Annotated in this window: 52 protein-coding genes (2 of these 52 running past the window's edge); 26 read left to right on the top strand and 26 right to left on the bottom strand. The window is 71.2% G+C overall.

Features of this window, described 5'->3' with window-relative positions:
- Together QSK17_RS04045 and QSK17_RS04040 are read left to right on the top strand one after the other, a co-directional pair.
- A protein-coding gene (locus QSK17_RS04045) for a hypothetical protein (protein WP_285703008.1) crosses the window boundary here: on the top strand, window positions 1-434 show its 3' portion. The gene continues 25 nt to the left of window position 1, outside the view; the window shows 434 of its 459 coding nt (coding positions 26-459); its start codon lies beyond the left edge, outside the window; its stop codon occupies window positions 432-434.
- 171 nt (window positions 435-605) lie between these two features.
- The gene (locus tag QSK17_RS04040) at window positions 606-1,046 is read left to right on the top strand and encodes a hypothetical protein (RefSeq protein ID WP_285703007.1); all 441 of its coding nucleotides are present in this window, start codon (window positions 606-608) and stop codon (window positions 1,044-1,046) included.
- Here the strand turns inward: QSK17_RS04040 and QSK17_RS04035 are convergent.
- From QSK17_RS04035 to QSK17_RS04025, 3 genes are all read right to left on the bottom strand, one after another.
- Complete coding sequence (locus QSK17_RS04035; RefSeq protein ID WP_285703006.1) at window positions 1,025-2,512, bottom strand: carboxyl transferase domain-containing protein; 1,488 nt, start codon at window positions 2,510-2,512, stop codon at window positions 1,025-1,027. The two genes, QSK17_RS04040 and QSK17_RS04035, sit on opposite strands and share 22 nt — an antisense overlap.
- The gene (locus QSK17_RS04030) at window positions 2,509-3,717 is read right to left on the bottom strand and encodes a CaiB/BaiF CoA transferase family protein (protein WP_285703005.1); all 1,209 of its coding nucleotides are present in this window, start codon (window positions 3,715-3,717) and stop codon (window positions 2,509-2,511) included. Before QSK17_RS04030 ends, QSK17_RS04035 begins: the two co-directional genes overlap by 4 nt.
- A gap of 289 nt (window positions 3,718-4,006) precedes the next feature.
- Entirely contained in the window at window positions 4,007-7,075 is a 3,069-nt protein-coding gene (locus tag QSK17_RS04025; protein WP_285703004.1) for an AfsR/SARP family transcriptional regulator, read from the bottom strand.
- 186 nt (window positions 7,076-7,261) lie between these two features.
- On the opposite strand from QSK17_RS04025, the gene QSK17_RS04020 reads away from it, so the two are divergent.
- Entirely contained in the window at window positions 7,262-7,744 is a 483-nt protein-coding gene (locus QSK17_RS04020; RefSeq protein ID WP_285703003.1) for a hypothetical protein, read from the top strand.
- Between the two features lie 115 nt (window positions 7,745-7,859).
- Here the strand turns inward: QSK17_RS04020 and QSK17_RS04015 are convergent, their stop codons facing one another.
- The 3 genes from QSK17_RS04015 to QSK17_RS04005 form a co-directional block, all read right to left on the bottom strand.
- A complete protein-coding gene (locus tag QSK17_RS04015; RefSeq protein ID WP_285703002.1) occupies window positions 7,860-9,692 on the bottom strand; it encodes a hydantoinase B/oxoprolinase family protein in 1,833 nt (610 codons plus the stop codon).
- Window positions 9,693-9,718: 26 nt separating this feature from the next.
- Window positions 9,719-11,779 carry a hydantoinase/oxoprolinase family protein gene (locus QSK17_RS04010; RefSeq protein WP_285703001.1) on the bottom strand — a complete coding sequence of 687 codons (2,061 nt, stop codon included), beginning with the start codon at window positions 11,777-11,779 and terminating at the stop codon, window positions 9,719-9,721.
- A gap of 186 nt (window positions 11,780-11,965) precedes the next feature.
- Window positions 11,966-12,385 carry a hypothetical protein gene (locus QSK17_RS04005; protein WP_285703000.1) on the bottom strand — a complete coding sequence of 140 codons (420 nt, stop codon included), beginning with the start codon at window positions 12,383-12,385 and terminating at the stop codon, window positions 11,966-11,968.
- A gap of 157 nt (window positions 12,386-12,542) precedes the next feature.
- On the opposite strand from QSK17_RS04005, the gene QSK17_RS04000 reads away from it, so the two are divergent.
- Complete coding sequence (locus QSK17_RS04000; protein ID WP_285702998.1) at window positions 12,543-13,241, top strand: thymidine kinase; 699 nt, start codon at window positions 12,543-12,545, stop codon at window positions 13,239-13,241.
- Window positions 13,242-13,299: 58 nt separating this feature from the next.
- Here QSK17_RS04000 and QSK17_RS03995 read toward each other — a convergent pair whose 3' ends face one another.
- Window positions 13,300-14,007, bottom strand: a complete 708-nt coding sequence (locus QSK17_RS03995) for a DsbA family oxidoreductase (RefSeq protein ID WP_285702997.1) — start codon at window positions 14,005-14,007, stop codon at window positions 13,300-13,302.
- A 150-nt stretch (window positions 14,008-14,157) separates the two neighbouring features.
- Entirely contained in the window at window positions 14,158-14,883 is a 726-nt protein-coding gene (locus QSK17_RS03990; protein WP_285702996.1) for an SRPBCC family protein, read from the bottom strand.
- Window positions 14,884-15,182: 299 nt separating this feature from the next.
- Between QSK17_RS03990 and QSK17_RS03985 the strand changes: the two genes are divergently transcribed.
- From QSK17_RS03985 to QSK17_RS03965, 5 genes are all read left to right on the top strand, one after another.
- Window positions 15,183-16,013 (top strand): polysaccharide deacetylase family protein, encoded by an 831-nt coding sequence (locus QSK17_RS03985; protein ID WP_285702995.1) that lies wholly within the window; start codon window positions 15,183-15,185, stop codon window positions 16,011-16,013.
- A 403-nt stretch (window positions 16,014-16,416) separates the two neighbouring features.
- Window positions 16,417-17,961, top strand: coding sequence for a cytochrome ubiquinol oxidase subunit I (locus QSK17_RS03980; protein WP_285702994.1), 1,545 nt, complete (start codon window positions 16,417-16,419; stop codon window positions 17,959-17,961).
- 11 nt (window positions 17,962-17,972) lie between these two features.
- The gene (gene cydB / locus QSK17_RS03975; RefSeq protein WP_285702993.1) at window positions 17,973-18,914 is read left to right on the top strand and encodes a cytochrome d ubiquinol oxidase subunit II; all 942 of its coding nucleotides are present in this window, start codon (window positions 17,973-17,975) and stop codon (window positions 18,912-18,914) included.
- Window positions 18,915-18,934: 20 nt separating this feature from the next.
- Window positions 18,935-19,162, top strand: coding sequence for a hypothetical protein (locus QSK17_RS03970; RefSeq protein ID WP_285702992.1), 228 nt, complete (start codon window positions 18,935-18,937; stop codon window positions 19,160-19,162).
- Between the two features lie 13 nt (window positions 19,163-19,175).
- Window positions 19,176-19,400, top strand: coding sequence for a hypothetical protein (locus tag QSK17_RS03965; protein WP_285702991.1), 225 nt, complete (start codon window positions 19,176-19,178; stop codon window positions 19,398-19,400).
- 18 nt (window positions 19,401-19,418) lie between these two features.
- On the opposite strand, the gene cutA is transcribed toward QSK17_RS03965, so the two are convergent.
- The 6 genes from cutA to QSK17_RS03935 all read right to left on the bottom strand — a co-directional run bounded on the left by cutA (window position 19,419) and on the right by QSK17_RS03935 (window position 26,680).
- Window positions 19,419-21,809, bottom strand: a complete 2,391-nt coding sequence (gene cutA / locus QSK17_RS03960; protein ID WP_285702990.1) for an aerobic carbon-monoxide dehydrogenase large subunit — start codon at window positions 21,807-21,809, stop codon at window positions 19,419-19,421.
- A complete protein-coding gene (locus tag QSK17_RS03955) occupies window positions 21,806-22,345 on the bottom strand; it encodes a (2Fe-2S)-binding protein (RefSeq protein ID WP_285702989.1) in 540 nt (179 codons plus the stop codon). The genes cutA and QSK17_RS03955 overlap by 4 nt, the downstream gene beginning before the upstream one ends.
- Window positions 22,338-23,219, bottom strand: a complete 882-nt coding sequence (locus QSK17_RS03950) for an FAD binding domain-containing protein (RefSeq protein WP_285702988.1) — start codon at window positions 23,217-23,219, stop codon at window positions 22,338-22,340. The genes QSK17_RS03955 and QSK17_RS03950 overlap by 8 nt, the downstream gene beginning before the upstream one ends.
- A 54-nt stretch (window positions 23,220-23,273) precedes the next feature.
- Entirely contained in the window at window positions 23,274-24,638 is a 1,365-nt protein-coding gene (locus tag QSK17_RS03945) for a uracil-xanthine permease family protein (RefSeq protein WP_285702987.1), read from the bottom strand.
- Between the two features lie 135 nt (window positions 24,639-24,773).
- Entirely contained in the window at window positions 24,774-24,995 is a 222-nt protein-coding gene (locus QSK17_RS03940) for an RNA-binding S4 domain-containing protein (RefSeq protein ID WP_285702986.1), read from the bottom strand.
- A gap of 38 nt (window positions 24,996-25,033) precedes the next feature.
- Entirely contained in the window at window positions 25,034-26,680 is a 1,647-nt protein-coding gene (locus QSK17_RS03935; RefSeq protein WP_285702985.1) for a PucR family transcriptional regulator, read from the bottom strand.
- Window positions 26,681-26,854: 174 nt separating this feature from the next.
- On the opposite strand from QSK17_RS03935, the gene QSK17_RS03930 reads away from it, so the two are divergent.
- From QSK17_RS03930 to QSK17_RS03910, 5 genes are all read left to right on the top strand, one after another.
- A complete protein-coding gene (locus tag QSK17_RS03930; protein ID WP_285702984.1) occupies window positions 26,855-27,769 on the top strand; it encodes an oxamate carbamoyltransferase subunit AllH family protein in 915 nt (304 codons plus the stop codon).
- Window positions 27,770-27,918: 149 nt separating this feature from the next.
- Entirely contained in the window at window positions 27,919-29,355 is a 1,437-nt protein-coding gene (locus QSK17_RS03925) for an AllF/FdrA family protein (RefSeq protein WP_285702983.1), read from the top strand.
- A gap of 127 nt (window positions 29,356-29,482) precedes the next feature.
- The gene (locus QSK17_RS03920) at window positions 29,483-30,877 is read left to right on the top strand and encodes a YlbE family protein (protein WP_285702982.1); all 1,395 of its coding nucleotides are present in this window, start codon (window positions 29,483-29,485) and stop codon (window positions 30,875-30,877) included.
- Between the two features lie 156 nt (window positions 30,878-31,033).
- Window positions 31,034-33,319 carry a serine/threonine-protein kinase gene (locus tag QSK17_RS03915; RefSeq protein ID WP_285702981.1) on the top strand — a complete coding sequence of 762 codons (2,286 nt, stop codon included), beginning with the start codon at window positions 31,034-31,036 and terminating at the stop codon, window positions 33,317-33,319.
- A gap of 36 nt (window positions 33,320-33,355) precedes the next feature.
- Window positions 33,356-34,768 (top strand): MFS transporter, encoded by a 1,413-nt coding sequence (locus QSK17_RS03910; RefSeq protein ID WP_285702980.1) that lies wholly within the window; start codon window positions 33,356-33,358, stop codon window positions 34,766-34,768.
- Window positions 34,769-34,789: 21 nt separating this feature from the next.
- Here the strand turns inward: QSK17_RS03910 and QSK17_RS03905 are convergent, their stop codons facing one another.
- A complete protein-coding gene (locus QSK17_RS03905) occupies window positions 34,790-36,418 on the bottom strand; it encodes a bifunctional 3'-5' exonuclease/DNA polymerase (protein ID WP_285702979.1) in 1,629 nt (542 codons plus the stop codon).
- Between the two features lie 180 nt (window positions 36,419-36,598).
- Between QSK17_RS03905 and QSK17_RS03900 the strand changes: the two genes are divergently transcribed.
- From QSK17_RS03900 to QSK17_RS03890, 3 genes are read left to right on the top strand one after another with little or no spacing between them, the layout of a single operon-like run.
- Window positions 36,599-36,958, top strand: coding sequence for a type II toxin-antitoxin system RelE/ParE family toxin (locus QSK17_RS03900; RefSeq protein WP_285702978.1), 360 nt, complete (start codon window positions 36,599-36,601; stop codon window positions 36,956-36,958).
- A gap of 24 nt (window positions 36,959-36,982) precedes the next feature.
- Window positions 36,983-37,408, top strand: a complete 426-nt coding sequence (locus QSK17_RS03895; RefSeq protein ID WP_285702977.1) for a helix-turn-helix domain-containing protein — start codon at window positions 36,983-36,985, stop codon at window positions 37,406-37,408.
- Window positions 37,405-37,851 carry a DUF6941 family protein gene (locus QSK17_RS03890; RefSeq protein ID WP_285702976.1) on the top strand — a complete coding sequence of 149 codons (447 nt, stop codon included), beginning with the start codon at window positions 37,405-37,407 and terminating at the stop codon, window positions 37,849-37,851. The genes QSK17_RS03895 and QSK17_RS03890 overlap by 4 nt, the downstream gene beginning before the upstream one ends.
- 214 nt (window positions 37,852-38,065) lie before the next feature.
- Here QSK17_RS03890 and QSK17_RS03885 read toward each other — a convergent pair whose 3' ends face one another.
- The gene (locus tag QSK17_RS03885; RefSeq protein WP_285702975.1) at window positions 38,066-39,652 is read right to left on the bottom strand and encodes a metallophosphoesterase family protein; all 1,587 of its coding nucleotides are present in this window, start codon (window positions 39,650-39,652) and stop codon (window positions 38,066-38,068) included.
- A 33-nt stretch (window positions 39,653-39,685) separates the two neighbouring features.
- Window positions 39,686-41,254 (bottom strand): FAD-binding oxidoreductase, encoded by a 1,569-nt coding sequence (locus QSK17_RS03880; protein WP_285703251.1) that lies wholly within the window; start codon window positions 41,252-41,254, stop codon window positions 39,686-39,688.
- An 88-nt stretch (window positions 41,255-41,342) separates the two neighbouring features.
- On the opposite strand from QSK17_RS03880, the gene QSK17_RS03875 reads away from it, so the two are divergent.
- The 3 genes from QSK17_RS03875 to QSK17_RS03865 all read left to right on the top strand — a co-directional run bounded on the left by QSK17_RS03875 (window position 41,343) and on the right by QSK17_RS03865 (window position 44,556).
- Window positions 41,343-42,926: a glycerol-3-phosphate dehydrogenase/oxidase gene (locus tag QSK17_RS03875; RefSeq protein WP_285702974.1), complete on the top strand. Its 1,584-nt coding sequence runs from the start codon at window positions 41,343-41,345 to the stop codon at window positions 42,924-42,926.
- Between the two features lie 294 nt (window positions 42,927-43,220).
- Window positions 43,221-44,126, top strand: a complete 906-nt coding sequence (locus QSK17_RS03870) for a ferredoxin family protein (protein ID WP_285702973.1) — start codon at window positions 43,221-43,223, stop codon at window positions 44,124-44,126.
- Window positions 44,127-44,241: 115 nt separating this feature from the next.
- On the top strand, window positions 44,242-44,556 hold the full coding sequence (locus QSK17_RS03865; RefSeq protein ID WP_076434697.1) for a WhiB family transcriptional regulator: 315 nt from the start codon (window positions 44,242-44,244) through the stop codon (window positions 44,554-44,556).
- Window positions 44,557-44,790: 234 nt separating this feature from the next.
- On the opposite strand, the gene rsgA is transcribed toward QSK17_RS03865, so the two are convergent.
- The gene (gene rsgA / locus QSK17_RS03860; RefSeq protein WP_285702972.1) at window positions 44,791-45,915 is read right to left on the bottom strand and encodes a ribosome small subunit-dependent GTPase A; all 1,125 of its coding nucleotides are present in this window, start codon (window positions 45,913-45,915) and stop codon (window positions 44,791-44,793) included.
- 470 nt (window positions 45,916-46,385) lie between these two features.
- Window positions 46,386-46,928: a MarR family winged helix-turn-helix transcriptional regulator gene (locus QSK17_RS03855; RefSeq protein WP_285702971.1), complete on the bottom strand. Its 543-nt coding sequence runs from the start codon at window positions 46,926-46,928 to the stop codon at window positions 46,386-46,388.
- 153 nt (window positions 46,929-47,081) lie between these two features.
- Here QSK17_RS03855 and QSK17_RS03850 point away from each other — a divergent pair, with 153 nt between their 5' ends.
- From QSK17_RS03850 to QSK17_RS03840, 3 genes are all read left to right on the top strand, one after another.
- Window positions 47,082-47,852: a pirin family protein gene (locus tag QSK17_RS03850; RefSeq protein ID WP_285702970.1), complete on the top strand. Its 771-nt coding sequence runs from the start codon at window positions 47,082-47,084 to the stop codon at window positions 47,850-47,852.
- An 83-nt stretch (window positions 47,853-47,935) separates the two neighbouring features.
- A complete protein-coding gene (locus tag QSK17_RS03845) occupies window positions 47,936-48,286 on the top strand; it encodes a GNAT family N-acetyltransferase (protein ID WP_285702969.1) in 351 nt (116 codons plus the stop codon).
- Complete coding sequence (locus tag QSK17_RS03840) at window positions 48,283-49,284, top strand: pirin family protein (protein ID WP_285702968.1); 1,002 nt, start codon at window positions 48,283-48,285, stop codon at window positions 49,282-49,284. The genes QSK17_RS03845 and QSK17_RS03840 overlap by 4 nt, the downstream gene beginning before the upstream one ends.
- Window positions 49,285-49,315: 31 nt before the next feature.
- Here the strand turns inward: QSK17_RS03840 and QSK17_RS03835 are convergent, their stop codons facing one another.
- From QSK17_RS03835 to QSK17_RS03825, 3 genes are all read right to left on the bottom strand, one after another.
- Window positions 49,316-50,407 (bottom strand): sensor histidine kinase, encoded by a 1,092-nt coding sequence (locus QSK17_RS03835; RefSeq protein ID WP_285702967.1) that lies wholly within the window; start codon window positions 50,405-50,407, stop codon window positions 49,316-49,318.
- A gap of 292 nt (window positions 50,408-50,699) precedes the next feature.
- Entirely contained in the window at window positions 50,700-50,867 is a 168-nt protein-coding gene (locus QSK17_RS03830; protein WP_285702966.1) for a hypothetical protein, read from the bottom strand.
- A gap of 63 nt (window positions 50,868-50,930) precedes the next feature.
- Window positions 50,931-51,749: a dienelactone hydrolase family protein gene (locus tag QSK17_RS03825; RefSeq protein WP_285702965.1), complete on the bottom strand. Its 819-nt coding sequence runs from the start codon at window positions 51,747-51,749 to the stop codon at window positions 50,931-50,933.
- A gap of 96 nt (window positions 51,750-51,845) precedes the next feature.
- Between QSK17_RS03825 and QSK17_RS03820 the strand changes: the two genes are divergently transcribed.
- A complete protein-coding gene (locus QSK17_RS03820) occupies window positions 51,846-52,892 on the top strand; it encodes a GlxA family transcriptional regulator (RefSeq protein WP_285702964.1) in 1,047 nt (348 codons plus the stop codon).
- Window positions 52,893-52,978: 86 nt separating this feature from the next.
- Here QSK17_RS03820 and QSK17_RS03815 read toward each other — a convergent pair whose 3' ends face one another.
- The gene (locus QSK17_RS03815; RefSeq protein ID WP_285702963.1) at window positions 52,979-54,310 is read right to left on the bottom strand and encodes a DHA2 family efflux MFS transporter permease subunit; all 1,332 of its coding nucleotides are present in this window, start codon (window positions 54,308-54,310) and stop codon (window positions 52,979-52,981) included.
- 75 nt (window positions 54,311-54,385) lie between these two features.
- Window positions 54,386-55,021, bottom strand: coding sequence for an NADPH-dependent FMN reductase (locus QSK17_RS03810; protein WP_285702962.1), 636 nt, complete (start codon window positions 55,019-55,021; stop codon window positions 54,386-54,388).
- 119 nt (window positions 55,022-55,140) lie between these two features.
- On the opposite strand from QSK17_RS03810, the gene QSK17_RS03805 reads away from it, so the two are divergent.
- Window positions 55,141-55,827 carry a TetR/AcrR family transcriptional regulator gene (locus QSK17_RS03805; protein ID WP_285702961.1) on the top strand — a complete coding sequence of 229 codons (687 nt, stop codon included), beginning with the start codon at window positions 55,141-55,143 and terminating at the stop codon, window positions 55,825-55,827.
- A 105-nt stretch (window positions 55,828-55,932) separates the two neighbouring features.
- On the opposite strand, the gene QSK17_RS03800 is transcribed toward QSK17_RS03805, so the two are convergent.
- Window positions 55,933-56,337, bottom strand: coding sequence for a glutaredoxin domain-containing protein (locus QSK17_RS03800; RefSeq protein WP_285702960.1), 405 nt, complete (start codon window positions 56,335-56,337; stop codon window positions 55,933-55,935).
- Window positions 56,338-56,492: 155 nt separating this feature from the next.
- Window positions 56,493-57,020, bottom strand: a complete 528-nt coding sequence (locus QSK17_RS03795; RefSeq protein ID WP_285702959.1) for a hypothetical protein — start codon at window positions 57,018-57,020, stop codon at window positions 56,493-56,495.
- A gap of 111 nt (window positions 57,021-57,131) precedes the next feature.
- Here QSK17_RS03795 and QSK17_RS03790 point away from each other — a divergent pair, with 111 nt between their 5' ends.
- On the top strand, window positions 57,132-57,190 hold the beginning of the coding sequence (locus QSK17_RS03790) for a WD40 repeat domain-containing serine/threonine protein kinase (protein WP_285702958.1). The gene runs 3,259 nt beyond the window's last position; 59 of the gene's 3,318 nt are visible here — the first part of the coding sequence; its start codon is at window positions 57,132-57,134; the stop codon falls past the right edge of the window.

Below are 57,190 nucleotides of genomic sequence, written 5' to 3'. Positions count from 1 at the left end.
CGATGCAGAAGGTGATCCCGCCGCGGCTGCTCGTGCCCTACCTGTCGGGGAAGCGGACGATCATCTCCGGGTACGTGTACCGCGTGCGGGACTGCGGCCGGCTGACCACGCCGACGGCGCTCGTCGGCGCCCTCGACCTGGAGTTCGAGGGGTCGGACCTGGTGCCAGGGGTGCCCGAGCTGTACATCATGCGGTGGCAGGCGCGCGACACCGACACCTACGTGGTCCCGTACGGCCCGCACATGGGCGGCGACTGGAGCGATGCAACGCCGTTCACCGGGAACGGGTTCACCGCGTCCAGGGACAGCGTCGTGCCGCAGTTCCACACGATGCCGATGCCGATCCCGGCCGGGGCGGAGATCATCCACCTGACGAAGGCCGGGGAACGCGTCTTCGCCCGGTACGACGGCCTGTCCTGGCAACCGGCCTCGTGACCGCACGCGTGACCGGCCTCGTGACAGGACGCATGATCCGCCGCCTTACCGGACGCGTTACCGGACGCGTGACCGACCGCGTGCACGGCACACCGGGGCCGCGCCGGGGCATCCTGCACGGCGTCACGGCGACAGAGCAGGATTCACCACGACTTCGGAGCGGGGCACGGCATGAGTGACATCGAGCCGGTCGGGCTGGGCTTCGTGGCCGGCCATCGCGGCCAGACGTACGCCGCGGCCGTCGGCCCGGACAGCGACGACGTGGTCCTGTTCAGCGAGTCGCCGGAAAACGGCTTCACCCAGGCCGCGGGGTACTGGCGGCGCCAGGTGTCCCGCGCCGACCTGGAGTGGCTGACCCTGCTCCGCACGGTCGGCGCGTACGGCGGCGAGCCCTGCCTGGTCCTGGACGAGGACGACACCGGCGACGTGGCCGGCCTGCACATCGCGTACACCGGGCACAGCGGCGTGAAGGCCGAGGCGCTGGGCTACTGGCTGGTGGACCACGGCGCCTACGAGGTCGTCGTGCCGCGCGACGAGGTCCAGTCGATTCGGGTGGAACGGGTTCCCATCCCCACGGGGGTCGGCGGGGATCAGGAGCCCAGCGACCGGTAGCGGGCGAGCCGCGCGGCCATGCGGTCCGCGGGAGGCCGGGCGAGCAGGTCCGCGATCTCGTATTCGAGCGCCCCGGCCACCCTGCGGCAGAACGCCTCCGGCTCGTAGGCCGCGTCCGGCCGTTCGGCGACGATCCGGTCGACGACGCCGTCACGTTTCAGGTCGGCCGCGCGCACGCCCTGCGCGGCGGCGATCTCGGGTGCGAAGTCCACCGTCCGGTAGAGGATGGCCGACGCGCCCTCGGGTGGCAGCGGCGACAGCCAGCCGTGCTGGGCGCAGATCACCCGGTCGGCGGGCAGCAGCGCCAACGCCGCGCCGCCCGCACCCTCGCCGAGCAGCAGGCAGACCGTGGGCGCGTCCAGCATGATGAGATCGGCCAGGCAGCGGGCGATCTCGGCGGCGAGCCCGCCCTCCTCGGCCGCCTTGGACAGCGCCGCGCCCGCCGTGTCGATCACCGTGACCAGCGGGAGGCCGAGCTCGGAGGCGAGGCGCATGCCGCGCCGCGCCACCCTCAGCCCCGCCGGGCCGAGCGGCCCTCCGGCCCGCAGGCGCCGCCGGTCCTGGCCGAGCACGACGGCGGGCACCGTGCCGAAGCGGGCGAGCGCGAGCAGCATGCCCGGGTCGTTCTCGCCCACGCCGGTGCCGTTCAGGGGGGTGACGTCGGAGGCGGCCAGCTTGAGCAGGCCGCGCGCGCCGGGACGGTCGTCGCGGCGGGAACGCGTGATCGCCTCCCATGCCTCGGCCTCCTCAGCGGTCTCCTCCGGCTCCGCCGGACGTGCCAGGCCCTTCCTGGGGGCGCAGAGGACGGAGAGGGCGCGGATGGCGATCTCCCTCGCGTCCTCGGCGGAGACGACCGCGTCCACCAGGCCGTGGGCGTACAGGTTCTCCGACACCTGCACGCCTTCGGGGAACGGGTAGCCGTACAGCGATTCGAAGACGCGCGGGCCGAGGAACCCGATGAGCGCGCCGGGCTCCGCCGCCGTCACGTGGCCGAGCGACCCCCATGAGGCGAGCACGCCGCCGGTGGTCGGGTGGCGCAGGTAGACGACGTACGGCAGGCCGGCGGCGCGGTGGGCCGCGACGGCCGCGGTGATCTTCGCCATCTGGGCGAAGGCGAGCGCCCCTTCCTGCATCCGGGTGCCGCCGCTGGCGGGGGCGGCGAGCAGCGGCAGCCTCTCGGCGGTGGCGCGCTCGACCGCGCGGGTCAGGCGTTCGGCGGCGGCCACCCCGATCGACCCGGCCAGGAACGAGAACTCGCAGACCGCGACGGCGACGCGGCGGCCGTCGAGCGTGCCCACCCCCGTGATCACGGATTCGTCGTAGCCGGTGCGCTCCCGGGCCGCCCGGAGTTCCTCGGCGTACGGGGAGCCGGGCTCGGCCGGGTCGGCGGGCGGCTCGTCCCACGACTTCCACGAGCCGGGGTCGAGCACCCGGCTGATCAGAGCCCGGGCGTCCGGCCTCGTCATCGGCGTCGCTCACTCTCGGGCGAGCGTTCGGACTCGCTCTCACGCGCACGGAGCCAGCCGAGCACCGCGTCGTTGTCCTGTCCCAGCAGGGGCGGCGCGACATGGCGGCGCGGGTGCTCCTCGCCGGATCCCGCGTCCCCGAAGCGCAGGGGCGGGCCGGGCAGCTCGATCGGCCCGAGCACGGGGTGGTCCACCTCGACGAGCAGTCCCTGCGACCTGACCTGGTCCCAGGCGTACACCTCGTCGATGGTGCGGATGGCGCCCGCGGGGATGCCGAGCTCACCCAGGGCGGCGAGCCAGTGCGCCCGGTCGTGCTGGGCGAGGGCCTTCTCCAGGTCGCCGATCAGCTCGTCGCGGTGTGCGAACCGCTGCCGGTTGTTCGCGTATTTCGGGGTGTCGGGGTCGATGCCGAGCAGGGTGGCGACCTTGCGCCACTGGCCCTCGTTGGCGACCGCGATCTGGATCATGCCGTCGGCGCAGCGGAAGGCGCCGTAGGGCGCGATGGATGCGTGGTGGTTCCCGGCGGCCTTCGGCACCTGGCCGCCGACCGTCCAGGCGGTGCCGTGGTAGGCGTGCACGCCGACGACCGAGGCGAGCAGGGACGTTCGCACGACCTTGCCCTTGCCTGTCCTCTCACGCTCGTAGAGCGCGGCGACGACACCGTACGCCCCGTGGATGCCGCCGAGCAGGTCCGCGATCGAGGCGCCCACGCGGTACGGCTCGTCCGCGGACGGCCCGGTGAGCGACATGAGGCCGGCCTCGCCCTGGGCGATCTGGTCGTAGCCGGGACGGCCGCCCTCGGGACCGTCGTGCCCGAACCCGGTGATCGACAGGACGACGAGGCGGGGGTTGAGCTCGTGCAGCCGCTCCACCGGGAAGCCGAGCCGGTCGAGGACGCCGGTGCGGAAGTTCTCGATCAGCACGTCGCTCTGCCGTACGAGCCGCTCGATGAGTTCCTTGCCCTCGGTGGTCTTCATGTCGACCGTGACGGACTGCTTGTTGCGGTTGGCCGCAAGGAAGTATGTGGATATGTCGTGATCTGGGCCAACGAACGGCGGCCCCCACCCGCGCGACTCGTCCCCCGACGACGGATGTTCCACCTTGATCACATGGGCGCCCAGGTCGCCGAGCATCTGACCGGCGTGCGGCCCGGCCAGCGCCCGGGACAGGTCCAGAACGACGATGTCATCCAGCGGTCCCCGCAAGATCGTCCTCCCATGCGGCTCAGGTGTTACCGCTAGCCTGCCAGGTCTTCTCATCGAAGGAACTGGCAGGTCATGCCAACCGCACCCCCTTGGAACGATCATTCCGGAGCCCCTGTCTTCACGATTGCCAGATTCCGCGATAAACGCACATAATTTCGACGAGAACCTCGCACGACCCCACGGTCGCGACGTCTGCCGCGCCCGCGACGTGCGGCGAGCACACCGAGGCGATCCGGCGTCTGCTGATCGCGAAAGGGTCGCCCGCCCCGACTCCCGCACTCTGACCGGATCATCGATCTTCGTGGACGTCCGGGAGGTCGCAGTGGCAGCCCCATCGGCGGCGCCAGGCGGTCAGCTCGCCCGCCTCGCGTACGCCCGTCCGCGTGAAGGTGCGCAGGGCGGAGCGCCAGTGGTCGTGCGCGGCCGGGCAACCGTCGAGCAGGGCCCACGCCGCGCCCATGTCCCGGTGGGTACGGGCGGCCCAGAGGTCGTGTTCCATGTCCTCCCACTCGGCCATGGCAAGGTGGAGGTGGTCGAGCGCCCGTCCGGGACGTCCCGCGGCGAGATGCGCCTCGCCGAGGGTCCGCAGGGCGAGTGCCGTACCGAACCGGTCACCCAGCTCGGCGCTCGTCTCCAGCCCGGCGGCGAGCAGCCGCTCGGCCTCTGCCGTCCTCCCGGTGCGGAGCCAGACCTTGGCCAGAGCTTGGCCGGTGTAGCACCGCAGGTGCCGGTCCGTGATCCCGGCCGCCCGCCGGTGCGCCTCCGCGCACCACTCCTCCGCCCGCGTGAGGTCTCCCCTGGCCCGGAACACCAGGCCGATGCCGCGGATGGCGATGATCTCGCCGGGGTAATGTCCGGCCAGACGGAACGCCCGTACCGCCAGGCCCAACCGGCCGAGCGCCCGCCGGTCCGCGCCCATTTCCCGGTGCGCGACGCCCAGGCCGTAGAGCGCGTGCGCGACGCCCTCGCCGTCCCCGAACTCCTGGCAGAGCCGCCGCGCCCGGGTGAGCAGTGGTATCGCCTCCCTGTGCTCCCCGAGCTCCTTGTGCACGGTTCCCAGGCCGTTCAGCGCGTTCGCCTCGCCGCACGTGTCGCCGAGCTCCCGGTAGAGGCGCAGGGCGCGGGTGAAATGCCGTTTGGCGCCGGCGAACCGGTCCTCGCAGTACCGCAGTTGTCCCAGCCCGCTCTCGACCGCCGCCTCGGCCCGGCGGCTGCGGGCGGCTCGCGCGGCCGCGTGGGCGGCGTCGAGCGCGCGGTTCCAGGGGTCGAACCTGTTGCCGACGGCGAACAGCGCGTGTACCAGCGCCTCGGTGAGGGCGTAGGCCAGCTCGTCGAACCCGGACTGCGCGACGCGTTCGACCAGGCCGACGAGGAACTCCTCCTCGGCGGCGAGCCAGCCGGGACCGGGAGCCGGTCCGCACTCGGCGTGCCCGGCGTGCTCGGGCCGGCGGTGGACCCTCGGCAGCGCCAGCGGCAGCCGCGCGTCCATCGTGCCCATCATCCGCAGACTGGCGACGGCCACCCGTTCGACCGCTGCGGCGATCTTCTCGGGGGCTTCCACCGCCGCGGCCCGCTCGGCCGCGTAGACCCGGACGAGGTCGTGCGTACGGCAGCGCAGGTCGGGGCCCCGTCCGCCGACGATCTCCAGGAGCCGGTGGTCGACCAGTTCCTCGACCTGTTCGAGTGCCCGGTCCGAGGGCAGGTCGAGGAGCGCGGCGACGGCCCGGGTGGCGAACCCGCTCGATCCCAGCAGGCTGATCAGCCGTAGGGCCCGGCGCTGGTCCGCCGCCAGTCCCCGGTAGCCGAGCGCGACGCTCGCGCGGACGTCCAGGTCGTCCACGGCCAGCTCGTCCAGGCGGCGGCGCTCGTCCGCGAGCCTCCTCGCGAGGTCGGAGATCGCCCAGTGTGGGCGCGTGGCGAGCCGAGCCGCCGCGATGCGCACGGCCAGGGGCAGGCCGGCGCAGAGCCGTACGACCTCGGCGGCCTCGTCCGGCTCGGCCCGCACCCGCTCGCGGCCGGCGACCTGGCTCAGCAGATGCACGCCCTCGGCGTCGGAGAGGACCCGCATCTCGACCCGGCCGGTGCTCGGAAGGCCGGCCAGCCGGCGCCGGCTGGTGACGATCACGCCGCAGCCCGGATCGCCCGGGATCAGCGGCCGGATCTGCTCCACGCTCCCGGCGTCGTCGAGGACGACGAGCAGGCGCCGCCCCTGCAGTGCCTGGCGGAACCGCCCGGCCGTCTCGTCGAGACCGGCGCCGTCGCCGGGCACCTCGACCCCCAGGATCCGGAGCAGCCGCTCCAGCGCCTCCATCGGCGACAGCGGCTGCTCCTCGGTCCCCCGCAGGCCGATGTACAGCGACCCGCCGGGATAGGACTGCCGGAGCCGGTGCGCCGCGCGCACGGCGAGGGTGCTCTTGCCGACCCCGCCCTGTCCCGAGACGACGACCACCGGCACGGCGCCGGACTCGGCTCGGGGTTCCCTGGCCGACAGGTGCTGCTCGATCAGGACGAGCTCGTCGTCGCGTCCCACGAAGTCGCCGATGTCCGGCGGCAACCGGCTCGGCGGCCCGGGGAACTCGGGCAGGAGCCGTACGTCTTCGGCGAGCATGCGCCGGTGCAGCTCGCGGAGCTCGGCGCCGGGCTCCAGCCCCAGCTCGGCGACGAGCTCTCCCCGGATCCGCTGGAAGATCTCCAGGGCCTCGCCCCTGCGGCCCGCCCGGTAGAGCGCGAGCATCAACTGGGCGCTGAACCGCTCGTGCAGCGAGTGGCGGCGCGCCAGCTCGGACAGCTCCGGGACCAGCGAGGTGCCGCGGCCCAGCGCCAGCTCGGCCTCCGCGCAGCGTTCCTGCGCCGCGATGCGCAACTGCGTGAGCTGGTCCGCCTCGAAGGCGAGGGGCGCGCATTCCGGGAAGTCGCCGTACGGCTCGGCACGCCACAGCGCGAGCGCCTCCTTGAAGCACTCGGCCGCCCGGCCGTGGCTGCCCTCCGCGAGCGCGGCGTCCCCCTCATCGGTCAGCCGCCGGAACCGCAGCGCGTCGACCTCCTCGTCGGAGGCGTCGATGGAGTACGCGTCCCGATGGCCGAGGATGCGTTCCGGGCCGAGGAGGCGCCGCAGCCGGTACACGTACAGCTGGATGTTGCGCCGGGCGGACGGCGGGGGGTCGTCGCCCCACATGGCCCCGGTCAGCCAGTCGATGGGGGCAGGGTTCCGCGCCCGTGACAGGAGGAGGGCGAGTAGGAGCCGCGGCTTTCCCGCGCCTCCGATGTCGACGTCGACGTCCGCGTCTGTGCCCCCGTCGGCGCCGCCGTCCGTGCCCCCGTTCGACACGGCCAACGGCCCGAGAATGCGGAACTCCACTCACGCCTCACGTTCGTGAAATTTCAGTCAATAGCCATCTTTCGCGGGCAAATCACATTGTCAAGATCGCCAAGGGGCGTCGATATCGAGCCGTGACCGCGTAGCCGATATCCCGACCGATATACCGCCCGTATACCGACGTGTCGGATCCTCACCCCAAGCACAGTCACCACCAACGGGGGCACCGTGAATCGACCTCTCCGCGCCGTACTCGCCGCCGGCCTGACCCTCGCGGCGCTCGCCGCCCCGTCGGCGGCCTCGGCCGCCTTCGCGTCCACCACGTCGTCCACCACGTCGGCGTCGGCCCAGCGGAGCGTCTACGTCAAGACGTTCCGGTACTCCTACCTGCAGTATCCCGAGACCGGGAAGGCCAGGGCCCAGCTCAGGAACGTCACGATCACCTGGCGCAAGGACACCGCCGACAAGCGCGTCTGGGTCACCGTCTCCGCGCAACTCCGCGACTCCGGCCCGGGCGACGGCCGCTGCGCCCGCTTGATGCTGTGGCGGCACGGGGGCGTCGGGCGGGTCTCGACCACGGAATGCAACGGAGTGTGGCAATCCAGGACCCTCTCGCTCGACATCGACGACGAGGCATTCATGGTGCTGCAAGCGAATCCCAATGGCGACGGGACGGCCATGCGCCTCACGAATCCCTGGCGCGCGGGATGAGCGCCTGACTCGCAACCCGTAGGCCTCGCCGCCTGAACGGGCGGCCGGGCCCGTCGGCGCCCGCCGCCCGGGGCGAGGCCCCGGGCGGCGAGGGCCGGCGTTCGTCTCGGTTCGCTCAGACGATGTCCACCTCGGCGTACGGGAGGCCGCCGGAGAGGGTGGGGTACCCGGGGCCGCGGTCGAAGAAGGGCGATCCCTCCGGCACGGCGGCCCGGAGGGACTCCCGCAGCTCGGCGGTCCGCTCCTCGTCGATCCGCACATCGTCGCGGGAGCCGTGCAGGGCAACGCCGTAGTCCTCCCTGGCGGCCTCGAACGAGACCTTGCCGTCGCGGACGTCGGCGGCGACCGCCTCGGGGGAACGGTCGTACGGCGAGCCCCACCCGCCACCGCCGGTGGTGCGAACCCGGACGATCTCCCCCGCGCGGACCGGGAAGTCGTCGACCAGGCCCTCCATCTCCTCACCGTCGACCGTGACGACGAACGGCTTGCCCGCGCGGCCTCCGTCGACGCCCCAGCACGACAGGATGGACCGGTCGGCGATCGACATGAACGACGCGTCACGCAGCATGCGGATGTGCTTGTCGTAGCCCAGGCCGCCGCGGTACTCCCCCGCGCCGCCGCTGTCGACGGCCAGCCCGAGACGCTCCACCCGGAACGGCCAGCGGGCCTCGGCGAACTCCACCGGGATGTTGCGCGAGTCGGGGACGACGTGGATCGTGTCCTCGCCGTCGGCGTACCACCGGCCGCCGGAACCGCCGCCGAGGACCTCCCGCATGAGGTACGGCCCGTCGTCCGAATCGCCGTAGACGCCGGTGTACCTGATGGTCTCCTGGTCGGCGGGCATGCGGCCGCCGGTCGCCTTGGCCAGCACGCCCGCGAGCACCCCGAGCAGGCGCAGGATCACGAACGTCCGCGCGTTGGTCGGCGCCGGGAAGATCGGCGTCAGCAGTGTGCCCTTCTCCGGGAACACCATCTTGATCAGCGGGACGACGCCCTCGTTGACGTCGAGCTCCGCCATCCGCTCCGGGGTGTCGGCGAGGTTGCGCAGGATCGGCGCGAGCCACTTCTTGAGGAAGACGCCGTCCGCGTAGTCGCCCGCGTGGTTGATCGGCCCCTTGGCCTGCGGCGACGTGCCGGTGAAGTCGATCGTCAGCGGAACCTCGGCGGCGTGGTCCACGGTCAGCGTGATCCGCTGCGTGTGCAGCCGGGGCTCGTCCACGCCGTCGTGTTCGGCGTAGTCCTCCCAGACGTGGACGCCCTCGGGGATCTTCGCCAGCAGCTCCCTGCGGAACGTCTCCGTCGTCTTGGTGATGATCGCGTCGAAGCATGCCTCGACGGCTTCGCGGCCGTACCGGTCGAAGAGCTCGCCCAGCCGCCGGGAGCCCATCAGGCACGCGGAGCACTCGGCGTCGAGGTCGCCCGCGAGCGAGTCGGGCATCCGCGAGTTGCGCGTCATGATCGTCAGCGCGGCGCGGTTGGGCACGCCCTGGTCCCACAGCTTGATCGGAGGGACCATCAGGCCCTCCTCGAAGGCGCTGCGCGCGTGCGACGGCATCGATCCGGGTACGGCCCCGCCGATGTCGTCGTGGTGGCCGAACGCCTGCACGAAGGCCACCACCTCGCCCTTGCGGAACACCGGGACCGTCACGCACAGGTCCGGGAGGTGGCCGATCCCGCCCTCGGACAGGTAGACGTCGTTGTGGAAGAAGACGTCGCCGGGCTTCATCGTGTCCAGGGGGAAGTCCCGGACGATCGGCTGGACCAGCGCGGAGTACGACCGGCCGGTCAGCTTGCGGAGCCGTACGTCGTGGATGCCGGCGCGGAAGTCGTGCGCGTCGCGGATCATCGGCGAGCGGGCCGTCCGCGCGATGGCGGTCTCGACCTCCTTCTCGACCGAGGCGAGCGTCCCTTCCACGATCTCCACGAGTACCGGGTCCGCCAGAGTCATCCGCTCGCTCCTCTGCTCGTTGGTCGTCATCGGTCGCTCACCAGGACCAGGTTTCCGTGGTCGTCCACCGTGGCGGTGAAACCGGGGTGGACGGGCAGGGTGGAGCCGTACTCCTCGACGACGGCCGGGCCCCTGACGACGGCGCCGGCGCCGAGATCCGCGCGGCGGTAGATCACGGTGCGTCCCCACTGCTCGTAGAACACCTCGCGCGTCGCCACCGGGCTCGCCTCGCCCACCTGCTCCGGTACGCGGGCGACGGCGGGGCGCGTGATCGGCCCGATGCCGGAGACGCGCAGGTTGACCCATTCGACGGCGTGGCGGGGATCGTCGCGGTAGCCGTACCCGTAGAGCTTCTCGTGCTCGGTGTGGAAGCGTTCGACCACGGCCGCGCACCACGCGTCGTCGACGGCGCCGCCGGGGACGGGCACCCGGACCTCGTACGCCTGGCCGTAGTAGCGGAGGTCGGCGCTGCGGGCGTACACGTGGTCGGTGAACCCCTCACGGTCGAGCGCGTCCGCGGCCTGGGCCTCCAGCTCCGCGTAGATCGCGGCGAGCGCGTCCGGCGCGGGCGCGCGGGAGACGTGCGTGCGGACGTAGTCGTTCTTGACGTCGACCGTGAGCAGCCCGAACGCGGAGACGTTGCCCGGGTTGGGCGGCACGACGGCGGCGGGCAGCCCGAGGATGTCGATCAGGCGGCAGGCCAGCAACGGGCCGGACCCGCCGAAGGCGACCATCGGGAAGTCGCGCACGTCCAGCCCGCGCTTGACCGTGATCTGCCTGATCGCGTTGGACTGGTTGAAGGCGCTGATCTCCAGGATGCCGGTGGCGCAGCGCTCCGGTGTCAGCCCGAGCTTGCCGGCCAGGGCCTCGATGCCCGCCCTGGCCGCCGCCACGTCGAGCGGGATCTCGCCGCCGAGCAGGTGCGGGGGCACCCGGCCGAGGAAGACGTGCGCATCGGTGACCGTCACCTCGGTGCCGCCCCTGCCGTAGCAGATCGGCCCCGGGTCGGCTCCCGCGGACTTCGGGCCAACCTTCAGCGTTCCCTCGGGGGAGATCCACGCGATCGAGCCGCCGCCTGCTCCCACGGTGACGATGTCGATCATCGGGATCTTGCAGGGGTAGCGGCCGATGCTGCCCTCGGTGGTCAGGGACGGCTCGCCCTCGACCACCACCGCGACGTCGGTGGAGGTCCCGCCGCCGTCCAGGGTGATCACGCTCGGGCGGCCGGCCGTACCGGCGATCAGGGCCGCGCCGAGCGCGCCCGCCGCGGGGCCGGACAGGACGGTGGTGATCGGCTGGTGGACGACCTCGGCGGCGGACAGCACGCCGCCGTTGCTCTTCATGATCGAGAACTGGCGGCCGAGCCGGTCGGAGAGGTTCTGGATGTACCTCCGCATGACCGGCTTGACGGCGGCGTCGACCAGCGTGGTCACGGATCGCTCGTACTCCCGGTACTCCCGGAGCACCTCGCTCGACAGCGACACGACGGCCTCGGGGTGCTCGCGTTCGAGCACCTCCCGCATCCGGAGCTCGTGCGCGGGGTCGGCGTACGAGTGGAGGAAGCAGACGCCGATCGCGGTGACACCGTGCTCCTTGAACCAGCGGGCCGCCGCCACCGCCTCGTCCTCGTCGAACGGGCGGACCTCCCGGCCCAGGTGGTCGAGCCGCCCGCCCACCGTTTTGACCCGGTGCACCGGGACGATCCTCGGCGGCTTCACCCAGAAGTAGGAGTTGCCGTACCCGTCGGGCACACTCTGCCGCGCGATCTCCAGGAGGAACTCGAAGCCCTCGGTGGTGACGAACCCGAGATGGTCCGTGCCGGCGGCGCGGTCCTCCAGGAGTTGGTTGGTCGCCACCGTCGTGCCGTGCACGATCCCGGAGATGGTGTCCAACCCGATCTCCGGTCCCGCGCCGGGGTCGCCGGCATGGAGCTCCAGAACTTTGTGCACGCCCGCCATGAACCCGTCGGCCGGATTGGCAGGAGTCGAAGGAGTCTTGGTTGTCACGATCTTGCCGGTGTGCTCGTCGACCAGAACCACGTCGGTGAACGTGCCTCCGGTGTCGACCCCGATGCGGACGCTAGGCATGTTCCAGTGTCTACAGAGCGGCACCGACGGCGGGAACCGGCGCACTCTGCCGAAGAATCTGCCGAAGAATCGGCGAATCCTCGTCACAGACTGCCTCACCGGCACACCGGCGCAGGCCGGTGTGCCGGTGAGGCCCTGGACAAGTCGGGAGCGGCCCTGGATAGGTCAGGAGCGACTCTGGATAGGTCAGGAGCGACTCTGGGGCGGGCGCGGCCAGCGGGCCACGGCCTTTCCACCGGGAGCGCGCCCCATGATCTCCTCGATGTGCTGCGGCCCGACGTACGACGCCATCCGCATGGCGCGGTCGTTGACCCGGCGCAGCTCCGCCTCGACCTTGGCCTTTCCCGACTGGCCGCTCTGCACGCCGAAATACGCGCCGGTGAGCGTTCCCACGACTCCGGCGAGCCCGGCGAAGAGGCTGCTCGCCTGACCCGTGCTCACCACGGCGACACTGAAGCCGACCAGGGTGACCACGAGACCGGTGAGGACCACGTAGAACCCGTAGCGCCAGCGGGCGGCTTCCGCCTCGGCCGCCGCCGTGTCGTCGGCGATCATCATCGCCTCCAGCGCGCTCGGCGTGTCCGGCTGCTCCTCTGGCGTGGTCATCGGCACCTCCTGGGATTCAGATGAAGAGGAATGTCCCATGTTGTACATGATCACGCCAACGCGGACGTCGTGCAGAACGTCCCCGGCGCGGACGCTGGCCGAACGTCGGGGACGCAACCCATCGTTCATAGGATCGTTGCCACTAAGCTGGCGGCCCGTGACTGATCTGTCTGCCTTGTCTTCTTCGCCTACTCAGGGCCTCCGGGACGCCGTGCTCAAGTTCTTCTACGGTCCCATGGACTGCGGGAAGTCCACCCTGGCCCTGCAGATGAACTACAACCACCGGCGGCAGGGCAGACGCGGGATCGTGCTGACCAAGCACGACCGTTCGGGCGGGGCCCGGATCACCAGCAGGATCGGCATCGACAACGAGGCCGTCGAGGTCGTGGACGGGCTCGACCTGGTCGAGCTGGTCGCGGCGCACGACCGCATCGACTACGTGATCTGCGACGAGGCGTGCTTCTACAGCGTCGAGCAGATCGAGCAACTCGCCGATCTCGTGGACGACCACGGCATCGACGTCTACGCCTTCGGGCTGGCGTCCGACTTCAGGTCCCAGATGTTCCCGGCGGCGCAGCGGCTCTTCGAGCTGGCCGACGAGGTCGCCCGGTTGCAGGTGGAGGTCCTGTGCTGGTGCGGCCGCCCGGGCTTGTTGAACGCCCGGGTCGTCGGCGGTGTCATGGCCAGGACGGGCGAGCAGGTCGTCATCGCCGACACCGGCACCGACGCCGAACCGGACGGCGCGGCGGAGGACCCCGTGCACTATCGGGTCCTCTGCCGCCGTCACCACCGCACCGGCGACCTCGGTGAGCAGTCCCACCACGAGACGCCCACCGGCCGGGAGGCTCACGTCTGAGCCGGCGATCCTCCACCGTGCGAGGACGGACCAGATAGCACCGCCCAGACCGCGCAGATCAGACCGCGCAGAAGCCGTCGTCGCAGGCGTCGCCGTCCCCTTGGGCACTCCCCTGACCCGTGTCCTGGGCGGCCGCGTCGCCGGGAGCCCGCTGGGCGGTCGCAATCGCTGTACGGGCCTGGACCTCGCGCAGGGCGGCGACCAGCGTCTCGACGGGCTGGGCGCCCGAGACGGCGAACTGGCCCTCGAACAGGAACAGCGGAACACCGCTGATGCCGAGGTCGCGGGCGCGGGCCAGCTCGGCGCGGACCTCGTCGGCCCCCTCGCCGGTGTCCGTGATGCCCATCTCGGCCGCCAGCTTCGCCAGCGTCGCGGGGTCGCCGACGTCGAGGCCCTCCTCGAAGTGCGCGCGGAAGAGCCACTCGGCGGCCTCCGCGCCGCGTCCGGCGCGCTGCGCCAGCCAGATCAGCCGGTGGGCCTCGAAGGTGTTGGCCTGGATCGCCCGCTCGAAGTCGAGCTCCAGGCCGTCCTCGGCCGCCGCCTGCGCCACCCGGCGGGTCATCTGCTCCACCTGGGCGGGCCCGCCGAACTTGCGCGCCAGCGAGGGCAGCAGCGGCTCCCCGTTCGAGACCGCGTCAGGGGCGAGCTGGAACGGCCGGTGGACGACCTCGACCTCGCCGTCGAAGAGCTGGACGGCCTTCTTCAGCCTGGCGTGCCCGATGTAGCACCACGGGCAGACGACGTCGGAAAAAATCTCAATCTTCACGACCAGCTCTAACCTGCCGCGAAACCGCACCATTCCCACCGGTAACGCCCATGACAACCAGGGGCAGCCTTCACCCCCGTCTCTGACCACCTCTCCGGCGTTCCGGTCGCCTCTCCGGCGTTCGAGGATCACCGCTCCGGGCGTACAGGGTCACCCTCGCCGGCGGCCGAGGACCCATCCGATGACGGCGCTGCCGAGCGCGACGCCGGCGCCCATCCCGAACGCGGCGAGCATCGTCCACGGCGGCACGCCCGCGCGGGGAGGACGGGCGGCGGCGGGCGCCTCGCGGCTGAACACCTGCCCGGGCTGCGCCTGGTACGGAACGGCGGCCGCGACGGCCTCGCCCGCACCCACCACGCCCGTCCCGGCGAGGACCGCGGTTTCGCCCGCCCCGGCCGGTGCGCCCGCGGCGGCCACCGGTTCGAGGACGGCGGCCACACCGGACAGGAGGTGCTCCTCGACGGCGGTGAAGAACTCGCCCGCGGTCTTCTTCGCGACCGAGCCGAGCATCCGCTGACCGACTCCGCCGATCATGCCGCCGACGACGGCCTCGGCGTCATAGTCGACGCGGGTGCCCCCCTCGACCTCGGTGAGGTGGATCCGCACGGTGGCGTCGACGGTGCCGGGCGCGCCCTGCCCCCGGGCCCGCAGCACGAACCGCTCCGGCTCCTCGGGGTCGGACAGCGCGACCTCGCCCTGGTAGAGCCCCTTGATGGAGGCCACGCCGGCGTTCACGGTCATCTTGTAGACGTCGTCACCGACGGCCTCGAGCCGCTCACATCCGGGGATCGTCCGCACCAGGACGCCGGGATCCTGCAGCGCGGCCCACACCTGTTTGCGTCCGACCCCGAGCACGGCACTTCCCGTGATCTTCACGCCATCACCTCTTCCGGCACCCTTCTGGCTCCGGAGACTACGGACTCTCCGGCAGCGTGGATAAGGGCAACATCTGCCCACACCCATGATCAACCCTAGGCAGGTCTCTCCGCGCCACACGCGCCGTGCCTCAGGTGCCCCGTTTCACACTGCGGACGCCGCGCCGCTTTGCCGCAGGTCAGGGCGGGTCCGGCGCACCGGTAGTCCCCCTATGGGAGGTATCGACGAGACACGCCGGATGTCCGGTTAGACCAAGATTGTTGGTCATGAAGGGCAATCGACGTCTGACAGGCGTGCTGATGGGACTGATTCTGGCCGCGGGATGCGCGGAGGGCGGCGCCACCCAGGCGGAGCCGACGGCCCCGGCGACGTCGCGCTCCTCCTCGCCCGGCGGCGCGCGTTCCGCGCCCGCCGCGTCGCCGACCCCCCGCGCCGCGCTTCCCCGGCCGGGCGAGGTCGGGCGGATCCCCAAGTCGGCGAACGGCGTGCCGGTGATCAGCATGATCCCGACCAAGCGGAAGGTCGTCTTCCTCACCATCGACGACGGCTGGGAACAGGATCCCGGCTTCCTCAAGCAGGTACGCGACCAGCGGATCCCGATCACGGTGTTCGCCATGCGGGACGCGGTCGAGGCCAAGGGGTCCCCCGACGGCGCCTCCGGAGGCGGCCGGTACGTGGGCGCCGGCCAGTGGGACTACTTCCGGGAACTGCGGGACGCCGGGGCGCCGATCGAGGACCACACGCTCACCCACCCCAACCTGCGGACGCTCGGCTACGACAGGCAGCGGGCCGAGATCTGCGGGATGTCCACCCTCATCCGCAAGGAGACCGGGCGGCGCCCCACGCTGTTCCGACCGCCGTTCGGCAACCACAACGCGGCGACCGCCCAGGCGGCCGCGGAATGCGGCATCAAGGCGATCGTGATGTGGACCGCGACCGTGCAGCCCGGCGGCAAGATCGCCTACCAGGTGCCCGACAAGCAGTTGCGCTCCGGGGACATCCTGCTGCTGCACTTCCGGCCCAACCTGGCCGCGGACTTCCGCGTGCTCGTCAACAAGATCAAGCGCCGGGGCTTCGAGATCGGCGATCTGCACGCGTACCTGAAGGCAGGAGGCGTGCCCGTCTCCTAGCTCGTGTAACGCGCGGACAGGGCCGGTCTCCCATTTGGGAGACCGGCCCTCTCCGTTCTCGTGATCACGCGGAAGGCCACGGGCTGATGTCCCTCGCGCGACGTACCGTCGAATCAGCCCAACGGCGGACGCCGGTTTCGCATGACGTGTCCATTATTGGGACCAAGCCTCCCAGGAGGCGTTCCCGGAGAGTCAGGCCGCCGGTCCCTTCAAGCCGGGACCGTCCGGGACCGCATTCTCGGATCGAACGGGGCAAGCGCCGCGAACGAGGGTCATGGGGGCATCGATCCTCGGTTGTGACAAAGATCTCGCGGCGCAGTCATCCCACCAATTGCTCTACAGGCTGTAGTACTACTGTTAGTAGAACTACGACCTGTAGAGCTCCGGCACCCGCGAGGGGGACATGGACGCGCTAGACCTGGCACGGTGGCAGTTCGGGGTGACCACCGTCTACCACTTTCTGTTCGTACCCTTGACGATCGGGCTCGGCGCCTTCGTCGCCGGGCTGCAGACCGCCTGGTACCGCACGGGCAAGGATCACTACCTCACGCTCACGAAGTTCTTCGGCAAGCTGTTCCTGATCAACTTCGCGATGGGCGTGGTCACCGGCATCGTGCAGGAGTTCCAGTTCGGCATGAACTGGAGCGAGTACTCGACCTTCGTCGGCGACGTGTTCGGAGCGCCCCTCGCGCTGGAGTCGCTGGTCGCGTTCTTCCTGGAGTCGACTTTCCTCGGCCTGTGGATCTTCGGCTGGAACCGGCTCCCCAAGCGGCTCCACCTGGCGGCCATCTGGGCTGCGGCGATCGGGTCCAATTTGTCGGCATATTTCATCCTTGCGGCCAACGCCTGGATGAAGCACCCGGTCGGCTACGAGGTGGTGAACGGCCGGGCCAGGATGACCGACCTGTGGGCCGTCCTCACGAACCCGACCGCGCTCGCCCAGATCCCGCACGTCGTCGCCGCCGCGTTCGTCGTGGCGGGCGGCTTCGTGCTGGCGGTCAGCGGCTACCGGATCCTGCGCGAGCGGGGCCTCGGGGTCACCGGCCGGCGGACCGCCGAGCCCGCCACGGCAGGCGCCGGCGACGGGGACGGGGACGCCACGATCCCGCTGCGCCGCCGTACCGACATGTGGCGGACCAGCCTGCGCGGCGCGCTGGTCATGACGGCGCTCGCCGGGGTCGTGGTCGCCGGGACCGGCGACCTGTCCGGCCGGCTGCTGCACGAGCAGCAGCCGATGAAGCTCGCCGCGGCCGAGGGCCTCACCCGCGACACCGCGGGCGCGCCCTTCTCCATCGTGCCCGGCGTCGAGGTGCCGAACATGCTCAGCCTGCTCGCCGCCCACGACCCCGGCGCCACCGTCCAGGGCGTGGACGACATCCAGCGGCGGTATGAGGAGCAGTTCGGCCCGGCCGACTACACGCCGAACGTGCCCGTGGTCTTCTGGTCGTTCCGCGTGATGATCGGCTTCGGCATGGCGACGGTCGGCCTCTCGGTGCTCGGCCTCTGGCTCACCAGGAAGCGGCGCGGTGGGCAGCCCAGTGGGCAGCGCGGTAGGCAGCGCGGTAGGCGGCACGACAGCCGTACCGGGGAGAAGCGTGCGGCGGCGCCGGTGCCGTCCTGGTTCGCCCGGGCCTGCGTGCTGGCGCTCCCGCTGCCGATGATGGCGATCATCGCGGGCTGGCTGCTCAGCGAGATCGGGCGCCAGCCGTGGACCGTCCAGGGCGAGCTGCTGACCGCCGCGAGCGTCTCGCCCGGGGTGAGCCTCGCCGAGGTCGCGATCTCCCTGAGCGTCTTCACCGTCCTGTACGGCGTGCTCGCCGTGGCCGAGGCGGCCCTGCTGGTGCGGCATGTGAAGGCCGGTCCCGAGCAGCCGCCCACCATCCCCGACCCCACCCTCACCGCCGCCGACCCCGACGCGGCACGGCTCACGCCGACCCTCATGTACTGAGGAGACTCACGATGACGACGTTCTGGTTCATTGTTATCGCGTTCCTCTGGACGGGTTACTTCGTGCTGGAGGGGTTCGACTTCGGCGTGGGCGCGCTGCTCCCACTGCTCTCCCGGAGCGAGGCGGAGCGCCGGCAGGTCATCGGCACGATCGGACCCGTCTGGGACGGCAACGAGGTCTGGATGATCACGGCCGTCGGGGCGATGTTCGCCGCCTTCCCCGCGTGGTACTCGGGCCTGCTCAGCAGCTTCTACCTGCCGATGTTCCTGATCGTGGCCGGCCTGATCGTGCGCGGCGTCGGCCTGGAGTGGCGCGGCAAGGTCCGCCCCGGGCGGGAGCGCGCGCTGTGCGACGCCGGGATCGTGGCCGGCAGCGTGCTCACCGCCTTCCTGTGGGGCGCCGTCTTCGGCAACCTCCTGTACGACACGGTGCTCGCGACCGTTATCGGCGGCCTGCTGTCCCTGTCGGTCGCGATCCTGCACGGCGCGGTGTTCGTGACGTTGAAGACGACGGGGCCGGTGCGCGCACGGGCCCGGCGCGCGGCCCTGCTGGCCGCGGCCGCGGCCGTCCCGGTCGGCGTCGTCGCGCTGCCCTCCATCCCCGCATCGGCGATGGACGTGCCGAACTGGTCCGCTTCCCCCTGGCTGTGGGCGTGCGCCGTCCTCGCGATGGCGGCGCTGACGGCGGGCGTGGCCCTCGTCTGGCGGCGGCGCGAGGGCTGGGCCTTCACCGCCACGGCACTGTCGATCGTGCTGACCACGGCCACGCTGTTCGGCGCCATGTGGCCCGCGCCCCTGCCGGGTCTCACGCTGGCCGAGGCCGCCTCGGCTCCGTACACGCTGACGATGCTGACCTGGATCGGCCTGATCGCGCTTCCCGCCGTGCTCGTGTACCAGGGGTGGAGCTACTGGGTGTTCCGCAAGCGCCTCACAGTGGACATTTCCTCCCATTAGATCAATCGGATGACCAGCAGGTGGGCGCCCCCGAGGTGTACGACCTGCGCGACGACATCACCGTGGTGCCCCTCGTCCCCGATGTCGGGTTGACCGCCGCGACCTTGCCGAAAGTGGGCGACCGCCTGGCACACTGCGCGCTGCTCTCGGTGGTCAGCAAGAAGGAGTTCACGCGCAAGACCGGAGAGGCGCGAGACGCCGAACTGCGCAGGGTCGCAGAAGGGCTGCGGCTCACTCTGGGCCTCTGACGCCGACATGAGGGTGGTTACCTTCCAGGCCGATCAGCGCACCGAAGCCGCGCTGGCCGAACTCACAGCCGACGGTCAAGCTCCCGACGAGGTCATCCGCGAAGCGATCGTGCTGGCCTGGCGCCTGCGACGCGCCGAGACGGCGCGTCGCGAGGCCCTCGCCGTCGCCGACGACCCGGACGATCGCGAGGAAGCCCGATCGATCATGCGCGACATGGAGTCGCTTCGTGCGTGGTGATGTCCAGGCATGCCCTCCTCAGCCCGCGAGCCGTAGGCGCAGGGTGTGCAGATCGGACGGCGAGATGGGCATCCGGTCGATGGTGATGCCCTCGGCGTCCTCGACAGCCGAGGCGATCACCGCGGACACCGGGATGACCCCGGCCTCGCCGGCGCCCTTGATACCCAGGGGGTTCAGCGGCGAGGGCGTCTCCAGATGGGCGGTCTCGATGCGCGGCACCTCGGTGGCGTACGGCATCAGGAAGTCCATGAACGAGGCGTTGAGCAGCTGGCCGTGCTCGTCGTAGACCATCTTCTCGTAGAGCGCCCCGCCCACTCCCTGGGCGACGCCGCCGTGGATCTGCCCCTCGACGATCATGGGGTTGATCAGCTTGCCGCAGTCGTGGACGACGGCGTACCTAAGGATCGTGATCTCCGCGGTCTCCGGGTCCGTCTCCACGATCGCGGCATGCATACCGGAGGCGAACGTCGACCTGATCGGCGAGTAGTAGTCCTTTCCCTCCAGTCCGGGCTCCTCCCCCTCCTCCACCGGGGGCCGGTCCATCGACGTCGCGCCGGAGAACTGGGTGGCGCGCTTGGCCTCCTCGTCGAACGCGTACCGGAGCGGGTTGGACAGCACGGCCACGGTGGCGAGGGGGATCGACGCGGACGGCGTCCCGGCGACGTGGACGATCCCGTCGGTGATCTCCAGGTCGCGCGGGTCGGCCTCCAGGGCGTCCGCGGCGATCCGCAGCGCCTTCTCGCGCACCTTGCGGCAGGCGAGCGCGATCGCGTTGCCGCTCATCACGGCGGCGCGCGAGGCGAAGGTGCCCACGGCGTACCCGAAGCGGCGGGTGTCCCCCGTGACGACGGACACCTTCTCGATCGGCACCCCCAGCTCGGTGGCGGCGATCTGCGCGAACACGGTCTCGTGGCCCTGCCCCTGCGAGGTCAGGCCGGTCGAGACGTGCACCCGGCCGTCGGAGGTGACCTGCACGTGGCCGCCCTCGTACGGGCCGACGCCGGTGCCCTCGACATAGCAGCCGACGCCGATGCCGATCCGGCGTCCCTCGGCCGCGGCCCGCGCCTTCATCTCGGGGAAGGAGTCCCAGCCGATCAGCTCCTTGAGCATCCGCAGCGACTCGGGGTAGTTCCCGCTGTCGTAGATCAGCGGCCGCCCGTCCTGGAAGATCAGGCGCTGGTCGTAGGGGAACTCGGCGGGCCCGATGAAGTTGGCCGCCCTGACCTCGGTCCGGTCCCGGCCCAGATAGGCGGCGACGCGGTCCATCGTCCGCTCCATGCAGAAGACGCCCTGCGGGCGGCCGGCGCCCCGGTACGGCGTGACCTGCACCGTGTTGGTGTAGATCGAGGAGAACTCCACCCGATAGGCCCCGATCTTGTACGGCCCGAGCAGCTGGGTGGAGGTGATGATCGGCACGATGATCCCGTACGGCGTGTACGCGCCGTGGTCGTGCAGGATGGTCACGTCGAGGCCGAGAATGCGGCCGTCGTCGTCGAAGCCGACCCTGACGTGCTGCACCTGGGCCCGCTCGTGGGCCGAGGAGACGAAGTGCTCCCGGCGGTCCTCGGTCCACTTGACCTCCCGGTCGAGCGTCCGGGCCGCCCAGGGGATGAGGATCTCCTCCGGCCACGGGTGCACGATCTTCACGCCGAAGCCGCCGCCGACGTCGGGCGCGATCACCTCGACCTTGGGCAGCGGCAGGCCGAGCTTGGCCGCGATCGCCATCCGCACGCTGGTGGACGTCTGGGTGGAGGAGTAGACCCGCAGCGACTGGTCGTCGGCGTCCCAGCGGGCGTACACGCCCTTGCCTTCGAGGGGCATGCACGCGCTGCGCTCGATGTCGAGCCGGAACTCCAGGGTGTGCGGCGCGGCGCCGATCATCTCGGCGGCAGACCGGCCGTCCCGGGACGGCACCTCCTGGACCATGTGCGCGCCGACGTTGCCGGGCACGTCCTCGTGGACGAGGTTGCCGCCCTGCACCGCCTCCTCGACGCCGACGACCGGCTTGAGGAACTCGTACTCGACCTCGATCAGCGCGCAGGCGTCCTCGGCGACGTAGCGGTCCTCGGCGACCACCATCACGACGGGCTCGCCGACGTGCCGCACGATGTCCTTGGCCAGCGGGTACGCCGTACGGCCATGGGTGAGCGCGGGATGCGGGATGAGCAGCGGCAGCGGCTCGGCCAGCGCCCCGGGCAGGTCCTCCCAGGTGTAGATGGCGACCAGGCCCTCCACGTCCAGCGCGGCCGACACGTCGATGTCCTTGATGCGGGCGTGCGCGTGCGGGGACCGGACGAAGGCGGCGGCCAGCGCGCCCGGTCCGAGGTCGTCCAGGTAACGGCCCTGGCCGGTGACCAGCCGGGCGTCCTCGCGCCGGCGGACCGGTTCGCCGAAGAGCTTCGTCGTCACGCCGTTCTCCCTGACTCTCCGGGCCCGGTCTCCGCCGTGAGCCCCGGCTGGATCTCCGCCTGGATCTCCGCGGCGCGGTGCACGGCCTTGACGATGTTCTGGTAGCCGGTGCACCGGCACAGGTTGCCGGAGACGGCCACCAGCACCTCCTCGTCCGTCGGCACCGGGTTGTCGCGGAGGAAGGCGGTCGCCGTGCAGAGGAAGCCGGGGGTGCAGAAGCCGCACTGGAGGCCGTGGCATTCGGTGAAGGCGCGCTGCACGGGAGAGAGCTCGCCGTCCTTCGCCAGGCCCTCCACGGTGGTGATCTCGTGGCCGTCGACCGTCACGGCGAACGTGAGGCAGGACCGGACGGGCTCGCCGTCGAGCAGCACCGTGCACGCCCCGCAGACGCCGTGCTCGCAGCCGACGTGCGTGCCGGTCAGCCCCAGGTCGTGGCGCAGGCAGTCGGACAGCAGCCGCCGGGCGGGCACCGCCGCCTCCCTGACCACGCCGTTGACCACGAGCGTGATGGCGTACCGGGTGGTTCCGTCACTCATGAGCGGCCTCCGTTCCCGCGTTCCGCGCGGCGTCCTTGAGCGCCCGCTCGGCCAGCACCCCGGTGAGGTGCCGCCGGTACCCGGCCGTCGCGTGGATGTCCCCCTCGGGGTCGATCCGGTCCCGTACGGCCGCCGCCACCGCGTCCCACGGGACGGACGCCGCCGGCCGCCTGGCGCAGGCGTCGGAAACATCGACGACGACCGGCCCCGGGCCGACGCTCACGCAGGCGACCCGGGCGGAGGCGATCCGCAGGTCCTCGTCGAGGGTGACGAGCGCGGCCATGCCCGCCACGGCGTAGTCACCGTGCCGCCGGGACACCTCGCGGAAGGCGGTGCCCGAACGCGGCGGCGGAGCCGGGAAGAACGCCGACACCGCGAGCTCGCCCGGCTCGACCGCCGACTCCATCGGCCCGGTGAAGAAGTCCGCCGCGGCGACCTCTCGCTCGCCGCCGAGGCACGCGAGCCGTACGGACCCGCCGAGGAGGGCGAGGACGGCGGGCATCTCGGCGGACGGGTCGGCGTGCACGAGGCTGCCGACCACGGTCCCCCTGTTCCTGATCACCGGGTGCGCGACCAGCCGCAGGGCCTGGCGCAGGAGCGGCTGGACCGCGGCCGCCTCAGTCGAGCGCTCGACGGTCGCGTGCCGGGCCAGCGCTCCCACGCGGACGCCGTCCGCGCCTGCCGTGAGCGTGTCCAGCTCGCCGATCCGGTTGATGTCGACGAGGTGGGACGGCGCGACCAGCCGCATGTTGAGCAGCGGGATCAGGCTCTGGCCGCCGGCCAGAACCTTGCCGTGCGGCCCCGTCGCGGCGAGGGCTTCAAGGGCCTCACTCACCGAGACGGGGGCGTGGTACTCGAACGGAGGTGGTTTCACGAGGTCGTCTTACTCCGGAGTGGTGGAGCCTGCCGTGGGTTTCCCGGCGGAGGGTCAGACCGCGGCGTCCCGCTCGAATCCGATCTCTCCACCGGAGACCTCCTTTCTCGGGCCGTGCGCGAGGGCACGGAGAAGGTGGTAGCCGCCGAGCACCACGAAGGTGCCGAGGGCGATGCCGGCCAGCGAGAAGTCGCCGGTGATCTGGTGGCTCACCGGGCCGACCGCGAGGATGATCCCGGCGCCGACCGGGACCATGTTCACCGGGTCGGAGAAGTCCACCCGGTTCTCGATCCAGATCTTCGCGCCCAGCAGGCCGATCATGCCGTACAGAATGACCGTGATGCCGCCGAGCACGCCGCCGGGCGTGGCGGCGACGAGCGCACCGAACTTCGGGATCAGGCCGAACAGGATCGCGATGATCGCCGCGATGTAGTAGGCGGCGGTCGAGTAGACCCTCGTTGCCGCCATGACGCCGATGTTCTCGGCGTACGTGGTGGTGGGCGAGCCGCCCACGGAGGTCGCGACGGCCGTCGCGATGCCGTCGGCCGCGACGGCGCGGCCCATGGAGGGGTCGACGTCCACACCGGTCATCTCGCCCACGGCCTTGACGTGGCCGACGTTCTCCGCGATGAGCGCGATGACGGCGGGCAGTACGAGGACGATGGCCGACACCTGGAACGTTGGACCGTGGAAGTTGGGCCAGCCGAACAGGTCGGCCTTCTCCACCGCGCTGAAGTCGACCCGGAAGTGGGTCGTGATCTTGCCGTCCCCTCCGGGCGCGGTGATCTTCCCGATGGTCAGGTCGAGCACCCAGGAGAGGACGAATCCGAAGACGAGCCCGAGCAGGATGGCGATCCGACCGAGGAAGCCCTTGAACAGCACGAGGAACACCCCGGTCGCGGCCATGGTGACCAGGGCGATCCAGTGGTCCTGCGGCCAGTAGACGTCGGCGACGACATAGGCCAGCCCGAACCCGATCAGCATGACCACCGCACCGGTCACGACCGGCGGGAAGATCCTGTGGATGATCTGTACGCCCAGGTAGTGGATCGCGACACCAGCCGCCGCGAGGACCAGGCCCGCGACCAGGATCGCTCCAGTGACCGTGGCGCTGTCGCCCTGCGCGGCCCGGATGGCGGCCACGGCACCGACGAACGACGCCGAGGTGCCGAGATAGCTCGGGATCTTCCCCTGCACGATGAGCAGGAACAGGATCGTGGAGACACCGGACATCATGATCGCGAGGTTCGCGTCCAGTCCCATGATCAGGGGGAAGACGAACGTCGCGCCGAACATCGCGATCACGTGCTGGGCGCCGAAGCCGACCATGCGCGGCCAGCTCAGCCTTTCGTCGGGTTTTACTACCTCGCCCGGTGGCAGGTTCTTTCCGTCGCCATGCAACTTCCAGCCGAAAGCCATGCAAGCCCCTTTGTTACCTGGGCCGACGTCCGGTGGCCACCCCGCGGGCATCCCAGCGCGGCACTGCTGTTGCGGGCACATTAGGCCCGCGATTTCCATTACACACGGGCATCTTGTGCCAAACCAGAGGCGATTTCACGCGCGGGGGGCGACGACCCGGATCTCGAAGCCCTCGCCGGTGACGACCTGGCCGGCCCGGATCTTGCACGCCTTGCGCAGCTCGACCACGCCGTCCACCCTGACGTTCCCCTCGGCGATGAAGTGCTTGGCCGCGCCGCCCGTCTCGGTGACGAAGCAGTACTTCAACAGGTCGCAGAGCGGGATGTAGTCGTCGTTCAGCTCGAATGTCTCTTTCACCGGGCCAGCTTAGGAGCTCCCGCCCCGCCGTACGTATCTCAGATGCCCCGCATCCGCAGGACGTGGAGCGCCAGGGTCAGGTTGAGCCGCAGGTGCGCGTCCTCGGTGAAGTTGCCAAGCATCCGCTCCAGCTTCCCGATCCGGTAGCGCAGCGTGTTGTAGTGGAAGTGCAGCCTCCGGGCGGTCTCCGCGACGTTGAGGTTGGTCTCCAGCAGCACCTGGAGCGTCCGGCGCAGGTCCGCGTTCTCCACGTCGTCGTCCCCGGCGAGCGACCCGAGCGTCTCGCGGACGAAGGCGTGCAGCTCGTCCGTGTCGTTCACCAGGGAGAGCAGCCGGTAGACACCGAGCTCGTCGAAGTGCGCGACCGCCCCGGCCCCGTGCAGCTGACGGCCGACCCGCGCGGCCTTGAGCGCCTGGCCGTACGCGCCGGGGAGCAGGTCGGCGCCTCCGGCGACCCGGCTCAGGCCGGTGGAGAACGTGCAGTCGGAGACCGCGGTGAGCGCGTCCCTTGCCAGCCGGACGGTGTCGATCCCCGCTCCGACGACGGCGACGACCTCGTGGGAGAAGCCGGCCACCGCGCCGCGCGGGTCGTACCTGCGCACGGCGGACTGCCAGGCGGCGAGCATGCGGTCCTGGGCGGGACGCTCGTCGGCGTCCGGGTCGATCTCGGCGACCAGCACGCTGACCGGGCGTTCCAGGTCCCAGCCGAACGCGCGGGCGCGCTCGGCGACGCGGACGCCGCCTCTGCCGGTGAGCACGTCGCGCAGGAAGTCGGCGCGGTACTTGCTCTCGACGGCGGTCACCGCCTCCTGCTTGGTCACGACGAGAGCGGCGACCGTCGCGGCGCGCTCCAGGATGCCGATGTCGCTCGGGGTCAGCGCGCCGGAGGCGCTGAACGCCACGATCCTCCCGTGATGGTGGCCGCCCGCCACGACGGGCACCACCGCGTGGTTCCCGTCCGACGCCATGACCGGCGCGAGCGAGCCGGACGGCACCCGCGCGCCCGGTGACGGCTGCTCCTGGAGCGTTCCTCCCACGGCGCGGCAGGTCTCGCGCAGCGCCGCCACGCGCTCGGCGTCACCGGCCGTGGCCAGGATCCGGCCGCCGGCGTCCAGCGCGGCGACGGCCACGTCGAGCAGCCCGGCGACCTCCGCGGTGACCTCGCGCATGCCGCCTCCGGCGAGCACGATCTGGACCAGCGCCCGGTGCGCCTCCTCCGCCCTGGCCAGGAGCGCGGCCTGGCGGTTCAGGATGTCCGTGAGCACCTGGTTGAGGATGTCGTCGAAACCCACGTCGTTGGGCAGCAGGATCAGCGGGAAGCCGAGCCTGTCGGCCTGCTCGACCATCTCCTCCGGCAGCTCGTCGAGGTACCGCCCGAGTTTGATCGCCAGCGCGGCCAGCCCGCGTTCGTCGAGATCCGCCACCAGGCAGTCCAGCGACTGTGGAGTGTTGCGCAACGGGTATCCCGTGGTGAGCAGCAGCTCGTGCGGCTTCACCCAGGCGAGGATGTCGGGCACCTCCATGACGTTGAGGCGCTGCACGATGCGGTCGAGGCCGCTCTTGCCCGCGATGAGACGGGCGTCGGCCAGCGTCGACACACCGAGCACCTCCCCGACTGAGACGCCGTGGAGGATGGTTCCTGTGCTGGCCAGCCTCATCGCCGGCGCGGCGGGATCGCTCATCATCGTGCGCTCCGAGGTCGAGCTTCGAGGGATATGTGCGGCTCAGGCCGATTGTGCCCAACAATCCGACTGTCAGGAAGAGCCAAGCATTTGGCCCACTGTTGGCAGCTTTCTCCGTACGGAGCCCGAGGGCGGCGTTCTAGCGTCGGCTCTGACGCGCTCAACGGGGAGGTTCGGGTGACCGTCGACACACGTCCGAGAGCGCGGCGCTCCCCGGCACGCCCCTCGGGAGGCGTGGGAGGCCGCGCCCAGATCGGCGGGGCCGCCAGCGTCGCGCTGCGCCCGGCTCTCGAGTCGCCGCGCCGTCCCGCCCGCGTGCTGGCTGCGTTCCCGCTCGCCGTCTATCTGGAGGTCAGGAGCGAGTGCGAGCCACACGTCATCGCCCTGGTCAGCGGGGAGGCCACCCGCCTGCCCAACGCCGTGGTGCTGGCAGGGCCGCTCGACCGCCTTCCTCTGGGAGACGAGTGCTGGGTCGGTGACGGCTCCATCGGGCTGGGCGGCGTCGGCGTGCGGGTGCGCCGCTGGTGGGACCCGGCCCCGCCGCTCGGCGCCGCGGAGCCGGCCCGCCTCGCGCGGGCGCTGCCGCTGCTCGGCGACATCTGCGACCGGTCACAGCGGCGGCCGGGCCTGGACCTCACCGGCGCGCCCGGACTGCTCGCCTCCGGCTGCCTGTCGGGCTCCTTGGTGGACGGCATCGGGGCGGCGGAACGGCTTCTCGGTCTCGGGCCGGGGCTGACGCCCAGCGGCGACGACATGCTGTGCGGGCTGCTGGTCACGCTGCGCCATCTGGGCCTCGCGGCGAGCGCGCCGAGGGCGGTGTGGCTGGCCGACTGGCTGGCAGCCGCGGTGACCTACGACGCCCGCGCGAGGACGACGCCCATCTCGGCCACGCTGCTGCACTGCGCGGCGCGCGGCGAGGCGAGCGCGGAGGTGCTCGGCGTACTGCGCGGCATCGCGGGGCACCAGCCGCTCGACTCGGCGGCGCACCGCCTGCTGCGTCTCGGTCACACCTCCGGCGCCGATCTCGCCTGGGGCGTGCGGACGGGCCTGGCCGCGGTCCTCGCGCTGCGGTCGTGGCCCGGCGGCCGTTGAGGCGGCGCGCCGCGCCGCTCAGCACGACGAACAGCACGACGAACAGCACGGCAAGCAGTACAAGCAGTACAAGCAGGCAGTACAAGCAGTACAAGCAGTACGGCAAACAGCACGGCAGTCGGCACCGGAAGCCGCGGGAGGAAGCGTCCTTGAACGATCTGGTCGAAGTGCGCGCGGGGGTCTACCACGACTCGGTGAGCCTGATGCGGGTCAGCCAGGCGCTCGCGGGACTGCCCGGAGTCACCGTGGCGATCGTCGCGATGGCCACGGAGCTCAACGTGAGCCTCGCCCGCGACGCGGGCTTCGCGGTGCCCCCGGCCACGCCGGGCGATCTGCTCGTCGCGATCAGGGCCACGTCGGACGACGCCGTACGGGAGGCCGCGGCCGAGTTGGAGCGGCGGCTCGCGGCCAGGGAGGCGGCCGGCGCCTCTCGAGGGGAGCGGCGTCCGCCGCGCACCACCCGGGCGGCGGCGCACGCGGCGGCCCGGGACGCGACGGTCGCCCTGGTGAGCGTTCCCGGGGAGTACGCCTTCCTGGAGGCGGCCGACGCCGTCGAGGCCGGCCTCTCCGTCATGATCTTCAGTGACAACGTCCCAGTCCAGCAGGAGATCCTGCTCAAGGACCGCGCCCGGGAGAAGGGCGTGCTGGTGATGGGGCCCGACTGCGGGACCGCCGTGATCGGCGGCGCGGGGCTGGGCTTCGCCAACGTGCTGCGCCCCGGCCCGGTCGGCGTCGTGGCCGCCTCCGGCACGGGTGCGCAGCAGGTGACGAGCCTGCTCGACCTGGCCGGCGTGGGCGTGAGCCACCTGCTCGGCGTGGGCGGCCGCGACCTGTCGGCCGAGGTGGCCGGGCGCTCGACGATCCAGGCGCTGCGTGCTCTCGACGCCGACCCGGCGACCGAGCTGATCGTCCTCGTCTCCAAGCCGCCCGCCGCCGAGGTGGCGCGGGCCGTACAGGATCTCGGGCTCGGCACGAAGGTCGTCACGGCGTTGCTCGGACCGGGCCAGGACGACCTCACGGCCGCCGTGGAGGAGGTCCTCCGCGCCCTCGGTCGCGAGGTGCCCGAATGGCCCGAATGGCCCGCACGGCCGGCGAAGGAGCGCACGTCAGACCGTGCAGCCGGTTCACCCGGGTCACCCGGGGCGCCCGGCGGCGCGGGAGGCGGGCCGCTGCGCGGGCTCTACTCGGGCGGCACGCTGTGCACCGAGGCCGCCCTCATCGCCGGGACGGGCGAGTTCATCGACTTCGGCGACGACGAGTACACCCGCGGCCGGGCGCACCCGATGATCGACCCGACGCTCCGTCTGGAGGCGCTGGACGCCGTCGAGTCCGGCGTGGTCCTCCTCGACGTGGTGCTGGGCCACGGGGCCGACCCCGATCCCTCGGCGGAACTCGCCCCGGGCGTCGCGCGGGCGTGCGAGCGCGGGGTCGCCGTGGTCGTCGCGCTCGTCGGCACGGACGGCGACCCGCAGGGCCTGCGCGCCCAGGCGGCCCGGCTGAACGAGGCGGGCGCCGCCGTCTTCACGTCGAACGCGGCGGCCGCCCGGCATGCGCGCGACCTCGCGCGTGCTCACACCGGTGCCTGAGACCGCCGCCCCGTGCGATCCCCTGAGGCGGCGGACCGGCCCGGCCGCGACCCCGCGCGAAGCCGGCCGTCGAACCACCCGCGTGACACCCCGCTGAACCGACCGCGACCGACCTGATAGGAGCCAGATGACCTCGATGACGCTGTCGATGCTGAGCCGCGAGCCCCACGTGATCACGGCCGGGACCGCGGTGCTCGGCGAGGCCCTGGACCAGCAGGCCGTGGCCAGGACCGAGGTCGACTGGCGCCCGCCCGTCCCCGGCACCGCCGCCGCCCTGGCCGCGGTGCTCGCCGATCCGCGCAGGGAGCGGGCGAACGCGACCGCCGTCGGCCGGATGCTGTCCGCCCGTCCCCGGCTCGTCGGCGTACGTCCGGCCCGTGACGTGCTCGGTCTGGAACCCGGCACGTTCTTGCACGCGGGGCCGCCGATCACTTGGGAGCGCGCCTCCGGGCCGATGCGCGGGGCGCTGATCGGCGCGATGCTCTTCGAGGGGCTCGCCTCCTCTCCCGAGGACGCGGAGGGGCGGCTCGCCGCCGGGACCGGCATCACGCTCGACTCCTGCCACCATCACCGGACGGTCGGACCGATGGCGGGCGTGGTCAGCCCCTCGATGTGGATGCTGGAGGTGGCCGACGCGGAGCACGGCGGCACCGCGTACTGCTCGCTGAACGAGGGACTGGGCAAGGTGCTGCGGTACGGCGCGTACGGCCCGGAGGTGATCGACCGGCTGTGCTGGATGGGCGACGTGCTGGGGCCGGCGCTCCAGGCGGCGCTGGACAGGAGCGGGCCCCTCGACCTGCGCACCATGATCGCGCAGGCTCTGCAGATGGGCGACGAGCTCCACAACCGCAACCGCGCGGCCACCTCGCTGATGGTGCGGGAGCTCGCGCCCGCCGTCGTGGAGGCCGCCCCCGAGCACGCCGCCGAGGTGTTGCGATTTATCAATGGAAACGATCATTTCTTCCTGAACGCGGGAATGGCGGCGGCGAAAGTGAGCGCCGACGCCGCGAGAGATGTGCCCGGCTCCAGCCTCGTCGTGGCGATGGCGCGCAATGGGACCGATTTCGGAATCCAGGTTTCCGGGCTCGGGAACCGCTGGTTCACCGGCCCCGCGGGGGTTCCCGACGGCCTCTACCTCGGCGCGTACGGCCCGGCGGATGCCAACCCGGACATCGGCGACTCCACGATCACGGAGACGACGGGGCTCGGCGGCTTCGCCATGGCCGCCGCGCCGGCGATCGTGCGCTTCGTCGGCGGCGACGTGTCGGACGCGGTCGCGGCGACGACCTCGATGTACGAGATCACGTTGGCCGAGCACCCCGCGTACCAGATCCCGGGGCTCGGGTTCCGCGGCACGCCGGTGGGGGTCGACGTCACCCTGGTCGCGCGCACCGGGCTGCTTCCGGTCGTCAACACCGGGATCGCCGGTCGGGTCGCGGGAACGGGCCAGGTGGGAGCGGGTCTGGTCAGCCCTCCCATGGAGGCGTTCACGGCCGCGCTGGAGGCCCTGACTGAGGCATGAATTCCCTTTGACCCTGCTTTGACCCTAACATCGGTTGTCAGCCTCACATATCTTGTGAATTCGCGCGGATCGGGTCTTGGGGGGATTTGTGCGGACTGAGCCAGAATTGGGGACCAGGGCATGACAACCGATCGCTTGCTCGGTATGGTCCCCTCCATGCCGGAGGGTCAGGGTCCCATCGGAGGAGGTACGGCCGGACCGGTGCCCGAAGGGCAGGGACGGCTCGTCGGCAGGCGCTACCGCCTCCTCTCACCGGTCGGCCGTGGCGGCATGGGCATGGTCTGGCATGCCCATGACGTGCTGCTCGACCGCGACGTCGCGGTCAAGGAGCTCATCCTGCCGTTCGGTCTCGACCAGGCGGGCACCCACGGCGCCCACCAGCGCGTGCTGCGCGAGGCGCGCTCAGCGGCGAGACTCAGCCACCCGGGCATCGTCACCGTCCACGACGTCGTCGAGGAGGACGGGCGGCCCTGGATCGTCATGGAGCTGGTCCGCGCCTGGTCGCTGGAGCAGGCCGTGCGGCAGAGCGGGCCGCTGCCCGTCGTGCAGGCCGCCGAGATCGGCATCCGCGTACTCGACGCGCTGCGCCACGCGCACGCGGCCGGGATCATGCACCGCGATGTCAAGCCGGGGAACGTGCTGCTCACGGCCGACCGGGTGGTGCTCACCGACTTCGGCATCGCCGCCATCGAAGGCGACGTCACCATCACCCAGACCGGCCTGCTGATGGGCTCGCCGGCGTACATCCCGCCGGAGCGGCTCCAGGGCCGCCCGGTCACCCACGCGGCGGACCTGTGGTCGTTCGGCGCCACGCTCTACGCCGCGGTCGAGGGCCACCCGCCGTACGAGGGGCCGGACGCGGTCGCCGTGCTCGGCGCGGTGCTCACGCGGGAACCGGCCCGGCCGCAGCGCGCCGGCACCCTGCTGCCCGTCATCGAGGGCCTGCTCCGCAAGAACCCCGCTGACCGGATCGGGGCCGCGCAGGTCGCCGACATGCTGGAACGGATCCTGCAGAGCCACGGAGCGGGGATCACGATGCCCGGGCACCGGGCCGCGATGCCGACCCCGCAGGACTCCACCCCCGTGCAGCTGCTGCCGCCGCTGGAGATTCCCTCGGGGCCGCTGCCGTCGCGCATCATCGAGACTCCGTCCGGGCCGGTCCGGGTGCCCTTCGACCCGATGGCGAGCCCGTCCGGCGGCTACTCCGCCGCGCAGACCTCCGCCGCCCATCGGATGGACGGCGGAGCGGCCGGGCCCGGCACGACGGGCACTGCGGGCGGCTCCACGGGTGCCTCCACGGGCGCCTCCACCGGCGGGCACGCCGCGCCGCCACGCGACCCCCTGTCCGCGCCGCTCCCGCCCGCGCCCCCCGTTCCCGTACGGCACGGCACGGACGGCGCCTCCGTCCCGTACGGCTCCGCGCCGCCGCTCGAGTCCGCGCCGCCCTTCGATCCGTTCGGCAGCCCCTCGGGATCCACGCACGCGCCGGAACGCCGGGCCGACGCGATGTGGCCCGCTCCCGCGCCCACCGACCTGCCCGGTCAGCTCGGGCGGGACCCGGTCACCACGGTGGCCGCCGGATCGGACGATCCCTTCGCGACCGGCCCCGGCCGGGTCAGGAGGCGCACCGAAGGCGCGCACAGCAAGCCCGAGCAGGAACCCGTGTCCGGCACAAGGGGCTCCAGGAGCGCCAGGCACTCCACAGGCGCCGGCATCGCCGGGGACTCGGAAACCGCAGCGACCGCAGCAACGGCCGGTAAGGGCCGGAGCGGGAGCCGATCCAAAGGCCGCCGCCGGGCCGAGGACAGGCTCGGCCGCGAGGGGGGCAGGTCCACCGTTCTCATCGCCGTGGCGGCGCTCGCGGTCATCGGCGTGATCGTCGCGGTGGTCCTCCTGGTGCTCCCCGGCGGCTCCGCGGACCAGGGCGCCCGGTCCGCCGGAGAGCCGAGCGCCGCGGCGGCGCGGGCCGGAGACGCGGCGGGAGGCGGCGGCGCGGACGCGGGGAAACAGACCGGCTTCGAGACGCCCAAGGGCTACACGACCCTGTCCGGCGGCGGCGTGTCCGTCGCCGTGCCCAGGAACTGGACGGTGTCCGCGCAGTCGGGTGCGACCACGTTCTCCGGGCCCAAGGACAGCGCGCAGAGCATCGTCGTCCGGAAGATCGCCGACGGGAGTCTCGCCGCGCTCAAGGCGTCCGAGCAGCGGGCCAAGTACGACGACTACACGCAGGTGCACCTGGGCGAGACCGACTACCGCTGGCCGGCGGCCGACTGGGAGTACACCTACACCAACTCCAGCCAGGTCACCATGCACCGGATGACCCGTTACGTCGAGGCCGACGGCCAGGCGTACTCGATCACCGTGACGTCACCCGACTACGACTGGGGCGATTCCGCCGCGAGCATACGGCAAGCACTTTGGGGCAGTTTCACACCTATGTGATGAACTGTCCGTGATGAGTCATGGCAAACTTCCCGCATGACGACGACCCCCATCAAAATCCCCGTAAACGTGTCCCGTGTGCAGCGGCGCGTGCTCATCGTGCTGTCCGCCGCGCAGACCGTCAGCGGGGTGGGAGTCGCCGTCGGGGTGGCCCTCAGTTCCCTGGTCGTGAACCGGCTGTCCGGGTCCACGGTGATCAGCGGGTTCGCCGGCACCGCCACCGTGCTCGGCGCTGCGCTGCTGGCACTGCCCACCGCCCAGGCCTCCGGGCGCGGCGGGCGGCGGGCCGGGCTGACCCTCGCCTACGCCAGCGCCTTCCTGGGCTCCGTCATCGCGGTGGTCGCGATCGGGTTGGGATCGTGGCAGCTCCTCCTCGCGGGCCTCGTCCTCATGGGCGGCGGAAGCGCGGGCAACCTGGCCGCGCGCTACTCGGCGACCGACCTGGCCCCTCCCGGCCACGCCGCCCGCCACCTCTCGTGGGTGGTCTGGGCCTCCACCGTCGGCACCGTGGTCGGACCCAACCTGGTCGAGCCCGCCAAGGCGGTGGCCGAACCCCTGGGCCTGACCGGCGCCGCGGGGCCGTTCGCTCTCTCCGCGCTCACCTTCGCCGTCACCGCGCTGATCATCAACATCGGGCTGCGTCCTGACCCGTTCATCCTCGCCCGGCGGATCGCCGAGCCGGTCACGCCGGCGGACCGTACCGACCGTGCGGACAGATTGGACCGTGCGGACCAGACCGACCGTGCGGACCAGACCGACCGTGCGGACAGGTCCGGCCGGCGCGGTGAGGACCCCGCCGAAGTCCGGTCCGGAGGTGGGGCGGCGGGGGCCGCCGCGCCGGATCGCGGCCGCCGGACACTCCGCACCGCCTGGGAGGTGCTCCGCGACGCTCCGCGGGCCCGCCGGGCGCTGGTCGGCATCGCGATCAGCCACACCGCGATGGTGTCGGTCATGTCGATGACGCCGGTGCACCTCGATCACGGGGGCGCGTCCATCTCGGTCATCGGCATCGTGATCAGTGTCCACATCGCCGGCATGTACGTGCTGTCGCCGGTCGTCGGCTGGCTCGCCGACCGCATCGGCAGGCTGAACGTCATGCTCATCGGCATGGGCGTGCTGATCTGCGCCGCCGTACTGGCCGGGTCCGCGGGGCACCACGACGTCACGCAGGTCGGCGCGGGGCTCCTCCTGCTCGGCGTCGGCTGGTCGTGCGGGCTGGTCTCCGGCTCGGCGATGCTGACCGAGTCGGTGCCGATCGAGCGCCGCCCGGCCGTGCAGGGCCTGTCCGACCTGCTGATGAACGTCTGCGGCGCCACCGGCACGATCGTGGCCGGGGTGGTCGTCGGCGTCGCCGGATACGGCGTGCTGGGGGCCGCCGTCGCCGTGGCCGTCGGGCTCTTCACCGTCTGGATCGCCGTCACCTCCCGGCGTGTCGCCCCGGCCGTGTGACATCGCGAACCCGGCGGCGTGCTACTTCGCGTCGGCGTAGCGGGCGACCGCGACGGCCTCCATCGGGAACCGGACCGGCGTCGGGCCGAACAGCAGCCGGGTCGCCTCCTCGGCCGCCGCCGCCACCGCGGCCCGGACCTCGTCGGCCAGGTCGAGCGGGCAGTGCACCATGACCTCGTCGTGCTGGAAGAACACCAGCCGGGCCGGGTCGGACAGCCGTCCGCGCAGCACGGCCATGAGCGTCAGCGCCCACTCCGCGGCGGTGGCCTGGACGACGAAGTTCCGGGTGAACCGGCCGCGGTCGCGGGCCGCCCGCGTGCCGTCCGGCCCGGACACCAGCTCGCGCCACCGCGCCGACGGCTGCGGACAGGTGCGGCCGAGCCAGGACCGGACCAGCCGCCCGTCCTCGCCCGCGCGGGCGGCCTCCTCCACGAAGGCGTACGCCTTCGGGAAGCGCTGCCGCATCACGGCGAGCAGCTTGGGCGCGTCGCCGCTGGTGCCGCCGTACATCGCGGACAGCATGGCGATCTTGGCGGAGTCGCGCTCGCCGCCGAACGCCTGCGCCAGCGCGGCGTACAGGTCAATCTCCCCCGCCGCGCGGGCGAGCCCGCCGTCACCGGCCATGGCGGCCAGCACCCGCGGCTCCAGCTGGGCGGCGTCGGCGACCACCAGCGTCCATCCGGGGTCGGCGGTCACGACACGGCGCATCACCTTCGGGATCTGCAGCGCGCCGCCCCCGCTCGTCGCCCACCGCCCGGACACGACGCCGGCCACGACGTACTCTCCGCGGAAGCGGTTACCGCGCACCCACTGGTCGGCCCAGACCCAGCCGTGGAAGCTGTACAGCCGGGCCAGCTCCTTGTACGCGAGCAGCGGGGCCACGCCCGGATGGTCGACGCCCGCGAGGACGCGCGACCTGGTCGACGGAATCTGGATGCCCGCGCCCTTGAACGCCTTGACGATCTGCTGCGGTGAGTCGGGGTTGACGGGATAGCCGAAGGCGACGGAGATCTCGTCCGCGAGCGCCTGGAGCCGGGACGGGCGCATCCCGTGGACCGGACGCGGGCCGAGCAGCTCGGTCAGCAGCGCGTCGTGCACGTCCTCACGCCACGGCATGCCGTCGTGGCCCATCTCGGCCGCGATCAGCGCGCCCGCGGACTCCGCCGCCACCAGCAGCCGGAACCGCCCCGGGTGGCCGGTGCGCGCGATCCGGGCGAGCTGGTCCTCGTACACCTCGCCGACAAGGTCGATCTCCGCGACCTCCGGCGCCACCCGCCCGGGAACCTCCGGCTCGAACAGGCTTCCCTGCGTCGCGTGGCCCGGCTCCGCGGTCTCGTCCCGGTCCGGCGGCACCGGAAGCTCGCGCAGCCGCGCGTACGCCGCCTCGGCCGACCGGGGCTCGCCGTACCGGCCGTCGGCGCCGAGCAGCAGCGCCTCGGTGAGCGCGATGTCGTGGCACCGCGAGAGCCGTACGCCCCGGGCGAGCAGGCCGGGGTAGATCCGCCGCGCGTCCGCCCAGACCCATCGGGGGTGGACGGCCGCCTCCAGCTCGCGCACCGCCTCCGCCAGGTCGCCGACGCGTTCCGGTGGACCGCCGAGGGGACGGATCGTCCCCCCGCCCTCCGGATCCACCGCGACCAGCACCTGCACCCGCCCAGCCTGCCAGGCGCCACCGACATTCCGCCGCGCCGTCCCTGCCTGGTGCAGCGCCGCAAAGATCCTTGGTGGGGCACACGGCACTTCGGCGAATCCACCTACACCGTCGAGGCTTAAGGGATACATTCCGTAGCTCTGTGTCGATCGCTACCGCCGCAGGACGAGGGTGCAGGTGTGGAGAAGCCGAAGGCTACCTGGCTGTTGTATACCTCCGCCTCTGGGGAGCAAGTCGTCAGCAATGAGATCCACAAGGTGTTGGAAGGCGGCCCCCCGCTCAAGGAGCTCGGATCATTGATGACACGGATCCAGCTTGGGAAGTGCCTACCAAGAGACACCGGCTCATTGGGCAAGGGCCTCTACGAAGCTCGGCTCAGCTATGCAGGGAACGAGTACCGCCTCTACTACTCTCTCGGCCCCCAGGAGGAGCATGTGCTCCTGGGACTCGCGTTTCACCAAAAGGGGAGCCAAGGCGCCCAAGATCGAGTCATCGACCTTGCCCGGAAGCGACTGGCTGACTGGCTACGGAGGATATAAGGTGAAGCCGATACAGGGAGGTCGATGATGATAGATCCACAGGTTGCTGAGCTGCTCGGCATCGATCTAGACGACCCTGACGTCCAACGTGAGAACGCGGCGATCGAGCGAGACACGCGACTCATCGAGAGTCTTGTGGAGCTACGAAAGGCCCAGGGGGTCACGCAAGCACAGGTTGCCGAGCGGATGGGCCGCAGCCAGCCGGCAGTGTCAGACTTCGAACGCCTGGGCGGCGATCCTCATCTGTCAACGATCCGTCGTTATGCACTGGCGGTCGGAGCATCCGTGCATCACATCGTCCGCCGCTCGACCTTGACTACTGTCGCAACGACTCGTTCAGCGCCCACGATGGTCGTCTCAGCCAGTGGCCTGACGGAGTCCACATTCGCTGCCGGGCTTGCGGTCCACACCCGGAGCGCCTTCGTGGAGTTGAAGGTGACCGCATCATGAAGGCCTTCATCATGCTGTGCGATTCAGCCCAACGCGACCACGTGACAGGAAAGATGCACATGTTGGGCGCCGACTGGTCTCTAACGGATTCTGCGGCGCCGCAGATGGCAGTGGCTGTGTTTTTGCGTTTCTCGTGGGAAGAAGCGTCTGCATCCCATTTCTTCGCGCTGCGGCTAGTGGACGACGCCGGGAAGTCCGTGATGGCTCCAGTGAACGGGGAAGATCGCCCGGTCGAGTATCAAGGCGAACTCGGCAACGTGAGCGTCGGTGCCGATGATTTCGTTCGGATGACTGATATTCACAGCAGCTTTGCAGTGAACGTTGCACCTCTCCCTTTGGGAGTAGGTAGGCGGTATGAGTGGAAACTGGACATCGACGATCAGGAGTTCGCATCGGCAGACTTCGCCATCCGTCACCCCGTTCCGGTCGAAGAAGGTGTGTGATTCTCGACCGCCAGGTTCGAGCTTGGGGACACCCCTGACCCTCAAGGACTTCCGGCGCGGACCATTGGTGGGGTGTGCACGAACCTCCGCCGCGCCGCCCCTGCCTGGCCAATCTTGGGCGGGTGGGTCACGCCGGAAGGAAACCGCGGTCCTCGCGAAGCCCGCTTCGCTCCCTCGATCCCGATGAACGTTTGTGAACAGGGCACTATGCGGCTCAGGACGGGTTCGCGGTCAGGGTGATCTCGACCTCGTCCTCCAGCGGGGGATCGATCTCCTGGGCGAGGCATCCGGTCGCGGCGAGGCACCGGATCCGCAGGACGTCCCCGGTGACCGACAGGTGCAGGAAGCTCTTGAAGAACGGCGGGGTGTCCCAGTCGGACAGCTCGGAGATCCACCGGTGGAAGACTCGGCCCACCGGCAGATGGAAGGGCATCGGCCAGCCGCCGAGCAGCCGTGCCGCCCACCGCATCCTCGCGGTGATCCGCACGGGCGCCGTCCCCCCTCCATCGGCGGCGCCGGGCGCGGGGGGCGTCCCGTCGGGACCGGCGGCGATCGAGCGCGGCGGCACGTTTCCGATGTGCCGCGACATGAGCGCGAGTCCCTGGTCGGGGGTGAGGTACAGCCGGCGCATGCGCAGCCGCCTGCTGTACAGCAGGCTGTAGAAGGACAGCGAGTCGCCGCGCAGCGGATAGCACTTGAAGTCGTCCTCGTGGACGCCGCCGACGTCCACGCGCGGGATGGTGTGGGTGGCGTGCATGAACGCGCCGCCGCCGCCCGAGACGATGTACTGGATGACCCGGTCGCCGACCCGGACCGGGAAGCGCTGGTAGTTGTGGACGTCGCCGCCGATCGCCGCCACGTAGTTGTGCGCCGGGTCGCGGACGATCTCGTCCACCGTCCCCCCGCCCTCGATGTCGCAGGGGTAGTAGTCGTTGCGCACGTAGATCGGCTTGCCGGTGATCAGGATCTTCGGCCGGGGGTCGGTGGAGATCCGGCGCAGCCACTCCCCCTGCTCGCGGTCGATGTCGCCGCGGATGCCGGTGTCGATGCCGACGAGGAGGAGCCGCCCGAGGTCGAGCACCCAGTACGGCGCGGGCATGGTCGCCTGCTGTCCGGGCGCGGCGCGCATCTCGCGGGCCGTGGCCAGCGCGGCCTCGTCGATCTTCGCGGGCTTCTTCCACAGCAGGCCGCGCAGCCCCCGCGGAGAGAGGCGGAAGCCCTGCCGCCGCGCTTCCAGGGGCTGGGCGTCGCAGAAGACCCGCATGAAACCGCCGAGCCCGTCGTACCAGTCGTGGTTCCCCGGCACCGCGTAGATCGGCGCCTGATAGTCCTTGTACGGGCGGAAGAACTTGTCGCGGTACTCGTTGCCAGACCCGGTGGGATAGATCACGTCGCTGGCGATGACCGCGAACGAGGTGCCCTCACCGGCCTTGAGCAGGCCGGGTACGACGGCGTACTGCGAGGCGTCGCCCTCCCCCGTGTCGCCGAGCACCAGGAACGTGAAGTCCTTCCCCACGTCCTGAAATATCCGGAAATCGGGGTCAACGCCGCGTTCCCGCTGGGCCTCCACCCAGCGGCGGCGGACGTCACCGGACGGGTCGCCGAACAGCTGCGCCAGGATCTCGTTGCGCGAGCGCCAGAGCGTCCCGGGCCTCAGCCAGGTGAAGGTCGTCCGATTCGGCCGCAGGCGCTGGAACGTGCCGATCTTCTGGCAGTTCCAGCCCGCCCCGGCCTCGGAGGCGCGTGACGACTGCCGCGCGCTCCGAGCCGTGCGCGAATCCCCATCGACATGATCGGCCATGACCCAATCTTTGCCCGATCACGGCCGGCGGCGCTATGGGATCAACACTCCCGGGTTGAGTATCCCGGCCGGGTCGAGCCGCTCCTTCACTCCGCGCAGCATGGACACGCCAAGGTCCCCGATCTCCAGCGCGTACGCCTGGAGGTGGTCCCGCCCGACACCGTGATGGTGGGAGATGGTCCCCCCGGCCAGGCCGATCGCGTCGTTGACCGCGCGCTTGGCCGACTCCCACTGCCCGACCGGGTCGTCCGACTGCGCGGTCACCACGGTGAAGTACAGCGAGGCCCCCGTGGCGTACACGTGCGAGACGTGGCACATCACCAGCGGAGAGCCCAGCGAGGCCGTGAGCGCCTGCCGTACGGCCTCGTAGAGGCGCGGGACACCGGACCAGAAGCAGGCGGTCTCCAGCGTCTCCACGGTGGCCCCGGCGGCGAGCAGGGAGTCGCGCAGGTACGGCGCGGAGTACCGGCCGTGCGCCCACTTCTCCCCCGGCTCAGATCCGAGGGGGACGCCGCCCATCTCCGACAGCGTCGCCGCGGTGCGCTCCCGGCGGTACGCGACGTCGGCGGCCGTGCCCTCGTATCCGGCGATCACCTGGCACCCGGGCTCGGAGGCGAGCGCGCCGAGCTCCTCCGGCCGGGCCAGGCCCACCATGGTCTCGGTCTCGTCGGACAGCCGCAGCACCGTCGGCGCCGGCCCCTCCTGCGCCACCCTGCGCAGCGCGGCGGCTCCGGCGGAGAATGTCGCGAACCGCCACCCCTCGTACACGCGGACGGCGGGCGCCGGCCGTACGCGGAGGCGCAGCGAGGTGATCACGCCGAAGGCGCCCTCGGAGCCGAGGATCACCTGGCGCAGGTCCGGCCCGGCGGCGGACTTCGGCGCGCGGCCGAGGTCGAGCGTGCCCTGCGGCGTCGCCACCGTCATGCCGACCACCATGTCGTCGAAGCGGCCGTAACCCGCCGACGCCTGGCCGCTCGACCGGGCCGCCGCGTACCCGCCCAGCGTCGCGTACTCGAAGGACTGCGGGAAATGGCCCAACGTGAAGCCGTGCGCCGCCAGCAGCTGCTCGGCCTGGGGGGCGCGCAGTCCCGGCTCCAGCTCCGCGACCATGGACTCGGTGTCGATCGAGACCAGCCGGTTGAGCCGCGCCGTGTCAAGCGCCACGACGCCGGCGAACCCCTTGCGGGCGGCGATCAGACCGCCCACGACGGACGTCCCGCCGCCGAACGGCACGACCGCGACGCGGTGCTCGGCGCACACCCGCAGCGCCTCGGCCACCTCGGCGTGCGAGCCCGGCAGCACGACCGCGTCCGGCGCGTCGGAACCGTCACCCGCGCGCATCCGCAGCAGATCGGGCGTGGACTTGCCGCGCGTGTGCCGGATCCGCGCGTCGTCGTCGAGGCGCACGTGCTCGCCGCCCACCGCCGAGGACAGCGCGCTGAGCACGAGCGGGGACAGCGCCGGCGCGGGCAGCCGCACCTCGCCGAACGTCGCGGCGGGCAGTGCGGGCGCTTGGACGCCCAGCAGATCGGCGAGCAGGCGTCGTACGGGCGAAGGCAGTTCGGCGGCCTTGGCGGGATCTCCCCATCCAGACCAGAGCATTGGCTCCGCGGGGAGCTGCGGTGTTTCCACGACGTCACCTCTGAGACTAGGTTACTCAACAGTAATGGATGAGGAATTAGGGGTTTATATGGACTCCTCCCTGAACGCCGGTCGGCGCGCCCGTGAGCTCGCCGAGATCCGGGACACCGTGGTGGACGTGCTCGTCGTGGGCCTCGGGGCGACAGGAGCGGGCGCGGCCCTCGACGCGGCGTCGCGCGGCCTGTCCGTCGCGGCGATCGACGCCCACGATCTGGCCTTCGGCACCTCGCGCTGGAGTTCCAAGCTGATCCACGGCGGGCTGCGCTACCTGGCCAAGGGACAGGTCGGGGTGGCCCGCGAGAGCGCCGTCGAGCGGGATGTCCTGCTCCGGCACACCGCGCCCCATCTGGTGCGGGCCCAGCCGTACCTGCTGCCGCTGACCCCGTCGGTCTCGCCGGGGCAGGCCCGGCTCGTGATGACCGGTTACCGCCTCGGGGACGGGCTGCGCGCCGTCGCCGGGACCCCGCGCCACCTGCTTCCGGGCCCGTCGCGGCTGTCCGCGGAGCGGGCGCGCACGCTGGCGCCCTCCCTGCACGACCGCGGCCTGCGCGGCGCGCTGCTGTCCTGGGACGGGCGGGTCGTGGACGACGCGCGCCTGGTGGTCGCGATCGCCCGCACGGCCGCCGCCCACGGCGCCCGGATCCTCACCCGCTGCCGCGCGCTGTCGCTGGCCGGGGACGGGGCCCAGGTGCGGGACGAGCTGACCGGTGCGGAGTTCGGCATCCGGGCCAGGGCCGTGATCAACGCGGCCGGGGTGTGGGCCGGGCAGCTGTCCCCCTCGGTGCTGCTCCGCCCGTCGCGCGGGACCCATCTCGTGCTCCGTCCCGGCTCGCTCGACGGCCTGCGGACGGGGCTGCACGTCCCGATCCCGGGCGAGAGCAACCGCTTCGTGCTCGTCCTCCCACAGGCCGACGGACGGATCTACGTGGGCCTGACGGACGAGCCGGTGGACGGGCCCCTCCCTGACGTCCCCGAGGCCCCTGAGAGCGATGTGGCGTTCCTCCTGGACATCCTGGGGTCCGTCCTGCGGGAGCCGGTACGGCGGGCGGAGGTGGCCGGCGCCTTCGCCGGGCTGCGGCCGCTCCTCGCCGGAGGGACGCGTGGCGCCGGCGGCGCCGCGGACGGTGAGAGCGCTGGAGGGTCGGGGAACCCCAGCGGAACGGCCGACCTGTCCCGGCGGCACGCGGTGGTCACGTCGCGGGACGGTGTCGTCACCGTCGTCGGCGGCAAGCTCACGACCTACCGCCGGATGGCCGAGGACGCGGTCGACGCCGCCTGCCCCACCGCGCCGCGCAGCCGTACGGCCCGGCTGCCCCTGGTGGGCGCCGGACCGGTCGTCGGCGCGGGCCGGGGCCCCGCCGAAGCCCCGGCCTCTCAGGAGCCGCCCGCCCGGCTGGTCGCGCGGTACGGCCGGGAGGCATGGGCCGTACAGGACCTGGCGCGGCAGGATCCGTCGCTGGCCGAGACGGTCGCGACGGGGATCACGCGCGCGGAGCTGGTGTGGGCGGTGCGCCATGAGGGGGCGCTCGACGTCGGCGACCTGCTCGACCGGCGGACGAGGATCGGCCTGATCCCCGAGGACCGCGCCGCCGCCCTTCCCGCCGCCGAGGAGGCGCTCGCGTTCGACCGGTGACCGTACCGACCCGCGACCGACCGCGCCCATCACCCGTACGGCACCGCGTACGGACGGAACGTGATCGGCGCGTGGCCGGGACGCGGCCGGGACATGGCTGGAGCGCGGGAGATCGGAAGTGTGACGCGAATCTCCTCGCCCACCGGTTGACCCGAGACGGAGGGGTAAGTTGTGACCCCCGCGCGCCTGGGCCCGAGGCCCGATCGATAAGGTTAGTCTTACCTAATTCAGTCGGCAGGACCCCGGTTCTCCCGGCACCAGGACCCGACAGAACGAGAAGGAGGGCGGACCGGCATGGCCAATGGGTGCGGGCACCCCGCCGCACTGCACACAGGTGAGGCGCCGATCCTCGCCAGTGCGACGGTCGGCGCCCGGTTTTGGCTGCTCATCGAGCATTCCGGCCCCTGGGCGGCGCACCTCGACGAGTGCCGGCTTCCCGACGACGTGCACGCCCTGATCGACCGGGCCACCTCGCTCGGCGTGCGGCCGCAGCTGATCCGCCGTCCCGGTCGGCGTCCGGCCCCGGGAGGCCCGCTGCACGTGTTCGTCGCCTCGTCGGCGGGAGCGCGCCCGTGGCTCGCGGAGGGCTCGTTCGAGAGCTCAGACGATCTTGACCTGGGCTCACTCGTGCACGGAGTGGTTCCGGAGTCCTGCATACTGGTGAACGAGCCGGTGTTCCTGGTGTGCACCCACGCCAAGCGCAACGCTTGTTGTGCGCGTCTCGGGCTCCCGCTCGCGCGGTTCCTCGACGAGAACCTCCCGGGCAATGTGTGGGAAACCACCCATGTGGGCGGCGATCGATACGCCGCTAACCTCGTATGCTTGCCACACGGGCTTTACTACGGCAGCATGTCTCAGGCTGCTGCGATCGCGGCGGCAAACGCGTACCGGAACGACGAGGTCGTCCTTGACCGTTACCGGGGGCGCGCGGGTATCCCTGAGCCACTGCAAGCCGCCGAGCATTTCGTCCGTGCACATACGGGCGAGCTCTCGGTCAGCGGGGTGGCCGTGGAATCCTCCCGGTCGGAAGGTGACGCCACCGTGTGCATCGTGCACCACACGAAGCCTGGTGGTCTGTCGCGGTTTCGGGTCGTGGTCGAGCCTGCGGTGTTCGCGGCACCGTGCGGCACGGCCTGCACCGAAGAGATCTCGACCTACAGGTTGGCGGAGCTGAGCGAGCTCACTCCGGCACTGACCTGAGGCTCTGCGAAGAGCTGGGAACACCACGGCTGATCCCGGCGTTGGACCGAGGGACGCCATAAGCGCCCAAATGCGGCATAAACACCGAAATACCTCTCACCAAAGGTGGTTTCTCATGTCTCAGGTACGTCGGCAGCTCGCCCGCCCGCGCCCCAGTTGGGGTTGGCAGGATGATGCCGCGTGCCGGGGAGAGGACCTTGTGCTGTTCTTCGGCCCCGACGGAGAGCGTCAGCCGGAGCGCGACATCCGCGAGCGCAAGGCCAAGGCCATCTGCGCGCAGTGCCCCGTACGTGCCGAGTGCCTCGACTACGCCCTTTCCCGTCCTGAGAAGTACGGCACCTGGGGCGGGCTGAACGAGGACGAGCGCGCTTCCGAGCGTCGCCGCCGGATGCGGCGTGCCGCGAGCGCCGGCATCAGCGCTGTCGCCTGAGCCATCTGAGCGTCTCCCCCGACACGCGTCACACGAGACCGCCGGGCCGTTCCACCCGCCGACCCCAACACGGCGGGCGGAACGCCCGGCGGTTTCGCTGTTCCGACCTGGGACGCCCCGAGTCGTAGGGGTGGCCCGGGCCGACGCGCCCACCCGGACCACCCCTCACGCTCGGGCCGCGATCATGCTCTGGCCCCCATCACACCGGGACCACCCGTAATGCTCGGGCCGCGATCACGGTCGGGCCCGGCCCGACCGGCGCATCTCCATGTGCCTGATCTTCCACTTGCGCCTCTCCTCGCTCTGGAGCCGCGAGTCGCTGCGCCGTGCCATCCAGGCCGCCTCGCGCTGGAGCTTGAACCAGCTCTCCAGCCGCCGCTCCGGCAACTCGCCCGACTCGACCGCCGCCTGTACGGCACAGCCGGGCTCGCCGTCGTGCGAGCAGTCGTCGAAGCGGCAGCTCTCCGCGAGCTCGTCGATGTCGGCGAAAACCAGGTCCACGCCTTCGCTCATGCCGTACAGGCCGACCCGCCGGATGCCGGGCGTGTCGATGATCAGCCCACCGCTGCGCAGCGGGATCAGCTCGCGATGGACCGTGGTGTGCCGGCCCCGGCCGTCGGCCGCGCGGACCTGCTGGGTTTCCATCACCGCCTCCCCCGCGAGCGCGTTGACGAGGGTGGACTTCCCGGCGCCCGACGGACCGAGGATGACCGCGGTCCTGGAACCCTCGAGATAGGACCGGACCAGATCGACGCCCTCGCCGGTCATCGAGCACACGGCGTGCACGTCCACGCCGGGCGCCGCCGCCTCGACGTCGGCGAGCAGGTCGCCGAGGCCGCGCTCGAACAGGTCGGCCTTGGTGATGAGCACGACCGGCCGACCGCCGCTCTCCCAGGCGAGCGCGACCAGGCGCTCGATCCGACCAAGATCCGCGAAGTCGGTGGAATGCATGGACGGCTCGGCCACGAACACGATGTCGACGTTGGCCGCGAGAACCTGGCCCTGCCCGTCACCGGAAAGGCCGCCGCGCGAGTCCCTGCTCACCCCGCCGCGGACGAAGGCCGACGTCCTGGGCAGCACGGCGTCCAGTTCGTAACGGCCCTCGGGCAGGCGGACGAGCGCGACCCAGTCGCCGACGCACGGCAGGCTGACGGGATCCTCGGCCGCGGCCCGGCGGACCCGGGCGCTGTAGCGGGCCTGGAACTGCCCCTCGGCCGCGATGACCTCGGCGGCGCCCCTGTCGACCCTGGCGACGCGGGCGGGAACGGTGCCGGCGGGAAGCGCGAGCTCGTCGCTCCAGCCGAGAAGCGAAAGATCGATGGAACCGCCGATGGAACCAGAAAGCGAATCGGAGAACAACGGGGTGACACCCTTCGGAAAGCGGGTGCCCTGCGATGATCCAGGTCGTGTTCCGGAGACCTGCCCTGCTGCGCGCGGGCGGTGGCGAAACAGTGCCTAGGCGGGCACCCGAGAGTTGGTGGACGGCACGGTCGTCAGAAAGACCCGCATAGTCGTCACCTCCCGAAGTGATGGCCGCATCCGAAAAGCGGCGCCGAGGCAGTACGTTAGCGCACGGCCCGGGCACGGCGGCAACTGGTTTTTTCGTTCCGGATTGTCCCCGGTTCATCCCCGACACGTCCGTCGGGTCTGCCCCCGGTCCACTCCCCCGTCGATCCGCGGTTCGCCCTGCTCATCGCCGGTTCGCGGCGGTCGTTCCCCGCCCGCACATCTGGTTGTGAGCGCGAAAGGCCGCTGGCCGGTTACGGGGTTGGGCTGGCGCGGTACCAGTCGAGGGTGGCGGCGATGGCGTCGCGGGCGGGAGACGCAGATCACACGCGGTTGGAGCGGGGGCCGGCTTCGGGGGCGGCGTCCGCGTTTTCGAGGCGGTCGAGGATCCGGCTGCTCAGCCGTTCGAGCATGGCGACCTCCTCGCGGGTCAGCCCGTCGAAGAAGAACCGCCGCACCACGCCGACGTGACCGGGCGCGGCGGCGGTGATGGCCTGGCGCCCCTTCTCGGTGAGCACCACGAACGCGCCTCGCCCGTCCTCGGAGCACTCCTCACGATCGACCAGGCCGCGGCGGCGCATCCGGGTCAGGTGGTGCGACAGGCGGCTCTGCTCCCACTGCAACCCGTCTTGCAGCTCGAACGGGCGCAGCCGCGCCTCTGGGGTGTCGGTGAGCTGGACCAGCACCTCGTAATCGGCGAGGGACAGGCCCGACTCGAGCTGGAGCTCGCGGTTGAGCCTCGCCGCCACCAGGCCCTGCATGCGCAGGTAGGCCCGCCAGGCGCGCTGCTCGCCCGCGTCCAACCAGGGAGCGTCGGCTCCGGAGCCTGCCCGACCGGAGGGGGCGAGCGGGAAGGGACCGTCCATACCGTCCACCCTACCCCGAATGGATGACACGTCATGCGGTTGCGAAATAGATGATGCGTCATATACGTTGAGGGCGGATGTAGATGACAAGTCATCTACAGGGCCGGACCTCACCTCCGGCACCTCGGGCGAGACCTCCGGAAGGGGAATCCCATGACCAGGACCACACCGACCCCGCGAGTGGACGTCCGCCGCGCGGACGAGCGGTTCACCACCGCCACCACGTGGCTGGATTCCCACCACTCCTTCTCCTTCGGCCGTCACCACGACCCCGGCAACACCCACCACGGCGTGCTGCTGGTCAACAACGACGACCGGGTCCGTCCCGGCACCGGGTTCGACACCCACCCGCACCAGGACATGGAGATCGTCACCTGGGTCATGGAGGGCTCCCTGGTCCACCAGGACTCGACCGGCCACTCCGGCGTGATCTACCCCGGCCTGGCGCAGCGGATGAGCGCGGGCACCGGCATCCTCCACTCGGAGAAGAACGACTCCTGGCGGCTGCAGGGCGGCGCCGCGCACGACGAGCCCGTGCACTTCGTCCAGATGTGGGTCGTCCCCGACGAGCCCGGCATCACCCCCGGCTACGAGCAACTCGAAATCGAGAACGAGCTGCTGTCCGGCGGCCTCGTGCCCGTGGCGTCCGGGATGGACAAGCACGACGGCGTCTCCGCCATCCGGATCAAGAACCGGTACGCCGCGCTCTACGCCGCCCGGCTACGGCCGGAGCAGAGCGTCGAACTGCCCGAAGCTCCGTTCCTGCACCTGTTCGTGCCGCGCGGCACGGTCACCCTCGAGGGTGCGGGCACGCTCGGCCCCGGCGACGCCGTACGGTTCACCGCGACGGGCGGGCAGCGGGTGACCGCGGTCGAGCCCGCCGAGATCCTGGTGTGGGAGATGCACGCCACGATCGCCGCCTGACCGTCACCGCGCTGCGAGTCCGTTCCGTACACACCCGGGATAACGTGGGCGATCCGGGCGCCCATCGAAGGAGCCGAGACGTTATGGAACACACCGAACCACGGGTCGTCGACAACCCGGAGGCCGGCCGGTTCGAGATCACCGTGGAGGAGAAGGTCGTCGGCTTCGCCGAGTACCGGCGCCACGGATCGCAGATCTCGTTCACCCACACCGAGATCGACCCCGCATACGGCGGTCGCGGCCTCGGCTCGACGCTCGTCCGGGGCGCGTTGGACGCGTCCCGGGCCGCTGGGCTGTCGGTCCTGCCGTACTGCCCGTTCGTCCGCGACTACATCGCCCGGCACCCCGGCTATCTCGAGCTGGTGCCGGCCGACCGGCGCGGCCGTTTTTCCCTCCCCGCCGGTGCGGACGACAGCGACGGAGAGTCGGCGTGACCGCCTCGCCGACGCCCGAGGCGTACGAGTGCGCGGCGGCGACGGTGACCGAGCCGGAGAGCGTGCTCCTCGCCGGGCACGACGTCCCGCTCGGCCGCTACACGACGGTGCGTCGGCTGCTGCCGCAGCGGCCGCGCCGGATGGTGGGGGCCTGGTGCTTCGTCGACCACTTCGGCCCTGACGACGTACGCGACCGTCCGGGCATGCAGGTGCCGCCGCACCCGCACACCGGGCTGCAGACGGTCACCTGGCTGGCCGAGGGAGAGATCCTGCACCGCGACAGCCTGGGCAACGCGCAGACGATCGTGCCCGGCCAGCTCAACCTGATGACGGCGGGACACGGCATCGCGCACTCCGAGCAGACGCCGCCGGAGCATCCGGCGGTCATGCACGGCCTGCAGCTCTGGGTGGCGCTGCCCGAGGAGGCCAGGCACGGCGCGGCGCGGTTCGAGCATCACGCCGCGCTGCCGGCGCTGCGCGAGGGCGACGTCACGGTGACCGTCGTGGTGGGCGAGATCGGGTCGCTCCGCTCCCCCGCGCTGGTGCACACGCCGCTGCTCGGCGCCGAGGTGCTGTTCCACGGCCCCGGCCGGCACCGGCTGCCGGTCGATCCGTCGTTCGAGACCGCCGTGCTCGTCATGTCCGGCGCGGCGCGCGTCGCGGGCGTGCCGCTCTCCCCCGGCGCTCTGCTGTACCTCGGGGAGGGCCGCTCCGAGCTGGTGATGGAGGCCGACGAGCCCGCGCGGCTGTTCCTGCTCGGCGGCGAACCGTTCGAGGAGCCGCTGGTCATGTGGTGGAACTTCGTGGGGCGCTCACACGAGGAGATCGTGCGGGCGCGCGACGACTGGATGCGGGACGCCGGTTTCGACGGAGGCGGTCACCCGGCCACCCGCTTCGGCACGGTCGGCTCCTGTGAGGAGGGGCCGCTCCCGGCGCCCGAGATGCCCACCGTACGGCTCAAGGCCCGCGACCGGCACGGCCGCGTCCAGGCCGGATAGGCCGTTTCGGCGCCCCCAGCCGCCTTCCCGGTCAGGAGGAGAGCGGCTGGGTGGGACGCTCCGGAACGCCGACGGGAGCGGGCATCAGGGGAAGGCGCAGCACGAAGCGCGCCCCTCGTGAGGAGTCCTCGATGGTGAGGGAACCGTGGTTGGCCATGGCGGCCTCCCGGCTGAAGGCGAGGCCGAGCCCGCTGCCGCCGGGGTCACGGCGGCGCCCGTCCGCCAGCCGGACGAAGGGTTCGAAGACCCGCTCGCGGTCCTCGGGCGCGATGCCGTCGCCGTCGTCGTGCACCACGACCACGGCCTGATCGCCCGCGCGTTCCACCCGGACGTCCACCCGTGTGTGCGCGTGCCGCTGCGCGTTGGCCAGCAGGTTCCCCACGGCCCCGATGGCGGCCAGCCTGGTGGCGAAGGCGGTCGGGTCGCCGCTGGCGTGGAGTCGCACCTGCACGCCCTGGGATCGGACCGCGATCTCCTCCCGTACCAGCTCGGTCAGGTCGAGCGGCTCGGGAGCCGCCGAACCGGCGTTCTTCACCTTCGTGTACGCGAGCAGCTCGTCGATGATCACCTGGAACCGCTCGGCGCTGCGCAGCGCGGCGCGCAGCGTCTCGTACGGGTCGACCTCGTCGGGGTAGTCGAGCGCCTCCTCGATCTGGGCGCGCAGCGCGGTGACGGGTGACCGGAGTTCGTGGGAGACCAGGGAGGCGAACCGGCGCTGGTTGGTCATGACCTCCTCCAACCGCTCGAACAGCTTGTTGGAGGAGCGGGCGAGCCGCGCGATCTCGTCGTCGCCGCCCGCCTGGGGCAGCCGCCGCAGGCTCAGGTCATTGGTCGTCAGGTCGATCCGCTTCGTGATCGCCTTGAGGGGGTGGAGGATCCGGCCGACCACCAACCAGGTGATCCACGCGGCGGCGGCCGCCACGAGCAGGACGCCTCCGGCGATCCACGCCACGGTGAGCAGCTGCGTTCCTTGCGGGTCAGGCCCCAGCGTACTGCCGCGGGCCACGAAGTCGATGGCCGCGCCGGCCGTGATGAGAACCACCAGGAACAGCGCTCCGAAGACGAGGGTGTACCGGCCCTGGATGGAGCTGGGCAACGGCAGGTGCGGCCTTCGCGATCTCATGGCGGTCTCCCCTCTGACCTCCGGCACCATCAAAGCGACAAACCTTACGAAAACCCCTGACTAATCCCAACATCAGCCAAAGAACGTCAAGCATTATCAAAGCCTGACTAGTTCATTACCTCTCGATGACCTGGCGTCTGATCTCCACGCGCTGACGGCCGGTTTGCCGGAACCGGCCCGCCGGCGTCATCCGCTGTGACCGTTTTTCGCCGTCGCCTCCAGGAACAGCGCCCCGACCAGGCCGTCCATCGCCCCCATGACCTGAGGCGAGGTCCCGCATCAGGGCCGTGGCTCAGTCGCGGATCACGGCCTTGGTGCGCATCAGGAACTCGCCCAGGTACGCGTCGTGCGGGACGCCCAGCGCCATCCAGTACGTCGGGTGGTCACCGATGTACAGGTTCTTGATCGTCGGAATGACCAACTCGATCCGCACCTCGATGCGCACGTACGCGAACAACAACCGCTACCCATGGACCCCGTCCCACGACCGGTGGCCGGTCGTCGAGGGGCGCGGACTCGCGCGTCACCCTCTGAGCCGCTCCTTGAGGAAGGCGATGATCTCATCACGGGCACGCACCGTCGGGTGACCCTGCTCGTCCACGAGATGTGCCGTAGTGACGCTGTGGGCGCACCCGACGGCGTCGCGGAAGAAGGGTGGAGGGCTCGTGTTCGCCACGTCGGCGGGAAGCACGCGGCCGTCGAACGCTTCTCCGAGTAGCTTTCGGTAGGCCGCGAACCGCTGGCCCGTGCACCACCTGTCGTTGTCGAAGCGATAGGCGAGTACCTTCAACCCGTCTCGTTCGACACGTTCGGCCAGGGCGACCGCGTCTTCGTCTCCGATCTCCAGACCCCCGGGGTCGTCGAGCGGCAGCGAGGGATGATTGACGACCGGGGCGATGACGGCCGGTTCGAGTGCCATGGTCAGCGCGAAGTTGCCGGTGAAGCACAGTCCGACCGCGCCGACGCCCGGCCCACCGCACTCCGTGTGCGCGATACGCGCGAGGCCGCGCAGCCACGCCGCGACAGGGCTGGTGCCACCGCCGGCGAACGCACGGAACTCGGCGCTGACGCATGCGCGCCGGACGACGGCCTCGCCTGCCTCGGTGGTCGGGTAGGCGCCGTCGACGCCGAAGAGAGAGGGCAGGTACACGGAGAAGCCGGCATCGCGTACCCAGCGCGCCAACCGCGCGACGTCGGGGCTGATGCCCGGCATCTCGGGCATCAGGATGACGCCGGGTCCTGCCCCGGCGACGTACACGGTCTTGCTGACGTCATCGACGCTGACGGCTCTCCGGGAGAAGTCATCCAAGGGGTCGTCACGCCGCGTTCGCATCGTTGTCATGATCGAGAGTGTGCTGAGACACTGCCCCCACGAGAAGTGGCGATATCGCCATATAGAGCGGCGATATCGCCACCCCCATGGGGAGCCGGAGGAACCATGAAACCGCTGCGCCTGGGCGTGCTCGCGTATCCCGGCTGCTTCGCCTCAGAGGTGTTCGGGATCCCCGACCTGCTGGCCATGGCCGATCACATCGCGGCGGCGCAAGGGTCGGATCGACCGCCGCACGAGGTGTCCGTCGTCTCGCCCCGGCGGCGGGTGGTCGCGTCCGGCGGCCGGGCCATCGAGGCCTCGGCCGTGCGCCCCGTCGACGTCCTGATCGTGCCGGGTTTCGAGCTTTCGCCCAGGCTCGATCTCGACGCGACGCTCGCGAACCTGAGGCCCGAAGTGGCGTCGATTCGTTCGCAGGCCGCCTCCGGCATCGCCGTCGTGTCGATCTGTGTCGGCGCTTTCCTCGTCGCCGAGGCCGGCCTGCTCGACGGGCGCGAGGCGACGACGTCCTGGCTGTTCGCGGACCAGCTCGCCCGTCGATACGCCAACGTGAAGGTGCGCCCCGAGCACCTCGTGGTCACCGATCGCGGTGTGACGACGACCGCCGCCTTCAGTGCCATGTACGACTTCGCGCTCCAGTTGATCCGTGAGCACGACGGCCCCCGCGTCGCCCGCAGCACCGCACGCATCGCGCTCGTCGACGACGCACGCTCCACCCAGGCTCCCTACGTCGACCTGGGGCTGATGCCCGCCGTCGGCCGTGAGTTCTCATTCGCTGTGAAGCGGTGGCTCGACCAGAATCTCGGGGCTCGCTACGACCTGTCCGTCCTCGCCGAGGCGTTTCACGTGAGCACGCGAACCATGCTCCGCCGCTTCGGTGAGGAGGCCGGTGAGACCCCGCTGGCGTACCTGCAATCCGCTCGGGTCCGCCGGGCTCGTCACCTGTTGGAGACGACCGACAGGACCATCGCGCGCATCGCCGCCGACCTCGGGTACGCGGACACGAGCACCTTCAGCGCCATCTTCGCCCGGCACACGGGCCAGCGGCCGCGGGACTACCGCGCCACGTTCCGCCGGCCTGCTCATGTTCGCGAAGCGGGTCGCAACGCCGTAGACCCGCCCATCCCGGAGGAGATCGAGATCCACGAGCGTTAGGGGCGGCAGGGTAGGGCTTTTGATCGGGTTAAGGAAGAAGGACGATCTTGCCCGCCGTGCGGCGACTCTCCAGGTCGGCGTGTGCGTCACCGGCGCGGCAGCAGCAGCGCGGGTACGCCCGCCAGGGCCAGCAGCGTCACCGCCCACCAGTAGGTGTGCTGGAACGCAGCGGCCCGCTGGCTCGGGTCCGTGGCACCGGCCACGTTCGACGCCAGGACCACCGACATCAGCGCCATCCCTATCGATGTGCCGATCTGGGAGGCGATGTTGAGCGTGGTGCTGCCGGAAGGAACGTCGTCGGGGGCCAGTGTGCGGGTCGCTGTCGTGTTGGCCGGCATCATCACCATGCCGACGCCGGCGCCCATCACCAGCATCGCCGCGCACAACCGCCAGTAGGGCGTGTCCGGTCCGAGCTGAGCGCCGAACAGGGACAGCCCGAGCGCGGCGATCGCGATGCCGGAGACGATGGTCACCCTGGGAGACGCCTTGTCGATCCGCCGCGTGGCAATCTGCATCGAGGCTCCCACGGCGATGGCCAGCGGAATGCCCAGCAGTCCCGACTCGGTCGCGGTGAGTGCCCGGGTCGTCTGGTAGTACATGGGCGTCAGCAGCATGGAGCCGAAGTAGCCGGCCGGGAACAGCGTCATCGTGGCGAGGCCGACGGCAAAGGTGCGGTTGCGGAACAGACGCAGATGCAGAAGCGGATGACGTGCGGTCAGGCCGCGCGCGACGAATCCGGCGATCAACAGCAAGCCCGCGACGGCGGGCAGCAGCGCTCCCGGGGTCGTGACGTCGCCACGCTCGCCGCCGGTGGACAGGCCGTAGATCAGCAGCGCCAGACCCGGCGACAGCATCAGCAGACCCGGCACGTCCAATCGGCGCGCCTGCCGCGTCACGTCGCTTGGCAGCAGCCGTGCCGCGAGTACCAGCGCGACCACGGCGACCGGCAGGTTGATCAGGAAGATCCAGCGCCAGGACGCGGCGTCGATCAGCCAGCCGCCCAGGACGGGCCCGCTCGCCGGCCCGATCAGGACCGGGATGCCGAGCACGGCCATCGCCCGGCCCATGCGCTCCCGGTCGGCGGCACGGATGACCATCGCCATGCCGACCGGCACCAGCAGGCCGCCGCCGAGCCCCTGCACCACCCGGAACAGCACCAGAGTCTCGATGTTCCATGACAGCGCCGCCACCGCGGAGCCGCCCGCGAAAAGAGCCAAGGCGGTGAGGTAGGTGCGCTTGCCGCCGAAGCGACCCATGGCCCACGCTGCCACGGGGATCACGGCGGCGACGGCGAGCGTATAGCCGGTCGCTACCCACTGGATGGTCGCGAGGGGCGCGCCGAACGCCGTCGCCAGCGGATGAATGGCGACGTTGACGATGGTCACGTCGAGCACGGCCATGATCGAGCCGATGACCACGACCGTGAGGGTGCGGGCGAGAACCGGGGAAGATCCAGCGGTCCGTGCGGATCCGGTGACAGTGTTCATCGCCTGTCACCCGCCGTATGGGTGGGAGGCGCGAGCGGTGCGCAGTGCTCGCCCCCACCACAACAACTGGTCGATCATGCTCTTGGCGGCGCTCTCGCATATCGCCGTGTCGCGTGGCCTGCCGTCCTCTCCCAGCCCCGACCAGGGGCCGTGCAGGCTGACGGCGTCGCGTACGGTCATCGCGTGCAGTTCGGCGAAGACCTGCCGGAGTTGCTCGACGGCGCGAAGCCCGCCGCCAAGCCCGCCGTAGGACACGAAGCCGATCGGCTTCGCCTGCCACTGCGTGTAGTGCCAATCGATGAGGTTCTTCAACGAGGCCGGAAAGCTGTGGTTGTACTCAGGCGTGATGACGACGAACGCCTCGCCGGCGGCCAGCCGTGGGCTGACGTCGGCGAGAGCCGCCTGGGTTTCCGGGGTGGGGGCGGGAAGGCCGTCCCATCCGGGCATGGCCACGGGAAGCTCCAGGTCGGCGACGTCGATGACGTCCAGTTCGATGTCGGTGCGGTGGCTCACATGGCGGGTGAACCATTCGGCGACCGACGGGCCGGCGCGGCCGCCACGGGCGCTTCCGATGATGACGGCGACCCGGAGCGCGGGGTCGTTCGAAGGCATGGGGTCGTTCGAAGGCGCGGAGTCAGGCATCGCGGTCTCCCTGGTTCTCTCGTTCGTTGCCACGATTCGCGGCACGCCGGGTAAAGTACAACGGACATTGCAAAATATGCAACGCTGGTTGTAATTGCTGGCGTATGGGAGAGGAAGCGATGACCGGCACGGACTCCAGGGACAAGACGAGGGCGGCCCAGCCGCGGCGGGGTCGAGCGGACAAGGCGACGGCGATCGTGCAGGCCGCGTGCCAGGTCTTCGGACGGGACGGCTACTCCCGAGCCGGCATCGACACGATCGCCACCGAGGCCGGCGTCTCGACTCGCACCATCTACAACCACTTCCCGGGCGGGAAAGAGGAGTTGTTCCGCTCCGTCATGCGGTGGAGCTCGGAGCGCGTCAGGGACGAGCAGCTCGCGCAACTGCGCAGGTATCTGGATCCGGAGCGTCCGCCGCATCCCGCCGACCTCGAACGTGACCTGCTCGCCTTGGCCCGCGCCTGGGTCGGCCTGATGACGGACTTCCGCGACCACTTCGCCCTGGTGCGACACATTTATGCGGAAGCCGGGCACATTCCGACCGATGTCCTGGACGCCTGGCAGGAGACCGGGCCGCGCGCAGTGGGCGGCGAGTTGACCTCCGTCATGGCCGCGTTGGATGACCATGGCCTGATCGACGTCCACGGTGACCCGGCCCAGGCCGTCGTTCATTTCATGGCGTTGATCTCAACCGAGATCACGCAACGGTCCTACTGGGGGGTCAGCCCGCTCCCGCAGGAGGAGGCCGACCGGCTGACCGCCGCCGGAGTACGGGCGTTCCTGCGGGCGTACGGCTCCGCAGGCTGACGTGGCGCCGCCCGGGAACACGATCGGCCAACAGCTATGTAACTGACGTCGAAGGCCTCGGCCATGCCCCGGGCGGCCGGGCGTGACCGCTCCCGATCAGGTGGATTAGGGAAGCTGCCCGCGCACCCATCCAGGATCGGGGTTGACGTACGGCCGGCCCGCCACCACCACGGTCGGCACCGTCTCATCGCCACCGGTGGCGGCCCGCACCGCCGCCGCACCCGTCGGGTCACGCCAAATGTTGACCCAATGCAGTCGGCGGGCATCGCGGCCCAACCGGATCCGCAGCCGCAGGCAGTACTTGCAGCCCGGCCGCCAGTAGACGATCGGCCGGCCGTCGACCGCACTGCGGCGTTGCGCCTCAACCGCGCCGATCGACCTCGGGAACGCCAGCGGCGAGTACAGTCCGGCGAGCAGCACGAACAGCAGCAGCGATACAGCGGCGCCGCCCGGGGACCCCGTGGCGATTCGCGCGGCCGCAACGATTACGCCGACGACCACGAACAACATCGGCAAGATCCATGCGCGCACCACGATGGCACAGGCTATCGGAGGCGCCGCGAGGATTCTCAGCCGCACTCCGATGATCGGTGGTGGCGGGCGGACGCCGGGGACCGTCCGCGGTTGGGCGGCAACGGTTCACGGTCGCCGCCCGCAGGCATCGGCTACTCCCACACGGCCTTGGCGAGGATGGCGCCCAGCTCCGGCGTCTTCCAGTGGTCGACGACGATCACCTTCTTGGCCTTCACGTACCAGACGCGCTGGGTGTAGGAGGCGGCGTTCGCCTTGCTACCGTCGCAGGACACCTTCCACTCGGTGAACAGCGCCTGCTGCCCGGTCCCGAATGCCGCCTTCGAGGTCTTGACGCGGGTGGCCTGCCCGCTGAAGTACTTCTTCATCGGCACGCACTCGGTCACGCCGCTGCTGGGGTGGTAGGCCTGGTCAGTCCGGTACGGGTTGCCCTCGGAGGCGTACTTGATCGCCTGGGCGCCGCCCAGCAGGAAGCTCTGGCACTCGGCGGCCTGAGGAGAGCAGGCGCCGGTGATGACGCGCAGGTTGACCCCCTCCTTCTTGACGTGCCACTGGAGGGGGACCTGGATCGTGAACCCCTGGAACGTCACCGGCTTGGTGGCGACATGAGCGGTCGAACCGGTCATGGCGAGGGAAGCGCTGAGCGCGAGAGTCAGGATCATGAGCGGTGATCCTAGGGTGATCATGCTCAGCGTCGTCAAGATTGTTGAGATGTGCGAAAAAGCACTCCTGTTTCGCAGAACTCTCTGAGCGATCTTCGCATCCAAAGTCCCGTGGAAATTCTCGTTTCGGGCGATCCCCAGCGATTGGGCGGATATTGGCTCGCAGGCCG

Source organism: Microtetraspora sp. NBRC 16547 (genome assembly GCF_030268965.1).
In the GTDB taxonomy this organism is placed as follows: Bacteria; Actinomycetota; Actinomycetes; order Streptosporangiales; family Streptosporangiaceae; genus Microtetraspora.
The sequence above is the reverse complement of the archived record's forward strand: the minus strand, read 5'-3'. Positions and strand labels throughout refer to the sequence as shown.

Bases quoted from the DNA above. Each gene is read 5' to 3' on its own strand.
- QSK17_RS03805 (WP_285702961.1), top strand. From the start codon at position 55,141: ATGACCGGCACGGACTCCAGGGACAAGACGAGGGCGGCCCAGCCGCGG.
- QSK17_RS03880 (WP_285703251.1), bottom strand. From the start codon at position 41,254: ATGCTCTGGTCTGGATGGGGAGATCCCGCCAAGGCCGCCGAACTGCCT.
- QSK17_RS03920 (WP_285702982.1), top strand. From the start codon at position 29,483: ATGACCTCGATGACGCTGTCGATGCTGAGCCGCGAGCCCCACGTGATC.
- QSK17_RS03855 (WP_285702971.1), bottom strand. From the start codon at position 46,928: ATGGACGGTCCCTTCCCGCTCGCCCCCTCCGGTCGGGCAGGCTCCGGA.
- QSK17_RS03955 (WP_285702989.1), bottom strand. From the start codon at position 22,345: ATGAGTGACGGAACCACCCGGTACGCCATCACGCTCGTGGTCAACGGC.
- QSK17_RS03825 (WP_285702965.1), bottom strand. From the start codon at position 51,749: ATGACAACGATGCGAACGCGGCGTGACGACCCCTTGGATGACTTCTCC.
- QSK17_RS03915 (WP_285702981.1), top strand. From the start codon at position 31,034: ATGCCGGAGGGTCAGGGTCCCATCGGAGGAGGTACGGCCGGACCGGTG.
- QSK17_RS03935 (WP_285702985.1), bottom strand. From the start codon at position 26,680: ATGATGAGCGATCCCGCCGCGCCGGCGATGAGGCTGGCCAGCACAGGA.
- QSK17_RS03985 (WP_285702995.1), top strand. From the start codon at position 15,183: ATGGGACTGATTCTGGCCGCGGGATGCGCGGAGGGCGGCGCCACCCAG.
- QSK17_RS03820 (WP_285702964.1), top strand. From the start codon at position 51,846: ATGAAACCGCTGCGCCTGGGCGTGCTCGCGTATCCCGGCTGCTTCGCC.
- QSK17_RS03910 (WP_285702980.1), top strand. From the start codon at position 33,356: ATGACGACGACCCCCATCAAAATCCCCGTAAACGTGTCCCGTGTGCAG.
- QSK17_RS04040 (WP_285703007.1), top strand. From the start codon at position 606: ATGAGTGACATCGAGCCGGTCGGGCTGGGCTTCGTGGCCGGCCATCGC.
- cydB (WP_285702993.1), top strand. From the start codon at position 17,973: ATGACGACGTTCTGGTTCATTGTTATCGCGTTCCTCTGGACGGGTTAC.
- QSK17_RS03885 (WP_285702975.1), bottom strand. From the start codon at position 39,652: ATGGCCGATCATGTCGATGGGGATTCGCGCACGGCTCGGAGCGCGCGG.
- QSK17_RS03810 (WP_285702962.1), bottom strand. From the start codon at position 55,021: ATGCCTGACTCCGCGCCTTCGAACGACCCCATGCCTTCGAACGACCCC.
- QSK17_RS03795 (WP_285702959.1), bottom strand. From the start codon at position 57,020: ATGATCCTGACTCTCGCGCTCAGCGCTTCCCTCGCCATGACCGGTTCG.
- QSK17_RS03890 (WP_285702976.1), top strand. From the start codon at position 37,405: ATGAAGGCCTTCATCATGCTGTGCGATTCAGCCCAACGCGACCACGTG.
- QSK17_RS04035 (WP_285703006.1), bottom strand. From the start codon at position 2,512: ATGACGAGGCCGGACGCCCGGGCTCTGATCAGCCGGGTGCTCGACCCC.
- QSK17_RS03945 (WP_285702987.1), bottom strand. From the start codon at position 24,638: ATGGCTTTCGGCTGGAAGTTGCATGGCGACGGAAAGAACCTGCCACCG.
- QSK17_RS03835 (WP_285702967.1), bottom strand. From the start codon at position 50,407: ATGAGATCGCGAAGGCCGCACCTGCCGTTGCCCAGCTCCATCCAGGGC.
- QSK17_RS03850 (WP_285702970.1), top strand. From the start codon at position 47,082: ATGACCAGGACCACACCGACCCCGCGAGTGGACGTCCGCCGCGCGGAC.
- QSK17_RS03875 (WP_285702974.1), top strand. From the start codon at position 41,343: ATGGACTCCTCCCTGAACGCCGGTCGGCGCGCCCGTGAGCTCGCCGAG.
- QSK17_RS03800 (WP_285702960.1), bottom strand. From the start codon at position 56,337: ATGTTGTTCGTGGTCGTCGGCGTAATCGTTGCGGCCGCGCGAATCGCC.
- QSK17_RS04015 (WP_285703002.1), bottom strand. From the start codon at position 9,692: ATGACTCTGGCGGACCCGGTACTCGTGGAGATCGTGGAAGGGACGCTC.
- QSK17_RS03845 (WP_285702969.1), top strand. From the start codon at position 47,936: ATGGAACACACCGAACCACGGGTCGTCGACAACCCGGAGGCCGGCCGG.
- QSK17_RS03870 (WP_285702973.1), top strand. From the start codon at position 43,221: ATGGCCAATGGGTGCGGGCACCCCGCCGCACTGCACACAGGTGAGGCG.
- QSK17_RS04010 (WP_285703001.1), bottom strand. From the start codon at position 11,779: ATGCCTAGCGTCCGCATCGGGGTCGACACCGGAGGCACGTTCACCGAC.
- QSK17_RS03895 (WP_285702977.1), top strand. From the start codon at position 36,983: ATGATGATAGATCCACAGGTTGCTGAGCTGCTCGGCATCGATCTAGAC.
- QSK17_RS04005 (WP_285703000.1), bottom strand. From the start codon at position 12,385: ATGACCACGCCAGAGGAGCAGCCGGACACGCCGAGCGCGCTGGAGGCG.
- QSK17_RS03980 (WP_285702994.1), top strand. From the start codon at position 16,417: ATGGACGCGCTAGACCTGGCACGGTGGCAGTTCGGGGTGACCACCGTC.
- QSK17_RS03865 (WP_076434697.1), top strand. From the start codon at position 44,242: ATGTCTCAGGTACGTCGGCAGCTCGCCCGCCCGCGCCCCAGTTGGGGT.